This is a genomic window from Pusillimonas sp. NJUB218 (genome assembly GCF_003788685.1).
Lineage (GTDB): Bacteria > Pseudomonadota > Gammaproteobacteria > Burkholderiales > Burkholderiaceae_B > Neopusillimonas.
On record NZ_NQMK01000006.1, the window covers coordinates 1 to 57,671 of the forward strand.

54 protein-coding genes and 1 tRNA gene (1 of these 55 running past the window's edge) are annotated in these 57,671 nt (G+C 56.1%); 14 read left to right on the forward strand and 41 right to left on the reverse strand.

Annotation, left to right across the window (positions count from 1 at the left end):
- The first annotated feature begins 632 nt into the window (after positions 1–632).
- Together CHR62_RS08735 and CHR62_RS08740 are read left to right on the forward strand one after the other, a co-directional pair.
- Positions 633–1,556, forward strand: a complete 924-nt coding sequence (locus CHR62_RS08735; RefSeq protein ID WP_123660677.1) for a putative phage abortive infection protein — start codon at positions 633–635, stop codon at positions 1,554–1,556.
- Between the two features lie 344 nt (positions 1,557–1,900).
- Positions 1,901–2,341, forward strand: coding sequence for a hypothetical protein (locus CHR62_RS08740; protein WP_123660678.1), 441 nt, complete (start codon positions 1,901–1,903; stop codon positions 2,339–2,341).
- Positions 2,342–2,381: 40 nt separating this feature from the next.
- Here CHR62_RS08740 and CHR62_RS15975 read toward each other — a convergent pair whose 3' ends face one another.
- Positions 2,382–2,714 carry a putative metallopeptidase gene (locus CHR62_RS15975; protein ID WP_370318051.1) on the reverse strand — a complete coding sequence of 111 codons (333 nt, stop codon included), beginning with the start codon at positions 2,712–2,714 and terminating at the stop codon, positions 2,382–2,384.
- Between the two features lie 125 nt (positions 2,715–2,839).
- Here CHR62_RS15975 and CHR62_RS08745 point away from each other — a divergent pair, with 125 nt between their 5' ends.
- On the forward strand, positions 2,840–3,556 hold the full coding sequence (locus CHR62_RS08745) for a hypothetical protein (RefSeq protein ID WP_093970374.1): 717 nt from the start codon (positions 2,840–2,842) through the stop codon (positions 3,554–3,556).
- 562 nt (positions 3,557–4,118) lie between these two features.
- Here the strand turns inward: CHR62_RS08745 and CHR62_RS08755 are convergent.
- The 8 genes from CHR62_RS08755 to CHR62_RS08785 all read right to left on the reverse strand — a co-directional run bounded on the left by CHR62_RS08755 (position 4,119) and on the right by CHR62_RS08785 (position 13,544).
- On the reverse strand, positions 4,119–4,388 hold the full coding sequence (locus CHR62_RS08755) for a hypothetical protein (protein WP_233574938.1): 270 nt from the start codon (positions 4,386–4,388) through the stop codon (positions 4,119–4,121).
- Positions 4,389–4,886: 498 nt separating this feature from the next.
- Complete coding sequence (locus CHR62_RS15940; RefSeq protein WP_255416192.1) at positions 4,887–5,012, reverse strand: hypothetical protein; 126 nt, start codon at positions 5,010–5,012, stop codon at positions 4,887–4,889.
- A gap of 360 nt (positions 5,013–5,372) precedes the next feature.
- Positions 5,373–5,449, reverse strand: a tRNA-Met gene (locus tag CHR62_RS08760).
- A gap of 158 nt (positions 5,450–5,607) precedes the next feature.
- Positions 5,608–6,924, reverse strand: a complete 1,317-nt coding sequence (locus tag CHR62_RS08765; protein ID WP_123660679.1) for an extracellular solute-binding protein — start codon at positions 6,922–6,924, stop codon at positions 5,608–5,610.
- A gap of 7 nt (positions 6,925–6,931) precedes the next feature.
- Positions 6,932–8,185, reverse strand: a complete 1,254-nt coding sequence (locus CHR62_RS08770; RefSeq protein WP_093970376.1) for a D-amino acid dehydrogenase — start codon at positions 8,183–8,185, stop codon at positions 6,932–6,934.
- Between the two features lie 66 nt (positions 8,186–8,251).
- Complete coding sequence (locus CHR62_RS08775) at positions 8,252–9,292, reverse strand: CDP-6-deoxy-delta-3,4-glucoseen reductase (protein ID WP_123660680.1); 1,041 nt, start codon at positions 9,290–9,292, stop codon at positions 8,252–8,254.
- A 35-nt stretch (positions 9,293–9,327) separates the two neighbouring features.
- Positions 9,328–11,631: a DNA topoisomerase IV subunit A gene (gene parC, locus CHR62_RS08780; RefSeq protein WP_123660681.1), complete on the reverse strand. Its 2,304-nt coding sequence runs from the start codon at positions 11,629–11,631 to the stop codon at positions 9,328–9,330.
- Between the two features lie 26 nt (positions 11,632–11,657).
- On the reverse strand, positions 11,658–13,544 hold the full coding sequence (locus CHR62_RS08785; protein WP_233574950.1) for a DNA topoisomerase IV subunit B: 1,887 nt from the start codon (positions 13,542–13,544) through the stop codon (positions 11,658–11,660).
- Positions 13,545–13,753: 209 nt separating this feature from the next.
- Here CHR62_RS08785 and trxA point away from each other — a divergent pair, with 209 nt between their 5' ends.
- From trxA to gdhA, 3 genes are all read left to right on the forward strand, one after another.
- Entirely contained in the window at positions 13,754–14,080 is a 327-nt protein-coding gene (gene trxA / locus CHR62_RS08790) for a thioredoxin TrxA (protein WP_093970551.1), read from the forward strand.
- Positions 14,081–14,157: 77 nt separating this feature from the next.
- Positions 14,158–15,414 (forward strand): transcription termination factor Rho, encoded by a 1,257-nt coding sequence (rho, locus tag CHR62_RS08795; RefSeq protein ID WP_093970380.1) that lies wholly within the window; start codon positions 14,158–14,160, stop codon positions 15,412–15,414.
- 193 nt (positions 15,415–15,607) lie between these two features.
- Positions 15,608–16,948 carry an NADP-specific glutamate dehydrogenase gene (gene gdhA / locus CHR62_RS08800; protein ID WP_093970381.1) on the forward strand — a complete coding sequence of 447 codons (1,341 nt, stop codon included), beginning with the start codon at positions 15,608–15,610 and terminating at the stop codon, positions 16,946–16,948.
- Positions 16,949–17,044: 96 nt separating this feature from the next.
- Here the strand turns inward: gdhA and CHR62_RS08805 are convergent, their stop codons facing one another.
- Positions 17,045–20,698: a YhdP family protein gene (locus CHR62_RS08805; RefSeq protein WP_123660683.1), complete on the reverse strand. Its 3,654-nt coding sequence runs from the start codon at positions 20,696–20,698 to the stop codon at positions 17,045–17,047.
- A gap of 101 nt (positions 20,699–20,799) precedes the next feature.
- On the opposite strand from CHR62_RS08805, the gene glnE reads away from it, so the two are divergent.
- Both glnE and CHR62_RS08815 read left to right on the forward strand, forming a co-directional pair.
- On the forward strand, positions 20,800–23,592 hold the full coding sequence (gene glnE, locus CHR62_RS08810) for a bifunctional [glutamate--ammonia ligase]-adenylyl-L-tyrosine phosphorylase/[glutamate--ammonia-ligase] adenylyltransferase (RefSeq protein WP_370318054.1): 2,793 nt from the start codon (positions 20,800–20,802) through the stop codon (positions 23,590–23,592).
- A gap of 76 nt (positions 23,593–23,668) precedes the next feature.
- Entirely contained in the window at positions 23,669–24,328 is a 660-nt protein-coding gene (locus CHR62_RS08815) for an epoxyqueuosine reductase QueH (RefSeq protein ID WP_093970384.1), read from the forward strand.
- A gap of 149 nt (positions 24,329–24,477) precedes the next feature.
- Here CHR62_RS08815 and clpB read toward each other — a convergent pair whose 3' ends face one another.
- Positions 24,478–27,078 (reverse strand): ATP-dependent chaperone ClpB, encoded by a 2,601-nt coding sequence (gene clpB, locus CHR62_RS08820; protein ID WP_123660685.1) that lies wholly within the window; start codon positions 27,076–27,078, stop codon positions 24,478–24,480.
- An 81-nt stretch (positions 27,079–27,159) separates the two neighbouring features.
- Here clpB and CHR62_RS08825 point away from each other — a divergent pair, with 81 nt between their 5' ends.
- Both CHR62_RS08825 and CHR62_RS08830 read left to right on the forward strand, forming a co-directional pair.
- Positions 27,160–28,068, forward strand: coding sequence for a LysR family transcriptional regulator (locus CHR62_RS08825; RefSeq protein WP_093970386.1), 909 nt, complete (start codon positions 27,160–27,162; stop codon positions 28,066–28,068).
- Positions 28,069–28,173: 105 nt separating this feature from the next.
- On the forward strand, positions 28,174–28,902 hold the full coding sequence (locus CHR62_RS08830) for a helix-turn-helix domain-containing protein (RefSeq protein WP_093970552.1): 729 nt from the start codon (positions 28,174–28,176) through the stop codon (positions 28,900–28,902).
- A 13-nt stretch (positions 28,903–28,915) separates the two neighbouring features.
- On the opposite strand, the gene CHR62_RS08835 is transcribed toward CHR62_RS08830, so the two are convergent.
- From CHR62_RS08835 to CHR62_RS08875, 9 genes are read right to left on the reverse strand one after another with little or no spacing between them, the layout of a single operon-like run.
- Positions 28,916–29,164, reverse strand: coding sequence for a hypothetical protein (locus CHR62_RS08835; RefSeq protein ID WP_093970387.1), 249 nt, complete (start codon positions 29,162–29,164; stop codon positions 28,916–28,918).
- Entirely contained in the window at positions 29,161–29,409 is a 249-nt protein-coding gene (locus CHR62_RS08840; RefSeq protein ID WP_093970388.1) for a hypothetical protein, read from the reverse strand. The genes CHR62_RS08835 and CHR62_RS08840 overlap by 4 nt, the downstream gene beginning before the upstream one ends.
- 25 nt (positions 29,410–29,434) lie before the next feature.
- Entirely contained in the window at positions 29,435–30,943 is a 1,509-nt protein-coding gene (gene ccoG, locus CHR62_RS08845; protein ID WP_093970389.1) for a cytochrome c oxidase accessory protein CcoG, read from the reverse strand.
- 11 nt (positions 30,944–30,954) lie between these two features.
- Positions 30,955–31,857 (reverse strand): cytochrome-c oxidase, cbb3-type subunit III, encoded by a 903-nt coding sequence (ccoP, locus tag CHR62_RS08850; RefSeq protein WP_093970390.1) that lies wholly within the window; start codon positions 31,855–31,857, stop codon positions 30,955–30,957.
- A complete protein-coding gene (locus tag CHR62_RS08855; protein ID WP_123660686.1) occupies positions 31,850–32,053 on the reverse strand; it encodes a cbb3-type cytochrome c oxidase subunit 3 in 204 nt (67 codons plus the stop codon). The genes ccoP and CHR62_RS08855 overlap by 8 nt, the downstream gene beginning before the upstream one ends.
- 2 nt (positions 32,054–32,055) lie before the next feature.
- A complete protein-coding gene (gene ccoO, locus CHR62_RS08860; RefSeq protein ID WP_093970392.1) occupies positions 32,056–32,715 on the reverse strand; it encodes a cytochrome-c oxidase, cbb3-type subunit II in 660 nt (219 codons plus the stop codon).
- A gap of 11 nt (positions 32,716–32,726) precedes the next feature.
- A complete protein-coding gene (ccoN, locus tag CHR62_RS08865; protein WP_093970393.1) occupies positions 32,727–34,232 on the reverse strand; it encodes a cytochrome-c oxidase, cbb3-type subunit I in 1,506 nt (501 codons plus the stop codon).
- 44 nt (positions 34,233–34,276) lie between these two features.
- On the reverse strand, positions 34,277–34,462 hold the full coding sequence (gene ccoS, locus CHR62_RS08870) for a cbb3-type cytochrome oxidase assembly protein CcoS (protein ID WP_123660687.1): 186 nt from the start codon (positions 34,460–34,462) through the stop codon (positions 34,277–34,279).
- A 9-nt stretch (positions 34,463–34,471) separates the two neighbouring features.
- Positions 34,472–35,449 carry a hypothetical protein gene (locus tag CHR62_RS08875; RefSeq protein ID WP_123660688.1) on the reverse strand — a complete coding sequence of 326 codons (978 nt, stop codon included), beginning with the start codon at positions 35,447–35,449 and terminating at the stop codon, positions 34,472–34,474.
- Between the two features lie 112 nt (positions 35,450–35,561).
- Between CHR62_RS08875 and queF the strand changes: the two genes are divergently transcribed.
- Entirely contained in the window at positions 35,562–36,386 is an 825-nt protein-coding gene (gene queF, locus CHR62_RS08880; protein WP_123660689.1) for an NADPH-dependent 7-cyano-7-deazaguanine reductase QueF, read from the forward strand.
- A 27-nt stretch (positions 36,387–36,413) separates the two neighbouring features.
- Here queF and CHR62_RS08885 read toward each other — a convergent pair whose 3' ends face one another.
- From CHR62_RS08885 to orn, 7 genes are read right to left on the reverse strand one after another with little or no spacing between them, the layout of a single operon-like run.
- Positions 36,414–37,676 carry an MFS transporter gene (locus CHR62_RS08885; RefSeq protein WP_123660690.1) on the reverse strand — a complete coding sequence of 421 codons (1,263 nt, stop codon included), beginning with the start codon at positions 37,674–37,676 and terminating at the stop codon, positions 36,414–36,416.
- A gap of 42 nt (positions 37,677–37,718) precedes the next feature.
- The gene (gene pgsA, locus CHR62_RS08890; RefSeq protein ID WP_093970398.1) at positions 37,719–38,294 is read right to left on the reverse strand and encodes a CDP-diacylglycerol--glycerol-3-phosphate 3-phosphatidyltransferase; all 576 of its coding nucleotides are present in this window, start codon (positions 38,292–38,294) and stop codon (positions 37,719–37,721) included.
- A 15-nt stretch (positions 38,295–38,309) separates the two neighbouring features.
- Positions 38,310–40,133 (reverse strand): excinuclease ABC subunit UvrC, encoded by a 1,824-nt coding sequence (gene uvrC, locus CHR62_RS08895; protein WP_093970399.1) that lies wholly within the window; start codon positions 40,131–40,133, stop codon positions 38,310–38,312.
- On the reverse strand, positions 40,096–41,139 hold the full coding sequence (gene nagZ / locus CHR62_RS08900; RefSeq protein ID WP_093970400.1) for a beta-N-acetylhexosaminidase: 1,044 nt from the start codon (positions 41,137–41,139) through the stop codon (positions 40,096–40,098). Before nagZ ends, uvrC begins: the two co-directional genes overlap by 38 nt.
- Positions 41,139–41,582, reverse strand: a complete 444-nt coding sequence (gene acpS, locus CHR62_RS08905; RefSeq protein WP_370318052.1) for a holo-ACP synthase — start codon at positions 41,580–41,582, stop codon at positions 41,139–41,141. The genes nagZ and acpS overlap by 1 nt, the downstream gene beginning before the upstream one ends.
- 8 nt (positions 41,583–41,590) lie before the next feature.
- The gene (gene paaG / locus CHR62_RS08910) at positions 41,591–42,379 is read right to left on the reverse strand and encodes a 2-(1,2-epoxy-1,2-dihydrophenyl)acetyl-CoA isomerase PaaG (protein ID WP_123660692.1); all 789 of its coding nucleotides are present in this window, start codon (positions 42,377–42,379) and stop codon (positions 41,591–41,593) included.
- 12 nt (positions 42,380–42,391) lie between these two features.
- Entirely contained in the window at positions 42,392–42,940 is a 549-nt protein-coding gene (gene orn / locus CHR62_RS08915; RefSeq protein ID WP_093970403.1) for an oligoribonuclease, read from the reverse strand.
- A gap of 47 nt (positions 42,941–42,987) precedes the next feature.
- On the opposite strand from orn, the gene CHR62_RS08920 reads away from it, so the two are divergent.
- Both CHR62_RS08920 and rsgA read left to right on the forward strand, forming a co-directional pair.
- Positions 42,988–44,235 (forward strand): M48 family metallopeptidase, encoded by a 1,248-nt coding sequence (locus tag CHR62_RS08920; RefSeq protein WP_123660693.1) that lies wholly within the window; start codon positions 42,988–42,990, stop codon positions 44,233–44,235.
- Positions 44,225–45,127, forward strand: a complete 903-nt coding sequence (rsgA, locus tag CHR62_RS08925; protein WP_123660694.1) for a ribosome small subunit-dependent GTPase A — start codon at positions 44,225–44,227, stop codon at positions 45,125–45,127. Before CHR62_RS08920 ends, rsgA begins: the two co-directional genes overlap by 11 nt.
- A gap of 21 nt (positions 45,128–45,148) precedes the next feature.
- On the opposite strand, the gene CHR62_RS08930 is transcribed toward rsgA, so the two are convergent.
- The 6 genes from CHR62_RS08930 to CHR62_RS08950 all read right to left on the reverse strand — a co-directional run bounded on the left by CHR62_RS08930 (position 45,149) and on the right by CHR62_RS08950 (position 49,712).
- On the reverse strand, positions 45,149–45,895 hold the full coding sequence (locus CHR62_RS08930; protein ID WP_093970553.1) for a CoA pyrophosphatase: 747 nt from the start codon (positions 45,893–45,895) through the stop codon (positions 45,149–45,151).
- 69 nt (positions 45,896–45,964) lie between these two features.
- On the reverse strand, positions 45,965–46,348 hold the full coding sequence (gene rplS / locus CHR62_RS08935; protein WP_093970406.1) for a 50S ribosomal protein L19: 384 nt from the start codon (positions 46,346–46,348) through the stop codon (positions 45,965–45,967).
- 201 nt (positions 46,349–46,549) lie between these two features.
- Entirely contained in the window at positions 46,550–46,723 is a 174-nt protein-coding gene (locus tag CHR62_RS15605; RefSeq protein ID WP_158214023.1) for a hypothetical protein, read from the reverse strand.
- A gap of 280 nt (positions 46,724–47,003) precedes the next feature.
- On the reverse strand, positions 47,004–47,933 hold the full coding sequence (locus CHR62_RS08940; RefSeq protein ID WP_123660695.1) for an electron transfer flavoprotein subunit alpha/FixB family protein: 930 nt from the start codon (positions 47,931–47,933) through the stop codon (positions 47,004–47,006).
- A gap of 2 nt (positions 47,934–47,935) precedes the next feature.
- On the reverse strand, positions 47,936–48,685 hold the full coding sequence (locus CHR62_RS08945; RefSeq protein WP_093970408.1) for an electron transfer flavoprotein subunit beta/FixA family protein: 750 nt from the start codon (positions 48,683–48,685) through the stop codon (positions 47,936–47,938).
- A gap of 103 nt (positions 48,686–48,788) precedes the next feature.
- Positions 48,789–49,712, reverse strand: a complete 924-nt coding sequence (locus tag CHR62_RS08950) for a histone deacetylase family protein (RefSeq protein WP_093970409.1) — start codon at positions 49,710–49,712, stop codon at positions 48,789–48,791.
- A gap of 10 nt (positions 49,713–49,722) precedes the next feature.
- Here CHR62_RS08950 and mltB point away from each other — a divergent pair, with 10 nt between their 5' ends.
- Complete coding sequence (mltB, locus tag CHR62_RS08955; RefSeq protein WP_093970554.1) at positions 49,723–50,925, forward strand: lytic murein transglycosylase B; 1,203 nt, start codon at positions 49,723–49,725, stop codon at positions 50,923–50,925.
- 44 nt (positions 50,926–50,969) lie between these two features.
- On the opposite strand, the gene cysM is transcribed toward mltB, so the two are convergent.
- From cysM to rpsA, 8 genes are all read right to left on the reverse strand, one after another.
- Entirely contained in the window at positions 50,970–51,884 is a 915-nt protein-coding gene (gene cysM, locus CHR62_RS08960) for a cysteine synthase CysM (RefSeq protein WP_093970555.1), read from the reverse strand.
- 43 nt (positions 51,885–51,927) lie between these two features.
- Positions 51,928–52,386: a DUF655 domain-containing protein gene (locus CHR62_RS08965; protein ID WP_123660696.1), complete on the reverse strand. Its 459-nt coding sequence runs from the start codon at positions 52,384–52,386 to the stop codon at positions 51,928–51,930.
- Between the two features lie 175 nt (positions 52,387–52,561).
- Positions 52,562–53,557 carry an ADP-glyceromanno-heptose 6-epimerase gene (rfaD, locus tag CHR62_RS08970; protein ID WP_093970411.1) on the reverse strand — a complete coding sequence of 332 codons (996 nt, stop codon included), beginning with the start codon at positions 53,555–53,557 and terminating at the stop codon, positions 52,562–52,564.
- Positions 53,554–54,483 (reverse strand): D-glycero-beta-D-manno-heptose-7-phosphate kinase, encoded by a 930-nt coding sequence (rfaE1, locus tag CHR62_RS08975; RefSeq protein WP_123660697.1) that lies wholly within the window; start codon positions 54,481–54,483, stop codon positions 53,554–53,556. The genes rfaD and rfaE1 overlap by 4 nt, the downstream gene beginning before the upstream one ends.
- Positions 54,480–55,703 carry a lipopolysaccharide assembly protein LapB gene (lapB, locus tag CHR62_RS08980; protein ID WP_123660698.1) on the reverse strand — a complete coding sequence of 408 codons (1,224 nt, stop codon included), beginning with the start codon at positions 55,701–55,703 and terminating at the stop codon, positions 54,480–54,482. Before lapB ends, rfaE1 begins: the two co-directional genes overlap by 4 nt.
- Positions 55,704–55,741: 38 nt before the next feature.
- The gene (locus CHR62_RS08985; RefSeq protein ID WP_123660699.1) at positions 55,742–56,062 is read right to left on the reverse strand and encodes a lipopolysaccharide assembly LapA domain-containing protein; all 321 of its coding nucleotides are present in this window, start codon (positions 56,060–56,062) and stop codon (positions 55,742–55,744) included.
- Between the two features lie 114 nt (positions 56,063–56,176).
- Positions 56,177–56,536 (reverse strand): integration host factor subunit beta, encoded by a 360-nt coding sequence (locus CHR62_RS08990; RefSeq protein ID WP_093970415.1) that lies wholly within the window; start codon positions 56,534–56,536, stop codon positions 56,177–56,179.
- 5 nt (positions 56,537–56,541) lie between these two features.
- Positions 56,542–57,671: the 3' portion of a 30S ribosomal protein S1 gene (gene rpsA / locus CHR62_RS08995; RefSeq protein WP_093970556.1), read on the reverse strand. 589 nt of this gene lie beyond the right edge of the window; 1,130 of the gene's 1,719 nt are visible here — the last part of the coding sequence; its start codon lies beyond the right edge, outside the window; the stop codon is at positions 56,542–56,544.

Below are 57,671 nucleotides of genomic sequence, written 5' to 3' on the forward strand. Positions count from 1 at the left end.
TGATTGTGCGGTGGCATCATCTTTTTGACGAGTTGAGCCTTAAGCTCGGCACTGTAGGATGGCATTGCAGCACTCCATCCGCCCCTTGAGTTTATAAAAAATGAAATCAAACAACCGGACAACTAGTGTGACAGAGGGGGGCTTTGCGCGACGGGTAGATACGACCACATCCTGCGTTTTGAAAAAAGTGCGACATCTCGAAAAAGCTCAACGGCTGGCATCAATGAGAACGCGGATAAGATAAAAGTTGCCAAGCACGCCTGCCTGTCTCCCCCTGACTTTACGATGTTAGATTTGAAAGATAGGGTTAATGAGTTGGTGCGAATGATCAAGTATGCGAATGAGTAATTTGATCGTCATACGGCTGACGACTCAGTTGAACGATTTTTCCCTTGATCGAGGGCCGCGCTATCGACCGTGCGCACAGTCGCGCTCAATCCGAGCGGTATAGACCCGAAGGCCAAGTCGTCATGCGTATACAGACAACTTCCGATATCAAGTAAAGCCCATACTCTCTGAACTCAGCCGACATGGGCGACTTTCAACTTTAAGACTGACTCGGTGAGACACAACCTAATAGAGAGCCATTGTGCCCAGAAAACTACAGCCCCATAACAATGGATGACTAGACGATGTCAACAGATAAAGACACAAAAGATAACAGTACGGAGAAAATGGGTGGACTAACAGCCGACACGACTACGTATGTCAAATTAGTAATAGGCGCATTTATTTTGGCACTATCTGCTTATGGCATTTGGTTCGGCGTCATGCAAGGATTCTCCCTTTCAAAAGATCCTGCATATTGGGCTCAGTTCGGCGATTACCTTGGTGGGACTATAGGGCCAATCGTAGGACTGGCGACCATCGTCTTACTGGTCATAACACTGAATCTGCAAAGAACCGAACTGCGAGAGCAGCGAGAACACTTAGCGCAATCCGCCAAAGAGCTTGCAGAGCAAAACCAAATTCTAATGAAGCAATCGTTCGAACAATCGTTTTTTACTTGGCTTGGTCACTATCAGAAAACACTCGATCAAATAAGCTTCAGCGGGGGAACGACGATTCATTCACCTGAGCCTACCTTAGTCCCTCATGGAAAAGTTTTGACGTCAACCCACGCGCTCAAACGCATGGCGCAGGTATTAGGCACTCAAGGATGTAACCTATGCATTAACGATGCCCTGCGATCTACGCCTAACCCACATACTGAGCCGCATAGAACCAATCTCAAGAATATTTTCATTTCGTCTTGGCTTGCCATCTACCATTCAGACTTAGGCTCTCTTAGAGTGGGGCTGCGTACGCTATACGGGCTTGTTCGGTGGATTGACCAACATGAGTTACTCAGTGAGAAAGACAAAAAACATTACATAAGCATAATAAAAGCTCGCCTAACAGAGGCCGAAGCTCTGATACTTTATGCAAATGGACTCACCGAGGATGGCGCTAAATTTGGTGAATTGCTATCCAAGTACTCAATGTTGACAGCCCTAGATCCGCAACAATACGAGATATTGAGATATCTGCCCTTAAATGAGCCTCAAGCTTTGTAATAAGGCGAAAAGTACCCCCCACACTTGGCGTCCCACTTTCCATGTTTAGGAACGGCGGGAGCCACACAAGGCAGTCTCAGTAACACGGGCAACGACGTCCTGCTCTTCCAAACGAGTCAATTGTTTGCGAAGGCAATCGCGCTCGGTTGGGGTTCGTTGTGTACCATTACAGACATGTCGCAAGATCTGAATCATCCTGAACTCGTGCCCGGGATGATCTACCCGCACGGTAGGCGCGTTCGATAGCCCCCAGTCAGGTTGCTTCATTTGTCTTTTCCAGTAAAAAGCCGCCCGAAGGACAGGTGTTTGTTAAATTCCGAGGAAGAGTAAATATAGGAGAACACGTGAATACAAGAAATTTTGCCCTAATCGGGCTACTCAGCCTTGGTATTCAGGCCTGCAATGTTGCTCAGGCGCAGTACTCACTCTCTAGGGACGACTTCAAGAATCTACGAGCGACTAATGGCGACTCGTCACACAACGTGACAGCACCAAGTGCTCAGCAATCACCTCAGGAGAAGTCCGCACGAGACTCTGAATTCAGCAAGAAATTCAATAGGGCCCTATCAGACGCCACGCGCAAGGAACAAGAGGCAAAGGCAGATTCGTTACGCACTCAAATGCAAAGTCAGGAAATGCGTAACAGCACTACTCGCTCACAACGTAACAGCAATACCAATACATCGACAGGTCGCACCCAAATTCAGTTTGACGGAAATGGCGCTACCGCATGCCGCAAGATGGAGTCAGGACAAACGCAATGTGCAACTCAAGGCCAGCGGTAAAAGAGGGAGCGTCAAAGAGTCGCCCCGCAAATCCGTATACTCAGTGGGAGGGGAGTAAAGATGATCCTGCAGAACAAGAACAAAGAGCCCGCGAAGCTTGATTAGCTGGCGGGCTTTTTGCCCGCCCCCCGGCGCGAGACAACACCTGTTCGGCCTGGCCAACTACGGTACGGCCTTGCTCGTTGAATGCCCCGAGAGCCCATAGAAAACAAAAATCGGCTTCAATCAGGTGAGCGTGGTCTGGGTTATGCAATGGCCCGTCATCAGCCAAGATCGTGACTTTTACCCAATCAGCAAGATCTGGTGCAGGCGGCAGAGTCGTATAAAGCGATTCAAGCAGATGCTCGGATAAATGCGACCGCCTGGTAGTCATTTCTGCATCGCAAATGAAAAATCGCCCCTTGTGGCGGAGTTACGCGTCAGATAGCCTGTTATTCTTTTCATTACGCTCGAGTCAGAAGCGTTATAACGAGGGATTCTAGGCTCTGGTGATTCCCCATGACCTCGTATGAATGGGCGATAAGTATTGCGCTGTTTCTGCTCGCAATTTCTCTCTTCTGCATTGCGTATGCAATTACCAAAGGTGTTGCGCTCCATCGAAAGAGGTTCTTTCGCGAATCGCGCGATACCTACGACGTACCCGCGCCAGTTCGAGAGCAGGTCGTACACGTATGGATCGCTCTTTTTAACAAAACCATCGACAGGCACGATCAACTCACCAACTATCTGCGCATTACGACCACTGCAGCTATTGGGGCTGGAGTAACCCTACTAGCTCAAGACAGGATCCACCTAGCCAAGCCAAAACTAGATGGGCTATTGACGATGCTCTGGTTCAAGACGGAGTTTTACGAAAATGGACTCTACGCCTTTATAGTTCTTGGCGGCGCTCTTTTCGTATTATTGGGCCCTACAGAGCTTCTTGCGAACCATCCTCGAAATCTTGCCAATAAGATCGCAAAACGCTTCAACGCACGATGCGATGATGTAGACGAGCTCCCATGTTTCACCTTGCCATTTCAATATTTTTTGTGGCAACTCATCGCATTTTTAGCACTAATAGCTGGCAGTGCCATGCTGTTTTCATCTATCAAGCCCAAAGAGCCCCAACCCCAATCAGCCATCCTAGTCCCACAGCATACAAGTACGAACTCATCACCGGATTCGCCAACGCCGCCCCTTTCGCGACGCTCTAATCCCGACCCTCGACCATAGTCAGAGGCTCGCCGTGGGCGCAACAACCAAGAGTAAGGCGCTCCTGGGCGTAGCTGTAAGACAGCATGAAGGTCATCCGCCCCAGCAATCGATGTTTGCGTCTCGGCCCATACTGGACTCAACAAAAGAATGAGCCCCAGCCAGATCAATGAGCCCGGGGGGGGCAAAGGCTGCAGCGCCACACGGAATCTTGTAGCGGTGCCATCCTTAAACCGCTCGAGCACCGTGCAAATGCAAAAACCCCGCCACGTGCGGGGTCGGTTTTCTCAAGGCGCAATAGCCCTGGACGTATTGTCACACTTGGCGTCCCACTTTCCAAGCGCTCCATGTCTCACTTTCCATGTGTAGGCATGATGACAGCCACGAGCGGCCGTCTCAGCGACACGGACAACGACGCCCTGCTCTTCCAATGAGTCAATTACCCTCATAATGCCCTTGCGAAGGCGGTCGCGCTCGGTTGGGGTTCGTGGAGCTCCATTACCGACATGGCACACAATCTGAATCATCCTGAACTCACGCCCGGGATACGCCGCCAGCAGATCAATCACCTCTTTCACGTACTTCAAGCAAACCTCCTTTGAACGCGGTCTTTGAACAGGCCCAAGTACAACTTGCATTCATTATCAGACAAATTCACGCCAGTAATTACGTAGATCCAGCGGCGTGCGGCCAATTGGCGGGCATCTGATGCCAAGCCGCCGAACATGCCTTTCTTCTGAGGAAATTCGGCGCTAATGACCATGCCCTCGTGATGGGGAAGCCGCTTGTGCATGCCCCCTACGATCATCGCATGATCGATCTGGATGGGCCTGTAATCGTCTTCCCATGACACTTACCTGGCCATATTCCCCACGGTCTCGCCTGACCAGCACCAGCGCACCCAATGCCAGAGGATATCGTCGGCAGTCAGTGTTCTACCTGTTGTCTGACTCATCTGGCGACTCCTTAAACAACGCTTTCAACTTGCGCGCAGCCTCAGCTTATCGACCTTCTTTGAATAGATCCACTTGGCGTTGGCGCATTTCCTCGAGGCGCTCGGCAACGGCTGACGGATCTCGCATCATCCATTTTGGCAAGTCCATTACGCACCCCTTCCAAATCCGTGTTTGCGCTCCTGGCCGTTTCCAATGCATTTCATTGTTTTTACCGAAGGCTGTGCCTGGCTAATGTCCTGCCCTAGCGGGTGGGGCTTGGCCTTGAATTCTTTTGGCAGGGCCTTGATTCGGGTATTCATCAACCGATCTCCACAACAACCAAGCCTTAACCTTTGATATCTAGGCAGTCATCCAGCGTCCAAAGTCTGAAAATTTTGTCGTCTACGACCAGCGCTTTAGCGAATGCCGTCGACGTAATGCTTGATGGCGCCAATGTAACCATCGATGTCGCGGTTACGCTGATCCGGGATGGCGAATAACGGCGGCGAAACGCCATTCCTTGAATCGATCGGAGACAGCAACCTGCCTGATGGAATTGTTAGCCGACAGATGCACCGCCTGAAGTAATCCAACTTATCCACACAAACTGTGAATAACCTAATGGATAACCCTATGAAAACCAAAAAAGATGCTAGCGACACGTCGAATTACGTTGGCGTGGTCGATTCGGGCCCATTTGCGCCGGTCAAACGCTACGACCTGGGCACACGCTTTTACAACAGCCTGTCGGTACCGGAGATTATCGAAACACCCGACGCCAAGCACACCACGCACCTAGCACCCTTCGCAAACGCGGTCACGTTTTGGTCACACGGGACACCAGAAAACAAAAACGCCACCGGCGAGGGTGGCGTTAGCGTCTTGATAAACAAGGGAAACTCTGGTGGCGCATCCCTGATTCGAACAGGGGACCTGCGGATTATGATTCCGTCGCTCTAACCGGCTGAGCTAATGCGCCACACTTGAAGACCAAAACTATAGCATAAAAATTTACTGCTAAGCAAGAACCTCAATAAAATTTCACGCAAAAAGATCAAATACAAAAAAACACCCCCCGCTACCAAAACAACGGGGGGTGTCAATACTGGGCCAGCACCCTAAGGTGCCCTGCCCTGATTACTTGCTTTTCATGATTTGAGCCGCTTCGGAAGATGCTGCGGTCAAAGTCGTTACTGCTGGATTATTGCCCTGGAGTGCTTCCTGCAATTTGCGATGGAACATTTCGCGGATTTCGGGGTAATTGTTGATCTTGAATCCACGTGCGGTTTGTGTCGGTGGCTTGGCATAAACCGCAACAAGGCCCTTCCAGTCGCCCAGGTTTTTATAGTAGTCGTCCCCCGTTGCAGCAAATGCTTGCTGGGTTAACGGCAAGAAACCCGTTTTTTGGTACCAGGTTGCTGCGTTATCGGGGCGCGTCAACCACGCCAGAAACTGTGCCGTGGCTTTGTTCTCGGCGTCGGCGTGACCAGACGTTGCCCACAAGCCCGTACCGTCAAGAAATGGATTGCCGGGCTGCTTGGTAACCTGCGGGTAATACGGCAAGCCGACAACGCCAAAGCTCAGGGCGCGCGTGTCGATAAACCGCCCCATATTGCTGGACTCGGACATCAGGATCGAGCACTCGTTGTTGGCAAAGCGGTCAATCGCTTTGGGGTCGGCGCCCGGGTTCACCAGCAACTCGGTACGCACCCAGCTGATCATGAGCGACAAATGTCGCACAAACGTGATGTCGAATGAGAACGAAGGCACGCCTTTTGTGCCGTTGTCACCCGCTGTAAAGAACTGGTTGTTTACAGCCGCCAGGTTCTCAAGGTTGACCGAGACCGACTGGTCGGTGGTTGCCGGGCAATAGCGTGTGGCCTTATTGGCCAGCTCGACCAACTGATCTTGCAGGCCCATCCAGGAACGATCCGGCACTGCGGGCTGCAAGCCGGCCTTTTTAAAGGCTTCGTGGTTGTAATACATGACGGGTACATCGATCATGTATGGGAAAGCCAGCAAGCGGCCTTTAGCGTCGCGCATACTTAGATTTTGCGGCGCGACAAACCAATTGGCGTCTTTAATGGGGTACTTGGCCAACAACGTATGCAACGGCATGATGTAGTTGCGATTGGCCAGCGATTCGGGGTCGCGATTATCGTCGATTTGAACCAGGTGCGGTGTTTTGGCTTTAGCACCCACCTGCTTGAGCAGCTCGGGCTCAATTTCTTTGGGGCTCTTGAAAGACTTCAGGTTGACCTTGACATCGTCTTGGTCGCGATTGAATTTCTTGACCAGGTCTTCGAACACCTCGTGGTTATGTTCATTTAAAGAAAACCACACCTGGATGTCTGTTGCGGCGTGTGCTGAACCCGCCCCCAAAACAGATACTGCAACCGCAACTGCTGTCGCGCGCCACGAAGCAGGCGCGCGAAAAAACCGATGTATCGTCATAACGGAATCAACCTAAAAAGGGAAAATCAGGCTCGGGCTTTTGGCCTGAAATAATATCGGCAAGAACCTTGCCAGACCCGACACCCATCGTCCACCCCAGCGTGCCGTGACCAGTATTCAGGTACAAATTGGATATTTTTGTACGCCCGATAAGTGGCACATTAGACGGGGTAGACGGGCGCAGGCCCGACCAAAACTGAACGTTATCAAAATCGAGTGCGGAAGGGAATAGACCCTTCGCCAGAGACACCATATTCTGACACCGATTTGTGTTTAAAGCACGACTATAGCCGGACAATTCGGCGGTACCTGCCATACGCAAGGTATCGCCCAGACGGCTGAACACGACCTTGTGCTCGCTATCGGTGATGCTGACTTCGGGGGCTGCGTCAGGGTTGATGATTTTAAACGTGGCCGAGTACCCTTTGGCCGGGTACACCAGGCACCGTACGCCCACGGGGTTGACCAGGTGTGGCGTAAATGCCCCCAGCGCCGCCACATAGGCATCGGCCGTCACCTCACGGAAAACACCTTCGGCATCAATCACCTCTACGCCCGTAATGCGCCCGCCTTCGGCGCGCAGGCGGTTAACCTGGGTTGAAAACATGAATTCAACACCGGCATGACGGGCTTTTCGAGCCAAGGCGCTGGCAAACATATGAATGTCGCCGCTTTCATCAGTCGCCGTGTAATCGCCACCCACAATGTCATGAATGGCCGGCTCAAGTGCCGGTTCAAGCGCCAGCACTTCATCCACGCTGACTATTCGACGATCAACGCCAAAGTCGCGCATATAGCTGGCCGCTGTCTGCGAAGACTCGAACTGTTCGGGGTCGCGATAAATATTCAGAATACCGCGCGACAAGTGATGGTAATGGATATCAAGGTCGTCGCGCATCGTGCGCAGGGTTTGTAAGCTGTACTCGGCCAGGCTGACCATTGCCCGGATATTTTGCGGCACGCGTTTGGGCAGACATTCGCGTAAAAATGCCAAGCCCCACGCCCACTGGCGCCAATCGGCTTGCGGGCGAAAGACCATGGGCGCGTTGTCGGACATCAGCCACTTGAGTAACTTTAGAGGAGCCTGCGGATTCGCCCAGGGTTCGGCATACGACACTGAAATTTGCCCGCCATTGGCGCGGCTGGTTTCCTGGGCAGGCCCGGGTTCGCGGTCGATAACCACCACTTCGTGGCCCGCCTGATTCAGCCACCAGGCCGTAGAGATCCCAATAATGCCACTGCCCATTACCACTACTTTCATGACGCTTACCTTTGAATGACAGTCTGTTGGCCTTAAACGACGCGCACCCGCAAGGGCAACAAGCGCTTAGCCTTTGTGCGTATCGGCCTGCGACGTAAAGGCGTCGGCGTAAAACTCGGCCTCGGGCAAACCGTTGTCGCGCACAAAATCGCGACGCGCCGATTCGACCATAACCGGCGCACCGCAGGCGTAAACCTGATAACCCGACAAGTCGGGGATGTCTTGCTGCACGGCCTGATGAACAAAACCAGTACGACCCGCCCATTGGTCTTCGGGCTGGGCTTCGGAAACAACAGGCACATAACGGAAGCCCGGCAACGCCTGTTGAAAGCCGTTAGCCAGTTCGTGCATGTATAAATCGGCCGGACGTCGCCCGCCCCAGTACAACACGGCCGGGCGTGTGTTGCCCGTAGCCATCATGCGCTCGATCATGGCTTTGACTGGCGCAAAACCTGTGCCGCTGGCCAGAAACACAATGGGCTTGTCGGTGTCCTCTCGTAAAAAGAACGAACCCAACGGGCCTTCAATACGCAAAATTTCGCGAATCTTCATGCCTGTATCGCCGACCCCGAACACATGATCAGTAAACACACCGCCCGGCATATGGCGAACATGCAGCTCGACACGATTGTTTTCGGACGGCGGATTGGCCATGGAGTAACTGCGTCGTTGCCCGTCTTTAAGAATGAACTCTATGTACTGACCCGCGTAATAACGGAAAGGTTCCGCCGGCGGCAACTGCAGATCAATGACCATGACGTCGTCGCGAATACGATTCAACCCCATGACGCGCGATGGCATTTTGCGAATTTGGATATCACTGGCCATGCGGATTTCTTGCGCCTCGATGAGCAGGTCGGACGTAGGCTTTGCCTGACAAAACAGGGTATAGCCTTCGGCCAACTCTTCGGGCGACAGCATTTGTGCTGGCGACGACCCGGCCTCGAAGGAGCCCGAAACCACCCGCCCCTTGCATGTAGAACACGCTCCGGTACGGCAGCTATAAGGCAAAATGATATCGGCCGCCAACGCGCCATCGAGCACGGTGCTGCCAGGCTCGACATAGAACTCGTGATTCGACGGCTGTACGGTAACTTTGAAACTCATGACGACACAAAAACAGATTAGGTTAGCCCGCTATTTTAAGCCGGGCGAATAAGCGGCTGCTTGACTTTCGCGTCGAGCATCTTGCCCTTGCGCGCACGCTTGCCCACGTATTCGGCCAAGGCTGGTATGTCGAGCACGATATCGGTTTGCTTGTTACGGTAAACCCCGCTGACGCAAACACCCGCAGGCCCGATGGCCGCCCACTGGCTTAGGGTATCACCCTCGTCAAGCCCCATCAAAATTGTTCCCCGGCCACCACCTGACAAGACCTTGAACTCTTCAAGCCCTACGACCAAGAAACGGCCTTTGCGCGTCAGCATGGCCAAATGACTGCTGCCAGACGCAATAGCAAGTGGCTTGAGCATGACATCTTTGTCTTCAAGCGTGACAAATTGCTTACCTGCACGCTGACGCGTGCTCATGTCTTTTAGCGAGGCGATAAAACCATAACCCGACTGCGTGGCAACAAAATACCGTTGTGCGTCGGGGCCGGCCACCATATGCACCACCCGGCTGCCCTGCTCGATGTCGACCATCGCAGTAATAGGTTGGCCGTCGCCACGCGCCGAAGGCAAAGCGGACACTGGCACTGTATACACACGGCCCGTAGAAGAAAACGCAATCAGGTTCTCGGTACTACGACACTCGATCGCATCGTATAGGGCATCGCCCATTTTGAAGCTGAACTGCGCGGGATCGTGGCCGTGCCCCTGCCTTGCCCGCAACCACCCTTTCTGGGAAATAATCACGGTGACGGGCTCATCGACCACTTTAGTTTCAAGCACGGCCCGCTCGGCGGTTTCAATTAGCGTGCGACGATCATCGCCATACTGTTTGGCATCGGCCTCAATTTCGCGAATAATCAAGCGCTTCAATGATGACGGGTTAGCCAGCAGTTCCTGCAGCTTGGCCTGCTCTTCTTTTTGCTCGGCAAGCTCTTTTTCTATTTTGAAACCTTCCAGCCGCGCCAACTGGCGCAACCGCATTTCAAGAATATCCTCGGCCTGGCGTTCGCTTAGCGAGAACCGGGTCATCAGCGCCTCACGCGGATCATCGGACTCACGAATGGTCTGGATGACCTCGTCGACATTAAGGTAAACCACCATGCGCCCTTCAAGCACATGGATACGGTCAGTGACCTTATCTAAGCGGAACTGGGTACGACGCGTAACGGTTTGCGTGCGGAACCCCAACCATTCGACGAGCACGTCGCGCAATGCGCGCTGGCCTGGACGCCCATCGGTACCAATACACACCAGGTTGACTGAAGCGCTGCCTTCAAGGCTGGTTTGCGCCAATAGGGTGTTGACGAACTCATCGCGATCGATGCGACTGCTTTTGGGCTCGAAAACCAATCGCACGGCAGCCTGCTTTCCCGATTCGTCGCGGACGGCATCCAGCAAGTTCAGCATAAGCGCCTTGGTTTGCTGCTGCTCGGTGGTCAGGCTCTTTTTACCCGCCTTTACTTTCGGGTTGGTGCGGTCTTCGATTTCTTCAAGAATTTTCTGGGCCGATGTTCCCGGCGGCAACTCGGTCACCACCAATTGCCACTGACCACGCGCCATGTCCTCGAATTGCCAGCGCGCGCGGGCCTTCAAAGAGCCCCGGCCACTGCGATAAACCGCAGCGATGTCTTCGGGAGACGAAATAATTTGCGCGCCCCCGGCAAAATCGGGCCCCGGCACCAGTGCCATCAGTTCATCGTCATCGAGCTTGGGGTTACGCAACAAAGCCACGCAAGCCTGGGCGATCTCGCGCAAATTGTGCGACGGGATTTCGGTGGCCATACCTACGGCAATACCCGAAGCCCCGTTAAGCAACATGACGGGCAAGCGCGCTGGTAACAATTGCGGCTCTTTCTGGCTACCATCGTAGTTGGGCGCAAAATCGACCGTACCCTCGTCGAGTTCGTCGAGCAACACCTTTGAAAACGGCGTCAGACGTGCTTCGGTGTATCGCATGGCTGCGGCGTTATCGCCATCGCGAGAACCAAAATTGCCTTGCCCGTCGACAAGCGGGTAGCGCAGGGAAAAGTCTTGCGCCATACGTACCATGGCATCGTAGGCAGCCTGGTCGCCGTGCGGGTGATACTTGCCCAGCACATCGCCAACCACACGCGCCGACTTGACCGGCTTGGCGTTGGGCCCCAGCCCCATGGCGTCCATGGCATACAAAATACGACGTTGTACGGGCTTTTGCCCATCGGCTACTTCGGGCAAAGCGCGCCCACGCACCACCGACACCGCATAATCAAGATAGGCTTGTTCGGCGTAGTGGCCCAGCGTGAGCTGTTCGCCATCGTCGCCGCCGTCAAACAAGCCGGGTTGAGTGTTGTCCATAAAAAGTGTTGTCCTGCTTTATTTAGTTAGACGTCGACATCGGCAAGATTGCCTTTCTCTTCGAGCCAGGCGCGGCGCTGCGCCGATTCGCCCTTACCCATCAGCATGTCGAACATTTCTACGGTGCCTTTCACACCCAGCTCGCCGCACGACACCACCATCAGGCGGCGGGTGTCCGGGTTCATGGTGGTTTCCCAAAGTTGCTCGGCACTCATTTCGCCCAGGCCTTTGAAGCGGCTGATGCTCCAGGACCCCTCGCGCACGCCTTCGGCACGCAACTTGTCTTGTACCGCTTCGAGTTCGCCCTGATCGAGACAATACAGCTTGCGCGCCGGGCGCTTACCCAATGCGGGAACATCGACCCGAAACAGGGGCGGCCGGGCAATATAAACGTGCCCCGATTCGACCAGACGGGGGAAGTGCCGAAAAAACAACGTGAGCAACAACACCTGAATGTGGGAACCGTCGACGTCGGCATCCGACAAAATACAAACACGTCCGTAACGCAATCCGGACAGGTCAACGGTATCGTCCGGACCGTGCGGGTCGACACCGATCGCGACCGAAATATCGTGAATTTCGTTATTGGCAAAAAGCCGGTCACGCTCGACTTCCCACGAATTAAGCACCTTGCCGCGCAGGGGCAAAATAGCCTGAAACTCTTTGTCGCGCCCCATTTTTGCAGAGCCGCCGGCAGAGTCACCTTCGACCAGGAACAGCTCGGTACGCGACGCGTCGGAAGACTCGCAATCGGTCAGTTTGCCAGGCAATACGGCAACGCCCGAGCTTTTACGCTTTTCGACTTTTTGCGCTGAACGGGCCCGCGCCTGAGCCTGACGAATAGCGCTTTCGGCTAGTTTTTTGCCAGCCTCGACGTTGGCGTGCAAGACCAGTTCGAGCGCGTTCTTAACGTAGGCACTGACCAACCGGACCGCATCGCGACTATTTAAGCGCTCTTTGATCTGGCCTTGAAACTGTGGGTCGAGCACTTTGGCCGACAACACAAAACTGGCGCGTGCAAAAACGTCTTCGGGTAACAGGCGCACTCCTTTGGGAATAAGGTTGTGCAGTTCGGCGAAGGATTTGACCGCATTGAACAAACCGTCACGCAGACCCGCCTCGTGAGTCCCGCCCGCCGGGGTGGGGATCAGGTTGACGTAAGACTCACGCACGACATTACCCTCGGATGTCCAGACCACCGCCCAATGCGCGCCCTCGCCTTCCGAAAAACTGTCGTCGTCGGCGCCGGCATACTGGCGCCCTTCGAAGAGCGGCACAATGCGCTCGGCATCGCCCAGGGCTTCGTCAAGGTAACTGCGCAAGCCATCGGCATATTGCCATTGACGGGTTTCACCGGTTTTTTCAACAGTCAACGACACTTTGATGCCGCTGAGCAACACAGCTTTGCTGCGCAACGAATGGACCAGTTCGGCCGCTGGAATGACTGCGGAATCGAAGTACTGCGGATCGGGCCAGACACGAACGCGGGTGCCGGTTCTTTTTTTAGGTACCGACTGCAGCGGTTGCAAGGGTTCGATAACCTCGCCATGCCCGAACACCAGACGATGCGTCAACCCGTCACGCATCACATCAACCTCAAGCCGCGTGGACAACGCATTGGTGACCGACACGCCCACGCCGTGCAAGCCCCCCGAGAAGGCATAGGCCCCCCCGGCCTTCTTGTCGAATTTGCCGCCGGCATGCAGTCGCGTAAACACAATTTCAACCACCGGCACCTGCTCTTCGGGATGCAAGCCCACCGGAATACCACGCCCGTCGTCTTCGACGGAAATGCTGCCGTCGGTATGCAGGGTCACGCTGATTTGCGTGCCAAACCCTGCCAAAGCTTCGTCGGCAGCGTTGTCGATAACCTCTTGCAGAATATGCAGCGGGCTTTCGGTGCGGGTATACATGCCCGGGCGCTGGCGTACCGGCTCCAGTCCTTTCAGAACCCGAATCGATGCTTCGTCGTAGTGTGGTGTCGTAGCCAAGGTTTCCCCAAAAATCTGGTGGACGAAAAAACAGTATTTTGCCTCAGATCCGCTAACCTGGTAGTCAGCAAAACCCGGCAGATGTTATGCTTAGTATAGTTTTTAGTAACTCAAACCTTTATTTCAATACCATGAGCGAACTCATCAAAAACGTTACCGACGCCAGCTTCGAAGCCGACGTTCTTCAAGCCGACGGCCCTGTCCTGGTCGACTACTGGGCTGCATGGTGCGGGCCCTGCAAAATGATCGCCCCGCTGCTAGACGAAGCGGCCAAGACATACCAAGGTCGTGTTACTATTGCCAAGCTAAACGTTGACGAAAACCCCGACACCGCTGCAAAATTTGGTGTACGAGGCATCCCGACGCTCATGCTGTTCAAAGACGGCAAGGCAGCCGCCACTAAAGTAGGCGCGCTCACCAAGTCTCAGCTTGGCGCCTTTCTCGACGACGCCGTCTAACGCCAACTAACCGTTTTTCACTTGCGCGCAGGCCTGTCCAGGCCTGCCACTAGCTCAACTTCCCTTCTTCCCCTCTCATGCATCTCACCGAACTCAAAGCGCTGCACGTTTCGCAGCTGCTCGAAATGGCTGCCAGCCTGGATATCGACAACGCCAGCCGCCTGCGCAAACAAGAAATCATGTTTGCCATCATGAAGCGTCGCGCCAAACAAGGCGAACAGATCTTCGGCGACGGCGTTCTCGAAGTCCTGCCCGACGGTTTCGGCTTTTTGCGTTCCCCCGACACGTCTTATCTGGCCAGCACCGACGACATCTACATTTCGCCGTCCCAGATCCGCCGTTTCAATTTGCATACGGGCGACTCCATCGAAGGCGAAGTGCGCACACCGAAAGACGGCGAACGCTACTTTGCCCTGGTCAAGGTCGACAAGGTCAACGGCATGCAACCCGAGGCCATCAAGCACCGGATCATGTTCGAAAACCTGACCCCGTTGCACCCCAATCAGGTCATGACGCTCGAACGCGACATCAAAAGCGAAGAGAACATCACGGGCCGTATCATGGACATCTTTGCCCCTATCGGCAAAGGCCAGCGCGCCCTCATCGTTGCCAGCCCCAAATCGGGTAAAACGGTCATGATGCAGCACATTGCACATGCCATTACCACCAATTACCCCGAAGCCACGGTCATTGTGCTGCTGGTCGACGAACGCCCTGAAGAAGTCACCGAAATGCAGCGCACCGTGCGCGGCGAGGTCGTGGCGTCGACGTTCGACGAGCCCGCCACCCGTCACGTTCAGGTGGCCGAAATGGTCATCGAAAAAGCCAAGCGTCTGGTCGAACTCAAAAAAGACGTCGTCATTTTGCTCGACTCCATCACCCGCCTGGCGCGCGCCTACAACACGGTGGTGCCCTCGTCGGGCAAAGTGCTTACCGGGGGTGTCGACGCCAATGCACTGCAACGCCCCAAACGCTTCTTCGGTGCGGCACGCAACCTCGAAGAAGGCGGCTCGCTGACCATCATTGGTACCGCCCTGATCGAAACCGGCAGCCGCATGGACGAGGTCATCTACGAAGAGTTCAAAGGAACCGGCAACTCCGAGGTCCACCTCGAGCGTCGTCTGGCTGAAAAACGCGTCTATCCGGCCATAAATCTGAATAAATCCGGCACCCGCCGCGAAGAGCTCCTCATCAAACCCGATCTGCTCCAAAAAGTCTGGGTCCTGCGCAAATTCATCCACGACATGGATGAGGTTGCCGCCATGGAGTTCATCCTCGATAAAATTCGCGCTACTAAAAACAACGCCGAATTCTTCGACATGATGAAGAAATGATTTACCGCCCCTAAGCCTCTCAACCGAGAGGCTTAGTGCATCTTGGCTGTCTTGCGCATCCGGGGTGTATCCACGGGCAGCTTGCCAACAACAATAACAGTCAACAAAAACAAAACGTTTCTTTCTCTCGTTATCAATCACAAAGGCAAACCCTTTGGGTGCGTCTGCGTGAGCAACTTAAGAAAAACAGCCAATGAAACTACCCAGTCTTAACCAGTTCCTGGATCAGGTCCAGGCGCGTGACCCTCACCAGCCTGAGTTTATGCAGGCCGTCAAAGAGGTCATGATTTCGCTTTGGCCTTTCATCGAACAAAACCCCCGCTATGCCGAACAGGGCTTGCTGTCGCGTCTGGTCGAACCCGAACGCGTCATTCAGTTCCGTGTGTCCTGGGTCGACGACAAGGGCCAGGTCCAAACAAACCGCGCCTTCCGCATTCAACACAGCTCAGCTATCGGTCCCTTCAAGGGCGGCATGCGTTTTCACCCCTCGGTGAACCTGTCCATCCTGAAATTCCTGGCATTCGAGCAAACTTTCAAGAACGCACTGACCACGTTGCCCATGGGCGGCGGTAAAGGCGGCTCTGACTTCGACCCCAAAGGCAAGTCCAATGGCGAAGTCATGCGTTTCTGCCAGGCGCTCATGATCGAACTGTATCGCCACCTTGGCCCCGATACCGACGTGCCGGCTGGTGATATTGGTGTTGGCGCTCGCGAAGTCGGCTTCATGGCCGGCATGATGAAAAAACTGTCGAACTCGTCGGCCAGTGTTTTCACAGGCAAAGGTCTGACATTCGGTGGCAGTCTGATTCGCCCCGAAGCCACCGGCTACGGTACGGTTTACTTCGCCGAAGAAATGCTCAAGCATGCGGGCAAATCGCTCGACGGCCTGACTGTTTCGGTGTCCGGCTCGGGCAACGTCGCACAGTACGCCATCGAAAAATGCATGCAAATCGGTGCCAAGGTCATCACTGTCTCCGACTCCGACGGCTGCGTGGTAGACCCGGCAGGTTTCACACCCGAGAAACTCGCGTTGCTCATGGACATCAAGAACAACCGCCGCGAGCGACTGACCACCTACGCCAAAGAACTTGGCCTGACCTACGAACAAGGCAAGCGCCCCTGGCACGTGCCCGTCGACGTTGCTCTGCCCTGCGCAACCCAGAACGAGCTTGAAATCGACGACGCAAAAACGCTCATTAAAAATGGCGTCTTGTGTGTTGCCGAAGGTGCGAACATGCCCTCAACCATCGAAGCGGCAGATGCCTTCATCGAAGCGGGTGTACTGTACGCACCGGGCAAAGCCAGTAACGCCGGTGGTGTCGCGGTATCGGGCCTCGAAATGAGCCAGAACGCCGCCCGTTTGTCGTGGCCCCGTGAAGAGGTCGACCACAAACTGCACGCAATCATGCGCGACATTCACGAAAACTGCGTCCGTTATGGCCAGAATGGCAATGCGGTCAATTACGTCAATGGTGCGAACATCGCTGGCTTCGTCAAAGTCGCCGACGCCATGTTGCAGCAAGGTGTTTATTGATCGGAGTCTGACATCGTGAACCGCAAGATTGGGTTGGCCAACGCATAGCCAAGCGCTGCGAAGGCCAACCCCTTCTTTCATTTACGACTGTGGTTTTTATTCGCCCGCTGCGCTTTTTATATTGCCGTTACCGGCGCTTTGCTTGTCGGTAACTTCTTGCAGCCGGGGTTCGTCCCATTTGCCCGTTACCTGGTAATGCAGGGTCATTGCTCGCGATAACGGCGCCTTTAATAGCCACTGCGTCAAAAACGCGCCTACCCCGACAATGGGGTTGATGGCAATGCCCGCCAATGCGGCGCCACTCATATCCAGGTTGGGCACAACCATAGCCTGCAAGTTCAGGGTTTCGTCGACCAAATTAACATCGCCCCCCAGGCTGATATTACCGACAGGCCCTTCGACGCGATAGTTGTTGGTCGTCATCACGCCACGCTCGATGGCCAGCGTGCCCCCAAAAGAGTCGAATGGAAACCCCTCACGGAACATACCGTTGGGGTTCAGATCGAACGTCAACAGACGTTGGATAGACTGGAATGACAATAACTCCAGAATTCTTGCAGATCTTGAATTAACCGAACTGAACCGCCCTTTGCGCAAGTCGAGCTGCAACTGGCCACTGATGTCAGCGCGACTGAAGCGCCAGGGCATATTGCCCCAGCGAATGTTCCCGCTCATCGACCCATTGCCACCCGAGACCGTATCGGGCATGCCCAGACGCTCAAGCAATCCACCGAGGTCGGCAACTTTAAGCTCCGCATCCAGCGACAAACCACGGTCTGGCCCCGACAATTTCCAAAGCCCCGTTCCTTCGAGCTCGGCTGACTCATTCTTGATACTTAAACGATTCAGCTCCCACTGCTTCGTCTGCGGCGTATTCAGGCCCGAGACCATCAGCTGACCCAACGGTTTGCCATACAAGGTGAAGTTGCGGACCTCCAGCGCAAGCTCCGGGATATCGAAATGCTCCAGGCCGGTTTCATCAGGCGCCTGATCGGCCTTAGATGCCTCACCGTCTTGCCCGGCACGTCCCAGGGCTAGGCGCTCGAATTTGCCGTCTACCGCTTCACGTTGGTCCCCATTGGCCTCTTTCCAGAACAAGGTCCCGGCTGTTTCAGTTGCGCTGACATCAATACGCCACTGCGCCATGGGTTGATACGCGGCGGTTAACGTCGCCTTTTCAAGCTCAAGCCCATACACTTTAAGCTGCCCCGCCTGCACTCGAAGTTGGCGTAACGAAGGCAATAAAGGCAGTTTGCGCGAGCCCGTTGTCTTTACAGACGCGCGCCCCGATAGACTGCGATCGAACTCGTCCACGATATCCATCCAGATATCGGCATCAATTTCGGGATAACGGGCATCTACTGCAAGGCCGCGGGCGGGCAACACCGGTGTCTGCCCAACGCCAATGGCCACCGCATCGAAATAAGCCTGGGCGTCGCGAGCGACACGCCGCAACAGGCGCAAGCGGATGTCGTTGGGCAAACTAACGTCAAGACGCGCCGAACCGCCGTCCAAAGGTACCCATTCGGCACGCAACGTACGCTGCTGCTGCGCATCTTTACCCACCGGTTCTGGGAAATCGGCCGACAACCCCTGCAATGTCGATTGGACGGCCATGGCGTAGCGACGGGTGGGTAAGCGTCGGACGGTGCCGGTGTAATCTATAGCGCCAGACAACCGCTTCATGCCTTCGAGATCTACAAACTCAGCCAGCGCATTGGCTGCAATGCGCCCCTCGAGAGCCAAACCCTTGCGCCCTCCCCCTATGCCGCCTCGCGCCGCCAAGGGCCCACCCAAAAAAGTAGCTTTCAGGTTATCAGTGTCCAGCCCCGTATCCGAGAAGTTCAGATGTCCGCTCACTTGCTGCAATGCGGGGACGTCCGGATCAAGCACGACCTGACCGCCATCAAATAAAATTTGCCCCTGGACCGTGGTGTCGTCGGTATTCAACAAGGGGACGCGCAACTTCAAGGGTACCTGCCACTGCCCGTCGGCCTGGGCCAGATCTAGGGCGTTATCAAGCAAGCCACCAAGCGGAGAGTGATGTGCCAACGCCAAATAAGACGATGCTGGCGCCACCGAAGCCCCCTGCACCGTCAGTACCGCATCGAACTCGATATTTGGAATGCGCGCCTTCACATCTGTTAAAGCAATCGCAACATCTTCGGCAGGGCTGACTTGGGCAGATTCAGCAAACAAACGGAGGTCGACCCGATCGAGCATCACCAAGCCTTTCACGTCCGTCAGTCGAGGCCAACCGGGCCCGTTTGCATCAGCCGGCGCATAATCAATATCGGTATCTTCAAAACGACCGGCAATCTGAAACTTGCCTTGATCGGGCGCTTCGCCGAACGGGAAATAATCGAGCGGGCCGACCAACACGATATCGGCCGATAGCAACTGCCCTGACATCAACCCATAGCCCAACCATTCGCGCGCGTCAGGGTCGACCGATTTTGGCAAATGCGCGCCAATTTGATTCAGACTGGCCCGATTGAACCGCCCTTTAAAATCTGCGACACCCGCCGTACCCGCATCACCCTGCTGCCATTGCCCCTGAAGCACCAGATCCATGGCGTCGCTAACCACATGAGCCTGCCGTATCGGCACCACAAAACGTTGCCCGGCGTCTAACTGAAATGCCCCGTCAAGAGCAAGGCGCTCAAAAGCCAACCCGCTATCGAAGACGTCGGGCATCGAGAGCTGCAACTGTTCGGCCCGAAGCCGCCACTGCACTTCATCGCCTTCCACAGCAGGCGTGGGCCGGCTTTGCTCGACACCCAGCGCTTCAAAAATGGCTTTAATGGCAGACCATGGCCCACCCGCATACACCTGCACATTTCCAGCCTGAATATAGTGGGATTCAAGCTCATCAAGCTGCCATCGGCCTTCGTTAATATGCACATCGGCCGTGATGACGGGCGACTGCCCCGGCTGCACATCAATCCACCATTGGCCCGAAACCTCGCCTTGGGTTAGATGCTGCGGAATATCAATCCAGGGCGCCCACGCCTGTGGCTGCAACTGAGTCATGCGTGTGTGAAGACGCCCGGACCAGGCATCCGGATCGGTGAGTTCAAGGGTTTGATCTTTATACTGAATTTCAGCCGACAAGCTGAGCGCCCCCGCTAGCGCAGCCGGTGCATTAAGCGTCAACGATGCTTGATACCCTTGGCCCGCTTTCATGAACTGCAAGGTCACATCGTCAAGCGTCAAGGGCCGGCCATCGCGCATTTCGTCGCGCCAGCGCAATGTTGCGTGATCAAGGGCAATGTAGCGCTGCGCCAACAACCATTGGGCAAACGGATGCGGCGTGTCAGATGTACTACCGTCATCGGCCTCAAGGGGTTGACCCATAAGCCATATACGGCCATCGGGCCCACGACGGATGTCGAGCGTCAGTCCGGTGGCTTCGAGACCCAGCAGCCTGATCTGCCCGCCCAGCAAACCCAGCCAATGCAATTGCGCGTTAACCTGGGGCAAAGAAAATACCTGCCGCCCCTGGGCGTTGTTCACGGCCAGTTGCTCGACCTGCAGCGATGGATTAAGCCCCGACCACGACGCCGACACCTTGCCTAGCGTGACAGGACTGCCCAAGGCGCCCGACAACTGCTGTTCGATGTAAGGACGCCAGTTGTCGATATTAGGCAGAACCCAGTAACGTACCCCTAGCACCAGGGCGGCCAGCACAAAGTAAAGCACCAGCGCCGTGCGGCCCAGCCAACGGATATAGGGGTAGATCTGACGCACGTGGGAGTATGTTTACCGGAACAGGGGGTTTTGTTGTATCTTTTGGAGTCTTATACCTGAATTATGCCTTAGCGTCTTCAATTACCCCATACCTGGCTGCAATCATGTCCCGTATTTCACTTGCACCGGCATTGCGCTGGTCGGGCGCTTTGCGCCGCAAAACCAGCGCCCACACCGGCTTCGAATCATGGCTTGAACAGGCCAGCGGCCAATCTGTAACCGCATCACTTATCGACAGCTGGTTTACCGAGCTGGCAGGGCACGAACTGACAGCCCCTGCCCCAACGCTCGACGTGCTGCGCAAAGCACTGCGCCAGACACGCGAACGGGTGTTCTATACCCTGCTGGTGCGCGACCTCGCCGGCCTGGCCCCACTCGAAGAGGTAGTCGGCGCCATGAGCCACTTCGCCGACCTGGCCATTGCTCACGCCTACCGGGCTGTGGCGGCAGACCTGGCAGGGGTACATGGTATTCCCCTTGATCCCGCCACAGGCAACCCTCAAGAAATGCTGATCATCGGCATGGGCAAACTAGGTGGACGCGAACTGAATGTCTCGTCAGACATCGACCTCATCATGCTGTACGGCGAAGAAGGCGAAACCGACGGGCGCCGCCGCATCAGTCACCACGAGTTTTACGGGCGCCTCACGCAGCGCATGATGCCGGTTTTGTCAGAACCCGACGCCAATGGGCAAGTTTTCCGCACCGACTTACGCCTGCGCCCCGATGGCGACTCAGGGCCTCTGGCCTGGAGCCTGGACGCCCTTGAAAATTACCTGATTACGCAGGGGCGCGAGTGGGAGCGCTATGCGTGGCTGAAAGGTCGAGTAATTCCTGCCCAGGCATTTGCCGGCAGCAATATGCGCCAGCAAGAGGCCCAGCTCGAGGCCCTTCGCAAACCTTTCGTCTACCGCAAGTACTTCGACTTCGACGCATTGTCATCGCTTCGGGCCCTGCGCGAACGTATTCGCGAAGACTGGAATCGGCGAGCCAGCCAGCGCAACGGCATCGATGCCACACACAATATCAAGCTCGGCGACGGCGGCATTCGCGAAATCGAATTTGTGGTGCAACTGAACCAGCTGATTCGCGGTGGACGTATCCCATCGCTGCAAAAACGGGGGCTGTTAAAAGCACTACAGCAACAAGTCATTACCGGAGTTATCGACGAAACGCTGGCCAAACGGCTTGAGGCGGCTTACGTATTTTTGCGCCGCACCGAGCATTTGTTGCAGTATCGCGAAGACGAACAAACGCATTTACTGCCTCACAACCCGCAGCTTCGCGAAGACTTGGCCACAGCCATAGGAATGACGGCCGGCGAATTTGAAGAAACCCTGGCTGCCCATCGTGCCTTCGTCAATGGTACTTTCCGCAATGCCTTCCGGCTTGCCGGCATGGGGGACGACGGCGAAACTACGGCCAAAACGCCCGAGCCCGAGCCTGGCACCGCTACCGCAGCCGACGATGCCATGGCCCGACATATCGAAACTCATTTCGGCAGCCCGAACGAAACACTGCTTCAGCGTATCGACAGCCTGCGCCAAAGTCACCGGGTGCGCAGCCTGCCCACCACCAGCCGCCGACGTCTCAAGGCCCTGTTGCCAGCCATTATCGAAACAGCGGCCAAGACCGCCAACCCCGAACAAACGGCGCTGCGCCTGCTCGAACTGATCGAACAAATCGTGCAGCGTAGCCCGTACCTGGCGCTGCTGGCCGAATACCCCGAGATTCTGGCCCGCGTCGCCCGGATTGTGGGTGCCAGCCCGTGGGCGGCGCAATACTTGCGTCAGTATCCGCTTCTACTCGACAGCCTGATCGAATGGCACTCCCTCATGGCGCCGCCCGACTTCGTAGAACTCGCGCAGCATATGCGTAGCGAACTCGATGCCTGCATGCTGCCGACCGGGCAGCCCGACGTCGAACAGCAAATGAACCTGATGCGCGACATCCAGCGTCAGGTCAGTTTTCAGTTACTGGCGCAAGACCTGGGCGGCGTACTCAGCGTCGAACAACTGGCCGACCAGCTCTCGGCGCTAGCCGATATGCTGCTGGCGGAAACCATTCAACGCGTCTGGCCGCTGGTTCAACCCAAGGGTCAGACCGTCTCCCCCTTGCCGGCGCCCCGGTTTGCCGTCATTGCCTATGGCCGGCTAGGGGGTAAAGAAATCGGTTACGCGTCTGACCTCGACCTGGTCTTTGTATACGACGACGATCGCGACGATGCTGGTGAAATCTACGCCAAACTGGGCCGCCGCATGGCCTCGTGGCTATCTACTATGACCTCATCGGGCCGTTTGTACGAAATTGACCTGCGCCTGCGCCCCGACGGCGACGCCGGCGTGCTGGCCGTGTCGCTTGATGCCTTTGAACAGTATCAGCTTGAACATGCCTGGCCTTGGGAACATCAGGCTATTACACGCGCCCGTTTTGCCGCCGGAGACCCGACCGTAGGCGCACGATTCGAAGAAATCAGGCAGCGTGTTTTGCTCTTGCCGCGCGACCCCAACAAACTGCGTGACGAGGTCAAGGTAATGCGCGAAAAAATCGCGACCGGCCATCCCAACCCCACCGAGCTGTTCGACCTCAAACACGATCGTGGTGGCATGGTTGATATCGAATTCATTACGCAGTACCTGGTGCTCTCAACATCGACCGCCCACCCCGAGTTGCTCGACAACCTGGGCAATATTGCCCTGTTAGGTCTGGCCGCACGCGCCGGCCTGATACCGCAACAACTGTCAGCCCAAGTTGCCGATGCCTATCGGGTGTTTCGAAAGGCGCAGCACGAAATGCGACTGCAGGGTAACGATATTGCGCGAATTCCTGCTGATCAGTTCCTGCCTGAACGCGAGGCCGTATGCGCGCTCTGGAAGGCGGTCATTGGTGATTGAACCCAAGCCCCAGGGTAAAACACACCCGTCGGCGCTGGCCCTTTTGAATTTCCGGCAGCCCGCTTAAAATAACAGTATGACTGACATTAAACGCCCCATCCTCGATCTGCCCGAATCACGCAAGAAAGTCTTGCTGCATTCTTGTTGCGCCCCCTGCTCCGGCGAAGTCATGGAAGCCATGACAGCGTCAGGGATTGATTACGCCATTTACTTTTACAACCCCAACATCCACCCCGATCGCGAATACGACATTCGCAAAAACGAAAACATCCGTTTTGCACAAGAGCACGGCATAGAATTCATCGATGCCGATTACGACCGCGACAACTGGTTTGAACGCGTCAAAGGCCTGGAAAACGAGCCCGAACGCGGCGAACGCTGTACGCAGTGTTTCGATATGCGCTTCGAGCGCACCGCCCTGTATGCCTACGAAAACGGTTACGACACCATCACCAGCTCGTTGGGCATTTCTCGCTGGAAAGACATGAACCAGATCAACGGGTGCGGCGAACGCGCAGCAGCGCGCTACCCCGGCATGTTGTACTGGACATACAACTGGCGTAAAGGCGGCGGGTCGGCCCGCATGATCGAAATCAGCAAACGCGAAAACTTCTACCAACAAGAATACTGCGGCTGCATCTATTCGCTGCGCGACACTAATCGCCACCGCAGGGCCCAGGGCCGCGATCCCGTGCAAATCGGCGTCAAGTTCTACGGTCGCGAAGAAATCCTCTAGGCCAAATCGCTATCGACCTCAGCCGAGGTCTGTATCGCACTCGAACGCTGCCGGGTCGGGCCGCTCAAACGCCCTCATTCAGCCGGTCATATTTATGCCAAAAACATCGGGCGCCCTGAGGTGCCCGATGTTTTTGGGTAAAGCCGGTGTTACTGCAACGTACGTTCGAACACAAACTTGTCATCCTGCCAATCGACCGGAATCACGTCTTTGGGTCCGAACTTGCCTTCCAGCAACAAACGCGCCACCGGGTTTTCAATGTGCTGCTGAATCGCCCGTTTCAACGGCCGGGCACCAAACACGGGATCAAAGCCTGTTCGAGCCAACTGCGCCAACGCCACATCCGACACCTCCAGACGCATCTCTTGCTGAGCTAAACGCTGCTGCAAGCGCTGAATCTGGATCTTGGCAATAGACTCGATGTGTTTGGCATCCAGACCATGGAACACCACAACTTCATCGATACGATTCAGAAACTCGGGACGGAATGACGTTTTGAGCTCCTCCCAGACGACCTCTTTAATGACCTCATAAGGCTGCCCGGCCATACTCTGGATATGTTGCGATCCTAAGTTCGACGTCATCACGACAACCGTATTACGGAAATCGACAGTACGCCCCTGACCATCGGTAAGACGACCGTCATCGAGCACCTGCAACAACACGTTAAAGACATCCGGGTGGGCCTTTTCTACCTCATCCAGCAATATCACACTGTAGGGTTTGCGACGCACCGCTTCCGTCAGATAGCCTCCCTCTTCGTAACCGACATAGCCCGGAGGCGCACCGATAAGGCGAGCCACCGAATGCTTCTCCATGAACTCGCTCATGTCGATACGAATCAGATGCTCTTCAGAGTCGAACAAAAAGTCGGCCAATGCTTTGGTGAGCTCGGTTTTACCCACCCCCGTCGGCCCCAGAAACAGGAACGAACCGTAAGGACGCGACGGATCGGACAAACCCGCACGCGAACGGCGAATAGCGTCGGCCACCAGACTGACTGCTTCGTCTTGCCCAACCACACGGCGGTGCAGATGGTCTTCCATACCCAGCAACTTGGCGCGCTCGCCCTGCATCATTTTAGACACGGGTATGCCGGTGGCGCGTGCCACCACTTCAGCGATTTCTTCGGCGCCCACCTGGGTGCGCAGTAAGCGTGGCTTGTCTGTTTCGGCGGTCTTATCGCCGTCGCCGCTAGCCTCGGCCGCCTTCAGCCGTGCTTCCAGCTCGGGCAATTTGCCGTACTGCAGCTCGGCCAGCTTGTCGAACTGACCCTTGCGTTGCAACTCGGCCATCTCGGCGCGCGTACGCTCGATTTCCTCTTTCACCGACTGTGATCCCTGAACGGCCGCCTTTTCGGCCTTCCAGATTTCTTCGTAATCGTTGTACTCGCGTTGCAGCTTTTCAAGCTCGTCTTCAATCGCTTTCAGGCGGCGCAACGAACCCTCGTCGGTCTCTTTCTTGACAGCCTCACGCTCGATTTTGAGCTGAATAATGCGACGATCCAGCTTGTCCATGACCTCTGGCTTGGAGTCGATCTCCATACGGATGCGCGCCGCCGCCTCGTCGATCAGGTCGATGGCCTTGTCCGGCAGGAAACGGTCGGTAATGTACCGGTGGGAAAGTTCGGCCGCCGCCACAATAGCCGGGTCGGTAATGGCAACACCGTGGTGCAGCTCGTAGCGCTCTTGCAAACCGCGCAAAATGGCAATGGTCGACTCGACGTCGGGCTCGTTAACCAACACCTTCTGGAATCGACGCTCCAGCGCGGCATCTTTTTCAATGTATTTGCGATATTCGTCGAGGGTGGTCGCCCCAATACAGTGCAACTCGCCGCGCGACAAGGCCGGCTTGAGCATATTGCCCGCATCCATGGCACCCTCGGCCTTGCCGGCACCCACCATGGTGTGGATCTCGTCGATAAAGACAATAATGCCGCCTTGGTCTTGCGATAGCTCTTTGAGCACTGCTTTCAGACGCTCTTCGAACTCACCCCGGTACTTGGCGCCGGCCAGCAAGGCCGCCAAATCAAGAGAAAGCACCCGCTTACCCTTCAGGGTTTCGGGCACTTCATTGTTAATAATGCGCTGGGCCAGGCCTTCGACAATCGCCGTTTTACCCACGCCAGGTTCACCGATCAGGACCGGATTGTTTTTGGTGCGACGCTGCAGAATCTGGATGGCACGGCGGATTTCGTCGTCGCGGCCAATCACCGGGTCGAGCTTGCCTTCGCGCGCGCGTTCCGTCAGGTCGGTCGTGTATTTTTTCAGGGCTTCGCGATTAGACTCGCCTTCAGCGTCGGATACCGTTGCGCCACCCCTTACGGCCTCAACTGCGGCCTCGAGCGGCTTGCGTTGAAGGCCAGCCTCGCGCAGCAAACGCCCAGCTTCACCTTTGTCATCGACCAGCGCCAATAAAAAGAGCTCGCTGGCAATATAAGTGTCGCCGCGATTAGACGCCTCTTTGTCGGTACGCGCCAAAGCGGCCTGAAGTTCGCGGCCAACCTGCACATTGCCGCCGGCCCCTTTGACCTGAGGCAGTGCCTTTATGGCCGTATTCAGGCTAGAAGTCAGGCGACTGGTGGCCACACCGGCTCGCGCCAGCAAACTGCCAGTGCCGCTATCGGTATCGGCCAGCAAAGCCGCAAGCACATGCACCGGCTCGATATACTGGTTGTCATTTTGCACAGCCAAGCTTTGCGCGTCGGCAATCGCTTGCTGAAATTTCGTGGTCAATTTGTCGAATCGCATAATCGTCTTTCACTGTAGGGTAAGAGCATCTGCTCGAATGATGATTAAATAAGGCCTGCCAAAGAAATTTCAAGATGTGAAATGGATAAGTTCAAACAACTGGAAAGTTTTGTCGCGGTAGCTGCGCTGGGTAGCCTGTCGGCGGCGGCCCGAGCCCAGGACATCGCCCCCACCATGATGAGCCGACGTCTGGACGCCCTGGAAGCCCGTTTGGGGGTCAAGCTTTTTGTACGATCGACACGCCGCCTGTCGTTGACCTCTGAAGGTGCGCTTTTTCTGGAAGAAGCCCAGCGCATTTTGCGCGACCTGGCCGAAGCCGAAGCCCAAGTGGCCCAAGGCGGGACGCGCCCCAGCGGCCCGCTGCGAATCAGCGCCCCGGCAGGGTTTGGACGGCGCCACATCGCCCCCCTGCTGCCCGACTTTCTGCAACGCTACCCTGACATCAGCATTACGCTTGACCTGAGCGACCGACTGGTCGACCTGATCGACGAACGCTATGACTGCGCCATTCGTATTGGCGACCTGGACAATTCGCAATATGTGGGCATACGGTTGGCCGACAACCGCAGGGTGATCGTCGCCTCGCCCGACTACCTTAACCGTTTCGGCCGTCCCAACACGCCCGACGATCTGGTCAACCACAATTGCCTGTCGTTCGGCACCCAGGGCAACCAATCGCGCGGGTGGCTGCTGAAACAAGAAGGCCACGTCAAAGCATACCGGGTCAAGGGCACCATGAGCAGCAGCGATGGCTCGGTACTGCACGCATGGGCGCTGGCCGGATGCGGCCTGGCATGGCGATCGTTGTGGGAAGTACGCCAGGACATCGATGAAGGCCGCCTGGTCACCGTGCTTGACGAATTCGCCGCTCCGCCCAACGGTATCTTTGCTCTTATGCCCGAACGCCGACATATCCCCCCCCGATTGCAGGTTTTTACCGACATGCTTAAAGTCACGTATGCGCAAACCAGCTACTGGGATTCACACTAAGCATTAATTTTTAAAGCATGTACAATGATCAGACAATCTGCCCATTAGCTTATGCCATAGAGCTATGTGCATATGCCAGCCGCGCATAATCAGTCTGTTTCCTGTATGCAGAAAAAAATCCCGCTGACATCCGATTCCCATCGCTGTTCGACCTGCATGCTTAATAGCCTGTGCCTTCCGGTGGGGATGTCAACTGTCGATATTGCTCGTTTCGAAGAAGTCGTCCAAGAGCGCATACGTATCCCAAAAGGCGACACCCTGTTTGCAACAGGCGATCCAGCCCATGCCATTTACGGCATTCGGTTGGGCTCGATGAAAACCCAACTCGAAGACGCAACCGGCCATATCCAGGTCACCGGCTTTCTGTTGCCTGGCGAAATCGTCGGGCTCGACGGCTTCCTGGAAGGCAAGCAGCTTTCGCACGCCATTGCTCTTGAAGACACCGAAGTCTGTGTTGCCCGGGTCAATGAAATTGACCGCGTTATTGCACATGTGCCGGCGTTACAGCACCAGTTGCGCAGGCTGACCAGCCAAGAAATCAAAAGGTCGCAGCAATTAGTCATGGCGTTGGGCGTGCTGCGCTCCGAACAGCGCCTGGCCGCGTTTTTGGTCAATATGTCGCAACGGCTTTCCATTTTGGGGTATTCGTCAACCGAATTCATTTTGCGCATGAGCCGCGAAGAAATCGGCAGTTACCTGGGCCTGACTTTGGAAACCGTCAGCCGGCTGTTTTCGCGGTTTGCCAAAGAAAACCTCATTCGTATTCATCAGCGCGAAGTCCAGTTGCTCGACTTGCCAGCCCTGCGTGAACTTGCCGGCAGCGACTGCGGCTAAGCGAAGGCAGGCTTCACAAACCATCGTCTTTTAGTTTGGCCGGCCCCTCGGGGGGTGCCATGTACAGCGTCAGCGCACTCGACAACGCCGTGACCACCCAAAAAATAAAAAAGCCTGCGGCATAAACAACCTCGCGGCTGAAATGCATTGAACCGAACACGGCGATGTCTAAAGGGTCGATCAGCGCAAATACTGCGGCACTGCCCGCCCCGGCCAGCAAAAAAGACGGCCATAAAATCCACATTAAAGAATAGCGGTTCATGGCTTGCCCCTTACGTCGTTTTGCGTGGCTGCCGGCGGTGTCTGCAAGGTGCGGTCTGGGCCTACCCGCTTGACGACCAAACCCTGCCGAACGCCCCCATCGGTAATAGCTTCGCCGCTAAAGTGTTTGACCGCCAGCGCAATAGTGATGGCACACCCCACCAACGCCAAAAACGGCCCGGCCATAATGATCCAGGGCCAGGGTTCTTTCCACCAGGGGTTTGTTGTCTTGTTTTGCTCAGTCATGGCTCCACCTGATTATTGTTCGGGTTTACTGAGGTACGTAAAAGCTGGTTTTTTCAGCAACGTTGCGCGGCGCAATTTCCGGGTTTAGGTCGGAAACGATAATTGAAATATCGTGCATGCCCGGCTGTACCTGACCGGCCGGCGCGCGCACGATAACCGGCACCAGTCGGTTGGCCGACCCCTCGACGTAAAAATAAGAGCGTTGTGCGTTTTCGGCCAGCGCAATCGATAACCCTGGCAGGCCATCGGCCCGCAACTGCAAGGTCAGCGGCGCCTCGCTGGTATTCATGATCTGCAAACGGTAAACGTTTTCTATCAGTCCGCCAGCCACTTCTCGGCCCAGCGCCCCACGGTCACGGATGACATCAACCTTAAGCGTCTCGCGAACCACCAGCGCATACAAGAAGCCCGCCATAATGACAACCAGTAAGCCGATGTAGAACAGCACGCGCGGGCGAAACACGCGCTTGCGCGCTTCGGCTTGAGTCAAGCGTTCGGTGATTGCCGAGCCCGATGTATAACGTATCAGACCCTGCGGGTATTCCATTTTGTCCATCACCTGATCACAGGCATCGACACAAGCCCCGCAGCCTATGCACATATACTGCAGGCCGTCGCGAATATCGATGCCCGTGGGGCAAACCTGCACACACAGACTACAGTCGACGCAGTCGCCCATCCCGGCCTCTTTATGATCGATACGCCGCGAGCGCCCGCCGCGCGGCTCGCCTCGGACGTGGTCGTATGTGACCACAAAGGTATCGTCGTCGACCATAACGCTTTGAAACCGCGCATAAGGGCACATGTACTTGCACACGGCTTCGCGCATAAAGCCGGCATTACCCCACGTGGCAAAAGCGTAAAACACCATCCAGAACCACTGCCAGGGCCCTAGCGACAGCGCCAAAAGGCCTGCGCCCAGCTCGCGGATAGGCGCAAAATAGCCAATAAACGTAAAACCTGTCCAGAAGGCAATAAGTACCCAGACCAGATGCTTGGCCGCTTTCAGCCTGAGTTTTCGCAGTGTCCAGGGTTGCTCATCGAGGCGGATGCGCGCCAGGCGATCGCCCTCGATTTTGCGTTCGACCCACATGAAAATTTCGGTGTAGACGGTTTGAGGGCAGGCATACCCACAAAACAACCGACCTGCGATGGCGGTAAACAAAAATAGCGACAACGCCGACAAGACCAGTAAAACGGCCAAATAAACGACGTCTTGCGGCCACAACACCATGCCAAAAATGTAAAACTTCCGCGCCCCCAGATCGAACAATACTGCCTGACGCCCACCCCACTCCAGCCAGGGCAGCCCGTAGAAAATGATCTGGGTAAAAAACACCATGATGATGCGCCAGCGGGCAAAAATACCGCTGACCGAACGCGGGTAAATTTTGCGGCGCACATCGGCCAGCGCTTGCTCGACCTGGGGCGACGCCCCTTTGGACACCGTCGCCTCGACCCTGGGCGGCTGCCATGCCGGGATCGGCTGATCCCCGGTCAGGGGTTCAGTTGAGACGACGGGTTTCTTGTCCATGATGCTTCCGGTTAGTTATTAGACAAACCCCAGACATATGCTGTCAGCATACGGATCTGCTCTGGCGTCAGGATGCCCTCTTGTGCAGGCATCTGGTTGTTCCGACCGTTCATGATGGTTTGGACGATAGTTGCCGCCGAACTGCCGTATAGCCAAACGTCGTCGGTAAGGTTGGGCGCCCCCAGGGCCTGGTTGCCCTTGCCGTCAACCCCATGACATGCAGCACAGAACGTTTCGAAGCCACGCTTGCCGGGGACCACCATCAGCGGATCGCTGGCCAGCCCCGACAACGACCTGACATATTGTGCGATAGCTGCGGCCTCGTCGGGCTTAACCTGGGCCGCCATGGGCGGCATGATGCCGTGACGGCCTTTGGTAATGGACTGCATGATTTGCTCGGGAGAGCCGCCGTACAGCCAATCGTTATCGGTCAGGTTGGGAAAGCTGGGCGCCCCCTTGGCGTCAGAGCCGTGGCACTGGGCACAGGCATTCAAGAACAGACGCTGACCGATCTCGCGGGCCTGCTGCTCTTTGGCGATCTCGGGAATCGACATGGCTTCGTAACGCTGATACACGGGCCGGATTTTTTCGGCCAGCTCGGCTTGCGCCTGTTTCACGGACTCGGCGGATGAGTAATTAAGTATCCCCGGGAACGTGCCCAAGCCGGGGTACAAAACCAGATAGCCCAGGCTGAACACACAAAGCAAGACATAAAACACCGTCCACCAGCGCGGAACGGGGTTGTTAAGTTCGGTTAGATTGCCATCCCAGACGTGGCCGGTATCGTCTACCTGCTTGACGTCTTTGCCAAGCCACCGACGTTGCGTAAACAAGAGCCAGACGCAAAAGGCGATACCCAGCAAGGTAACGCTGGTAATGAAATACCCCCAGAAACCACTGAAAAAGTCACTCATGAGAATCCCCTTTTGACTGACGGCCCAACGGTTGCGTGCTGCCGTTGTCTTCGGTGGCAGCCTCATCGGGCAGCGCAAATGGCAGCATGGCCGCTTCTTCGTTGGCTTTGGCGCGACGCTTGGAAAACGCCCAGAACACAATGCCTATAAAGGTCACCAGTGCAATTAAAGTAACAATGCCGTTAAGAACGCCCATGATCAGCGACTCCCTTCTGCCACGGCCTTGGCGGCAGCTTCGCGACCGGCAACGCCCAAACTCTGTAAATAAGCCACCATGGCATCTTCTTCGGTCTTACCTTTAAGTTGCGCCGGTGCCGCTTCGATTTGCTCATCGGTATAAGGCACGCCAAGCACACGCAGGGCGCGCATACGTGCCTGCACATCGACGCCTTCCACCTTGTTCTGGGCCAACCACGGGTACGCCGGCATGTTCGACTCTTTGACCAGATCTCGGGGGTTACGCAAGTGCACACGGTGCCATTCGTCGGAATAACGACCGCCTACACGCGCCAGATCGGGTCCCGTGCGTTTGGAACCCCACAAGAAGGGATGGTCGTACACGAACTCGCCCGCCAAAGAGTAAGGGCCGTAACGCTGAACTTCGGATTGCAGCATACGGATTTGCTGCGAGTGGCAACCGACGCAACCCTCACGAATGTAGAGGTCGCGCCCCACCAGTTGCAGGGCTTCGTAGGGCTTGACACCCTCGGTAGGCTGCGTAGTGGAATGCTGGAAGAACAACGGAACGATCTGAACCAGACCGGCAATACTCACCACCAGAATACTTGCGATGATCATCCAGCCAATATTGGTTTCGAGGGTGTCGTGACTGAAAAATTTCTTTTTCTCGTTGGCCATGTTGTTTCTCCTTATGCCGATGCAGCGCCAGTCACGGCTTTGTCTGAAGCGGGCCCAACCAGCGCAGGATCAGTGCTGTCTGGGTTGTACAGATAAACCCGAGGATTTGGCCTGGGCTGGCCCACTACCGTTTTGAACGTGTTCCAGGCCATCAACAACATGCCCGACAAGAACATGATCCCACCCAGCAAGCGGATGAAATACAAGGGATAGGTTGCCTTGACCGACTCGACGAAGCTGTAGGTCAGCGTGCCGTCATCGCCGGTGGCGCGCCACATCAGGCCCTGCATGACACCCGCAACCCACATCGATGCGATATACAGCACAACACCAATGGTGGCGAGCCAGAAGTGCAGCTCGACCTGCTTCATGCTGGCCATTGCGGTGCGACCATACAAACGAGGGATAAGGTAATAAAGCGACCCGAAAATCGTCATGGATACCCAGCCCAGCGCACCCGAGTGCACGTGGCCGACTGTCCAGTCGGTGTAGTGCGACAGGGCGTTAACCGTGCGGATCGACATCATCGAACCTTCGAAGGTGGACATCCCGTAGAACGAGAGCCCCACCACCAAAAACTTGAGGATCGGGTCAGTGCGCAACTTGTACCAGGCGCCAGACAAAGTCATGATCCCGTTGATCATGCCGCCCCACGAGGGCGCCAGCAAAATCAAGGAAAACACCATACCCAAGGCTTGGGTCCAGTCGGGCAGCGAGGTGTAATGCAGATGGTGAGGCCCGGCCCACATATAGGTAAATGCCAGTGCCCAGAAGTGCACAATCGACAGACGATACGAGTAAATGGGGCGTTCGGCTTGCTTGGGCACGAAGTAATACATCATGCCCAAAAAGCTGGTGGTCAGGAAAAAGCCCACCGCATTATGACCGTACCACCACTGCACCATGGCATCTTGCACGCCCGCATAGGCCGAATACGATTTCCACATCGAAACCGGGATTTCGATGTTATTGAAAATGTGCAAAATGGCGATGGTCAGAATGTACGAACCAAAGAACCAGTTGGCCACGTAAATATGGCGCACACGGCGTTTGACAATCGTGCCAAAGAACACCACCGCGTAAGCCACCCAGACCAGGGTGATGAGGATGTCGATGGGCCATTCGTATTCGGCGTATTCTTTAGTGCTGGTGAAGCCCATGGGCAAGGTTAAAAAGCCCGCCAGCAAACAGGCCTGCCAGCCCCAAAATGTAAACGCCGCCAGCTTGTCGGAAAACAGCCTGACCTGACAAGTACGCTGCACCACGTAATAAGACGTAGCGAACAAGGCCGTACCGCCAAACGCAAAAATGACGGTGTTGGTGTGCACCGGCCGCAAACGGCCATAGCTAAGCCATGGTGTATTGAAATTGAGTTCCGGCCAGAAGAGCTGCGCCGCAATCAATACACCCACCGCCATGCCAATAACCCCCCAAAATATGGTCATGATGGTGAACTGCCGCACCACACCATAATTGAAGGTCTCGGCCTGTTTCCCCAGCGTGCCGGAAGTGCCCATGAGAATCCCCTAGTTGCGAAAAGTAAAACGAATATTGTTGTTAATTAAGTTTTGTCGTCCGGCTGGCCGGCTTCGTCAGGCGACGCAGTCGTATCATCATCTTCGAGAATTGACCGCGCAGCCTCGTCGGCATCGTCGAACTGGCCTGAAAAAATAGCCCACCAAAATGCAATACCAATGACAACTACCAAAACCAGCGAAATGGGCAATAACAAATACAACGCCCCCATGGTATGGCCTTAACCCTGAACTGCAGCTGACAACGGCAATACCGGCGGCACCGACATTCGTCGGTAAAGACGCCAGGCATTGGCGGCAACAGCAAGCGATGACACCAGCATGGTGATGGCGGCCAGCCAGGGCTGGACATAGCCCATGGCAGCCAACGGCGTCAACAACAGGTGCCAGGCCATAGACCCGTAAAGACTTTGATTGGCGGTGCGACGGGCGGCCTCTACCAGAGCGCTGAGTTCGGCCGGGGTCAGGTCAGCGCGTTCGAGGGCGACGGCATGGGCGGCCGATACGGCCGTGGGTACCGACATGGCCAAAGCACACGGGCAACTGATGACCAGTAAAGCCACTGTGACAGCCACCGCGTGTTCGGGGGCATAAGAAATCCAGATAGCGCCCACAACAAAAGCCAGACCCAGTTGCGCAATGGTGAACCACAATGCAACGCGATCGGCCCCCACCGACATCAGTGCGCGGGCCGATTCGATGCGCTGATGAGCAGGCGCTGTTTGCCTGCCCGCCGGGCCAGCCGTCTGACGAGCGCAGAATTCGAGGTAGCGGGCCGTTAACAAAAAGGCCACAAACATGGTGACCGATTCGAAGTAGACCTCGCCTCGGTTGACCCAGGTTGCGTAAGCGCTGGGAATGAACGCAGCCAGAATCCCCAAAGCGACAGGGACATCCATGCTGACCGACGCCTGGCGCAACCGCGAGAAAGCCCCCCGCCAAACAGGCCAGGCACAGTACAAGACGACAGGAACCGTCAGAACCAGGCTAAGCCAATTAAGCAGCACAATGGCCTCATCGAGGAACGACAAGTCTTCGGGTGACATGGGCCGATGACGCACATAGCCCGGGAAGGCGAACATCATGACTTGCATCATGCCCAGCCAGGCCAGGCCCAGACGCGCAAGCATATGACGCCGGTCGTTGCGATCGGCATCGGACAAGTTTTTAGGCGGTGCAAATAACGTCCAGGCTGACATGTTTAAAACTGTACATGAAAGATAGGTTTAGACGCTTGATCAAAATCAAGACCCGCTACAATGCGAACACTTCGGCCTATAAGGGCCTGATCACTGTTTTTATATTGTCACCATGAGCCATTCCGACCTTGTTAACGCGCCGCTGGGCCATGACGTTGTCTACCCTACAACTTACGATGCCTCTTTGTTGTTCCCGATTGCGCGGGCCAACAACCGCGAAAGCCTGGGTAATCTACCCGCCTGGCATGGCGCAGATATCTGGACGGCCTACGAATTGTCGTGGCTAAACGCAAAAGGCAAGCCCGTTGTGGCCATGGGACGCTTTACCCTACCCCACAGCACGCCGTTTCTTATCGAGTCAAAATCTTTCAAGCTCTACCTGAACTCGTTCAACGAAACCCGCTTTGAAAGTATTGATGACGTCAAGAAGCTGATGCAAAAAGATCTGGATGCGGCCAGCGGCGGCGAAGTACAGATCGAGATAGCGCCTTTACAAGCCGGGCTCGAGGTTTCTTGCCGCGCCATGGCGGGCGACAACATCGACGATATTGATGTAGACATTACCCGCTACCAGCCCGCCCCAGACTTGCTGCAGTGCAACCCAGAGCAAATCGTAACTGAAACACTGACTTCCGACCTGCTGAAGTCAAACTGCCCTGTAACCGGCCAACCCGACTGGGGTAGCGTGCAAATAGAATATACGGGGCCCCAACTAGACCGCGCCGCCCTACTGAAATATATCGTATCGCTGCGTCAGCACAACGAATTTCATGAGCACTGTGTCGAGAAAATGTACTGCGACCTTTGGCACCTGTGCAAACCCAGTGCATTACAGGTTTATGCACGCTACACCCGCCGGGGCGGGCTAGACATCAACCCCTGGCGCAGCAGCCACCCAACGGCACAGGTATCGGTGCAGCGCACACCGCGCCAATAACTCCCGCTTTATTTTTAGCGCCGACGTTTAGCCGCTACGTGCTGCGGTCGAGCGGCCAATAACAAGGGCTGCTGCGGCCGCAATGACAAATGCCGCTGCACCGCCTATCCAGGGGCCTTTGACAAACCCCAGGTCGAGCATAATACCGAACGCAAGCGGCGCCAGCGATGCGCCGACATCCATGCCCGAGTAGACCAGGCCATAAACGGTGCCGGTGGCCCCTTTGGGCGTAATTTTTCGAATGAGCATATCGCGCGAAGGCGTGGACACACCGGCGCAAAACCCACCTATCGCCACAACCACCATGGCCATCCAGGGGGTGACAAGGCCCGAGGCCAACACCACGAGCAATACACCAGCTAGCACCAGTGACCCGGCAATAGTAAGTTCGGTACGCGGATTGGCACTGACCAAGAAGCCACCCGCGATCATGCCCAAGGCCGAGGCCAGCATATAGGCAGACAGCGCCGTACCGGCCAGAACGGCATCAATATCGTAGACATCGCCCAGCATGGGGATGCTGTAATTCTGAACCGCAGACAAAGACACGGACGTGAGCGCAAAAAAGAAAAACGCACCCCACAACGCCGACTGCCGGGCCAACGTTGCCAAAGTTTGACCTACCGACTTGGACGCCAGCGACCCCTCTTTGTGCGCCTGACCGACCACGGTCTGTTCAACATTTTTACCAGCCAGCAATTCGCGGCCACGCCAAACAAACACCAAAACAATCGCTACCAGCACGCCGGCACCAATGGCCGCGACACGCCAGTTGGCCAGATAAATAAGCGCCGACATGAAGAGTGGCGTGAGTGCCCAGCCCAGGTTGCCCGTAAAGCCGTGGGTACTGAACGCATGACCCAATCGGCGCGCGCTGACCCGATGGTTCAGGATAGAGTAATCAACGGGATGAAACACTGAGTTGCCAAACCCGCCGATGAGCGCCGCCAGCACCAACATGGCGTAACCATTAGCCAGCCCGATAAGCACGCCAGCCACCACAAAACTGGCCAGCCCGAAACGCAGCACGGGCGTAGGGCCGATGCGGTCGACAATAAACCCGGACGACGCCTGCCCGATGCCCGACGCCACAAAGAAAATCGCCACCAGCAGGCCCAGTTGGCTGTAACTGAACCCGAACTCAGTATTCAGTGCAATGAATAATGTGGGAAAAACAAGCTGGAAAAAGTGCGAGCAAGAATGCGCCGCACCGATAAGCGTGATGATTTTCCAGTCGCGACGCTGAATTTGGGGCGAGTCAGCGAAATGCTCGACGGTTGTTGTGGTCATGACGTTAGCAGAAACGAATAAAAACGATTGGGTTCGATCGGGTCATGCACCCGACTTGGCGCGAATTTGCGGCCAGGCACGGCGCAAGTAATAAAACATTGACCATACCGTAAGAATGGCGGCCACAATAATCAGCACCTGGCCCGCCCAATGTAGTGGCAAGCCATACAAGGGTTGCCAGAATAGTAGACACGGTATGGCGACCATTTGCGCTGCGGTTTTGAATTTACCCAACCAGTGCACGGCGACACTACCGCTCGCGCCGATTTTGGCCATCCATTCGCGCAGGGCCGAAATCGTGATTTCGCGGCCAATGATGATCAGCGCAATAAACACGTCGACTCGCTGCAGGTCGAGCAAGACCAACAACGCCGCAGATACCATGAGCTTGTCGGCGACCGGATCGAGAAAGGCGCCGAATGACGACGTTTGATTCCAGCGGCGCGCCAGCCAGCCATCGAACCAGTCGGTCAGGGCTGCGACAATGAACACGACCGCCGCAGCGGTATCGCGCATGGGTACCGACAGCCAGCTTTCGGGCACATAGTAAAACGCAACGAACAGCGGGATCATGACGATCCGCAGCCACGTCAGCATCATTGGGAAATTGGTCGGCATAGGCTCAATACTAACTTATCGCAGGGCGAAATAAATGCGTTCGGCTAACTCGTCGGAAATCCCGTCGACTGACCGCAGGTCATCGATACTGGCGGCGGCAACGCCCGAAAAACCACCAAAACGGGCCAGAAGCTTTTGTCTGCGCTTGGCCCCGACCCCTTCGATCTGTTCCAGACGCGAAACATTACGTGCTTTGGCACGCTGCGCACGCATACCCGTAATAGCAAAACGGTGCGCTTCATCGCGAATTTGCGCAACCAGCATCAATGCGGCAGATTCTACCCCTAAAGCCACGGGTGGGCGGCCGTCGACAAAAACCAGTGTTTCCAGGCCCACCTTGCGCCCCTCGCCTTTGGCCACACCGACCAACACCTGAGTATCAAGCCCCAACTCGGCAAATACCTGCCGGGCGACCTCGACTTGCCCCTTGCCACCATCGATTAATACCACACTGGGCATCTCGGCTTGCCCGTCAGCCACACGGGTAAAACGCCGCGTCAGCACCTGGCGCATGGCGGCATAATCGTCGCCCGGCGTAATGCCGGCAATGTTGTAGCGCCGATACAGTGATGGCTGCATTTCGTGATGACGAAACACCACGCAAGACGCTTGTGTCGCCTCGCCTGCCGTATGACTGATATCAAAGCACTCGATATGCAAGGCGTCCAGTGCTGTTTCGTCCGTGTCCAGGCCTAACGCCTCGGCGAGCGCCAGGGTGCGTGCCGCCCGTGCGCCGGATTCGGTCAGCATACGGGCCAGCGCCATTTCGGCATTTTTAGTGGCTTGCTCCAACCACGATTTGCGCACGCCTTGCGGCCGGGTCAATACCTTTGCTTTCGTTCCGGTTTGCGCTTGCAGCAAAGGCATAAGATCGGGGTCTGACAACGCATGAGAACAAACAATAACGGCAGGCATGGGGCGATCGAGATAATGCTGAGCCATAAACGCCGACAGGACTTCGCCGGGCGCATCGCCGTCGGTATGCGTAGGGAAAAAAGCCTTGTCTCCCAAGTGGCGACCACCACGCACCATCGCCAGATTGACACACACACGCCCCCCGGCCGCGACTACTGCGATCACATCAACGTCGTCAGTGCCAATCTCTTCCATGGTTTGCTGCTGCAGCACCCTGGCCAACGCGCCCATCTGGTCGCGTAATACGGCCGCTTCTTCAAACGCCAATTGCTCGGACGCCGACAGCATGCGGCGCTCGATGTCGGCCATGACCTCGGAAGCCTTGCCGTCAAGGAAACGCACGGCGCGCTCGACATCGGCCTGATAGGCGTCAATGCTGATGGCACCGACACAGGGCGCGGAACACCGACCAATCTGATTGAGCAGACACGGGCGCGACCGATGGGCATAAACACCGTCTTCGCACGTACGCAAGCGAAACACCTTTTGCAGGATCTGAATGGTTTCGCGTACGGCCCAGCTGTTTGGGTAGGGCCCGAAATACCGCCCTTTTCCGGCCGTGCTGCCCCGGTAATAGGCAATACGCGGCGCCTCATGGCCGCTGACATGCAGGTACGGATACGACTTGTCGTCGCGGAACAAGATGTTATAGCGAGGGTGCAGCCGCTTAATGAGGTTGTTTTCAAGCAGCAGCGCTTCGGCCTCGGTGCGCGTCACCGTGACTTCGATCCGGCTGACCCGCGCCACCATATGGGCAATGCGCGGGCTGGCCAGATTTTTCTGGAAATACGACGACACCCGCTTTTTGAGGTCGCGCGCCTTACCTACGTACAACACCTCGTCGTTTTCGTCGATGTGACGATAAACGCCAGGCAAGTTGGGCAGGTCAGCCAGAAATGATTTCAGATTGAAGGTCTCGGGCATACTGATAACGGGCCTGACTTTGCAACGTAGCCCAATCGGGCGACACAACACGGGGCATCAGCGCGCGAATGCGTGCAATGGATGATTCTGACGACGTATGCTCAAGCCGCCCCAACAGCTCGTCGGCCAGGTCTGGGCGATTACACACCAGCACCATATCGCAGCCCGCCGTCAGTGCGGCATTTGCCCGCGCCAGAATATCGCCAGCGACGGTAGCCCCTTCCATTGTCAGATCATCAGAAAACACCACACCGTTATAGTTCAGATGCTCGCGCAAAATGGTGTTGATCCAGAACGACGAAAAACCTGCGGGGTTCGGGTCAACTTGCGAATAAATGACATGTGCCGGCATGACAGAAGGCAGCACCATATCGCCCAGCCAGCCATACGGAGCGGCGTCTTCACGCATGATGTCTTCCAAGGGCCGGTCGTCGACGGGAATTTCGTGGTGCGAATCGGCTTGCACGTAACCATGACCCGGGAAGTGCTTGCCGCAAGCGGCCATACCCGACAGCATCAAGCCCTGAATAAGCGCGCGCGCCAGCATAGCCACAATTTGCGGTTCGCGATGAAACGCGCGGTCGCCAATAACCTGGCTGCCGCCATAGTCGAGGTCGAGCACCGGTGTGAAGCTCAGGTCAACACCACAGGCGCGTAACTCGGCGCCCAGCACATAGCCTGTTTCGGTAGCCAAACGCATGGCGGCCAACGAGTCGTCCATCCAGATTTCGCCCAGGCGACGCATGGACGGCAACGGCGTAAACCCGTCGGACTTGAAACGCTGTACACGCCCGCCTTCGTGATCGACAGTAATGAGCAACGGTTCGTTGCGTGCGGCATGAATGGCCTGACATAACGCCGTCAATTGCTCGCGACTTTCGAAGTTGCGCGAAAACAAAATAACCCCGCCCACCAGCGGATGCTGCAAACGCTCAAGTTCGTGGGCTGTCAGGGCACACCCCTGAACATCGACCATCACTGGGCCGGGAGGCAAAATCACTGCCATTATGAAGACTCCTGCTGCCTGGGGGCAGATTGTGTTTCGACCACCACAAACGCAGTGACCATATCTTTTTCATCGCTGACCGACACATGGGCCGCGCCAAAGCGCGCCGCATACCACGATGCCAAAGGCTCGTTCAGCCAGACCTGAGGCTTACCGCCCGGCGCGTTAATGACCTCCATCTGTCGCCAGCTCATGGGGCTGTGCATGCCCAGCCCGATCGCCTTTGAGAAAGCCTCTTTGGCTGCAAAACGCGTTGCCAGGTAACGAATGCCACGCTGCGGATCGCGAGATTTTCTTCGCTCAAACACCGGCAATTCGTGCTCACCCAAAATACGCCGGGCAAAGCGCTCGCCGTGGCGGTTATACGCCGCGGCGATGCGATCGACCCGAGCAATGTCGGTGCCAATGCCGGCAAGGGCTGTCGGCGTGCCGGTTCCGGCCACGTTCAAACCTATTGCCCCTTGAATACCGGGGTGCGTTTGGCCATAAACGCCGCTACGCCCTCGGCGTAATCATCGGTATAACCCAGCTCACGCATCAGGTCGCGCTCTAGGTCAAGCTGCTGATCGAGCGTGTTGTTAAGGCTTTGGTTAATGGCCTGCTTGGCAGATGCCAGACCTTTGGTGGGCGCCGCAGCAAAATGAACCGCCAGGGCATCAAGACGCGCGTCGAAATCTTCGTCGGCCACGCACTCCCAGATGAGCCCCCACTGCTCGGCCTTGCGGGCGGTGATTTTATCGCCCAGCAACGCCATACCCATGGCGCGCGCACGCCCCACCAGACGCGGCAAAATGTAGGTGCCGCCCGTGTCGGGCAGCAGCCCCAAGCGGCAGAACGGTTCGATGAAACTGGCCGACTCGCGGGCAATGACAATATCGCCGGCCAATGCCAGATTGGCACCCGCGCCAGCAGCCACCCCGTTGACGCCCACAATCACCGGCATCGGTAAAGCCCGCAGGCGCCTGACCAACGGCGCATAATTCTTTTCAATGCTTTCACCCAGATCGACCCTGGCCTGACCCGGCGTTGCCACACGCGCTGATAGGTCTTGCCCGGCGCAAAAACCGCGGCCGGCACCCGTAAGCACCAAGACCCGGGCGCCCTGAGTTTCAACCACAGTCAGCGCCTGACGCAAGGCCTCATGCATCTCGGCCGTAAAGCTGTTGAGCTTATCGGGGCGGTTTAACGTGATGCGGGCTATGCCGTCTTGCAACGTAAAGAGAATGCTGGAATCACTCATAAACGATATCCGTCAGATCTTGATAAAGTGTTCGCGGTAGTGTTTAAGCTCTTCGATAGACTCGTAGATATCGGCCAACGCCTCGTGGCGGCTTTTCTTGACAAAGCTTTTATACACTTCGGGCTTCCAGCGCTGCGCCAGCTCTTTCAGAGTCGAAACGTCGAGGTTCCGGTAATGGAAAAACGCCTCGAGACGCGGCATATACTTGACCAGAAAACGGCGGTCCTGGCCCACCGTGTTGCCGCACAAGGGCGACTTGCCCGGGCTGACATGCTTGGCCAAAAACGCCAGAAGCTCGGTTTCGGCCTCTTCTTCGTTAATCGTCGACGCCTTCACCTTGTCGGTAAGGCCGCTTTTGCCGTGGGTCGCCGTATTCCATTTGTCCATGGCATCAAGAATCTCGGTGCTCTGGTGTATAACCATGACCGGGCCCTCGGCCACCAGAGTCAAGTCGGCTTCGGTCACCACCACTGCCGCTTCAATAATGCGTTCTTTCTCAGGGTCGAGACCTGTCATTTCCAGGTCGAGCCATACCAATCGCTGATCTTTATTAACCGCCATATAATCAATCCTTAAAACGCTGATTTTCGCATACCTGCGCGGAGCCTATGTTTACACTGCTGTTTCTGGTCTTTCTGTTTGCCGACATCACCCTGCGGCTGTGGTTGGGCATACGCCAAATCCGGCATGTCGCGCGTCATCGCGGCGAAGTGCCCCCCGAATTCTCCGACCGCATCAGTTTGCGCAGCCACCAACGTGCAGCCGACTACACCCACGGCAAAGTTCAAATCAGCCTGGTCGAAACCATTACCGAGGCCGCCGTACTTATTGGCCTGACGCTGTTAGGCGGGCTGCAGTTCATCGACCTCAAGCTCGGGCAACTGATCGACCACGAAATGTGGCGTCAGCTGGCGCTTATCGGCAGCATCTTACTTGTTATGGGCATCGTCGGCCTGCCCTTCACATTGTGGCGCAAGTTCGGCCTGGAAGCCCGTTTTGGCTTCAACCGCATGTCGTTCGGGCTATTTGTCAGCGACACTCTAAAAGGCTTGTTGGTGGCCGCTGTCTTGGGGCTGCCGCTGGCAGCCGGTGTGTTGTGGCTTATGGGTAATACCGGCGCCTACTGGCACTGGTGGGCCTGGGGTGCCTGGGTAGTATTCAATGTCCTGGTGATCTGGCTATTTCCCACCGTTATTGCGCCACTGTTCAACAAATTCACGCCGCTCAATGACCCCGATCTGTCGCAGCGTATTCATGCGCTGGCGCAGCGCTGCGGCTTTGCCATCAGCGGTCTGTTCGTCATGGACGGCTCAAAGCGATCTGCACACGGCAACGCTTACTTCACTGGTTTCGGCCGGTCACGGCGCATTGTGTTCTTCGATACCCTGCTGTCAAAACTTACCGGTGACGAGGTCGAAGCCGTGCTGGCACACGAACTGGGTCATTTCAAGTACCGGCATATTGCAAAGCGCCTGTTTGTCAGTTTTTTCCTGGCTCTGGTGTTTTTTCAAGTACTGGGCTGGTTGTCGCAACAAGTCTGGTTCTATACCGATCTGGGCGTTATCCCTCAGCTGGGTCGCCCCAACGATGCGCTGGCACTGATTCTGTTCTTCCTGGTCATGCCAGTCTTCACCTTCTGGATCACCCCACTGGTCAGCCTGATGTCGCGTCGAGACGAGTTTCAGGCCGACCAATTCGCCGCGCAGCAATCTTCAGCGCAGGCCCTTATTTCGGCCTTGGTCAAGCTTTACGACGACAACGCCGCTACGCTTACACCCGACCCGGTCCACTCCGCGTTCTACGACAGTCACCCACCCGCCGCCCTGCGTATCAAAAAGCTAAAGCATGCCCACTGAACCCATTGTCCAGGGGCGCGTCGTCGCCGTACATGGCCGCCACTTCGGCGTCGAACTGCCCGACGGCCAGGTCCACAAATGTTTCCCCCGCGGGAAAAAGGCCGATGCCGCCGTGGGCGACTATGTACTCGTGCGCTTTCAGGGTAACGAAGAAGGTGTGATCGAAAAGCGGCTGGATCGCAAGAATTTGCTGTATCGGTCCGACGAAATGCGCACCAAGCAATTCGCCGCCAATGTCGACTTGCTATTGCTGGTCGTCGCCACAACACCGGCCTTTTCCGATGACTTGATCGGGCGAGCCTTGGTAGCGGCGCGGGCAGCCGATATTGACACAGTCATCGTTCTGAACAAGGCCGACTTAACCGAAAGCCTGGCCGAGGCGCGTGCGCGCCTGGCACCGTTTCGCGATGCAGGTGTCCCCATCATCGAGCTCAGCGCCCTTGACGCTGAACAGACCAAAACAAAATTGCTAGACCATATTGGCGGCAAAACCGCGCTGTTGCTGGGGCAAAGCGGCATGGGTAAATCTACCCTGCTCAATGCCCTGGTACCCCATGCGGCGGCCCACACGCAAGCACACTCGGTAGCGCTTGACGCTGGTAAGCACACTACTACGGCCACCCGGCTTTACCATCTACCGCAAGGCGGCGACCTGATCGACTCGCCCGGCTTTCAGAATTTTGGTTTGTTTCATCTTGACCCCACGGCCATCGAAGGCGGGTTTGCCGAATTTGAGCCTTTTCTGGGGGACTGTCGTTTTTATAACTGCACGCATCGCCACGAGCCGGGTTGCGCTATTTTGGCGGCTAAAGCCGCCGGCAACATCAAACCCGAACGCCATGCGCTTTACGAACGCATTTTGGCCGAAAACGAGGCACAGCAACGGTATTAGCCTACTGGCTGCGCCAGACGCCTAACGACCCGCAAGCAGTTTATGCGCCGCAGCCAAATGATGGTACAGGTTACGCACCAATGCGGCGGTTGCGCCCCAAATAAAATATTGCCCCCAGGGCATTGAATAATATAAACGCTGGCCACCACCGGGCAATTCGGCCCGATGCAGGCGATGATTGGCTGGGTCCATCAGAAAGGCCAATGGCACTTCGAAGACTTCAGCCACTTCGGTGGCGTCAGGTTTGAATACAAAGCCCGGTTGCACCAAACCAATGACCGGCTCCATCGAAAACCCAGTCGCCGTCAAAAAACACGGGTGCGTGCCTATGGTTTGAACAAAATGCGGTTCGACGCCGATTTCTTCATGGGTCTCGCGCAGGGCAGCCGCCAGCGCATTGGCATCGGTAGTTTCGATACGCCCGCCTGGAAAACTGATTTGCCCTGCGTGATCGTACAAATGAGCTGCCCGACGTGTAAATATTACATTCAGGCTGCCGTCTCTTTCTACCAGTGGCATCAGCACCGCCGCTTGCACCACCTGGCTAAGCACATCGGCATCGATACGAAAAGCATCGGAAAACACCGGCTCGACTTCCCACGGAACGGACTGTGAAAAAGCAGCCTTGATGAAATCGGGATGGAGTGCCTGCTCGGGTAAGGAACCGAGCGCCGAAAGCGGGGGCAACACCGGCTGGATTTGAGGATCAAACCCCGGCGTAATGATTTTGCGCTTGCGCGCCGGCAATGGCGGAGGATTTTCTGACATGACAAAAAACAAAGGCACCGCTCGGGTGCCTTTGCTTGACTGGCTTTACGCCAAAACTGACTTGCCTGCTTAAGAAGCAGCTTTGTCGGCTTTGCGAACCAGCTTTTCTTTGATGCGAGCAGACTTACCCGAACGGCTACGCAGATAGTACAGTTTAGCACGACGGACATCGCCACGACGCTTGACTTCGATAGAAGCGATTTGAGGCGAATACAGCTGGAACGTACGCTCGACGGCTTCGCCGGACGAGATTTTACGTACGATGAAAGAAGAGTTAAGGCCACGGTTACGACGGGCGATAACAACGCCTTCGTAAGCCTGTACGCGCTTGCGGTTACCTTCGACAACGTTAACGTTGACGACAACGGTATCGCCAGGGGCAAATACGGGTTTGGCTTCGCCGTTTGTCAGGCGGGCGATTTCTTCTTGTTCAATTTGTTGGATGAGATCCACGGTAGGCTCCGATAAACATCATGAAAGGCGCATTGTTGTTTGGTACGGGAAAAAGACCAGCCTTAACCTGTAAAACAGGGGCTGCCGGCCAACTTACCCAAGGTGCTGCTAACGCCGCCAGAGGATGCAAGTTGCAAAGTCCACGATTATATAGCCTTAGGTGAAAATTTGCAAAATAAACAGCAGCTTGCAAAGCCACACCTAGAAGCCGCCGGCCGCGCCCAACCACATTAAACCCGGAATTGTTGCGCCCCAAAGAGCCACCAGAAAAATGTCGGCCAATATGGCCCCACGGCTAAGCCCGGCACCGCGTTTAAACCGCGCCGTACTACCCTGACTAAACCGAGACACGGACGTTTTTGATACGTTGTTCATGCTGACCCCCTGATATGGACACATGATGCAAAGCCTATTTGCATGCACCGAATACTGTTTTTTTGTACAGCTAAATTTACTGTACAAAAAAACAGCTTAGTGCGCAAGCAGTTTTACAACCCTGTGCCGTAACGGGTGGCTGAACATTGGGGGATACCCACAAGCCTCTGTCGCATTTACACCAAACACGCAAGAAAAAACCCCGCCGGGCATACGTGCCAGACGGGGCTCAAGGCTTGGCAGCCGCAGGACAAGCCTGCCTGCTGCCGGGCAAAACAATTTACAGCGCGTTGGCTAGTTCGGGGACCGCCTGGAACAGGTCAGCCACCAGGCCGTAATCGGCCACACCGAAAATCGGTGCTTCGGCATCTTTGTTGATAGCCACGATGACCTTGGAGTCTTTCATGCCGGCCAGATGCTGGATAGCCCCGGAAATACCGACGGCCACATACAACTGAGGCGCGACGATTTTACCGGTTTGACCCACCTGCCAGTCGTTAGGCGCATAGCCTGCGTCGACCGCAGCGCGGGATGCACCCAATGCGGCACCCAGTTTGTCGGCTAAGGGTTCGAGAATCTTGAAGTTCTCGGCGCTGCCCATACCACGACCACCTGACACCACAGCGGCTGCACCGGCCAGCTCAGGACGATCGCTCTTGGCCAGTTCGCGACCTACAAACGACGACAGCCCGGAATCGGCTACAGCAGCAGCCGATTCGACGGCAGCCTGACCACCTTCGGCAGCCACAGGATCGAAAGCCGTCGTGCGCACCGTGATGACTTTGACGGCATCTTGCGACTGCACTGTAGCGATGGCGTTGCCGGCGTAGATTGGGCGCGTGAAGGTGTCGGCAGATTCGACAGAGATGATGTCGGAGATTTGTGCGACATCGAGTTTGGCCGCAACGCGAGGCGCAACGTTTTTACCATTGGCCGTTGCGGGGAACAAGATGTGCGAGTAGGACGAAGCCAATGCCAGCACTTGTGCGGCCACGTTCTCGGCAAGCGCCTCGGATAACGAGGCGCCGTCGGCGGCAATGACCTTGCTTACGCCAGCCGCTTTGGCAGCCTGCTCGGCAACGGCCTGAACGCCCGCGCCAGCAACCAGCACATGGACGTCACCGCCGATTTTCTGGGCCGCAGCAATCACGTTAAGCGTTGCGCCCTTGAGTTGGGCATTATCGTGTTCAGCAATAACAAGTACAGACATGATCAAACCACCTTCGCTTCATTCTTGAGTTTATCGACCAACGCAGCCACATCAGCCACCATCACACCAGCGGAACGCACGGGCGGTTCGGTGACTTTCAGTGTCTTCAGACGCGGCGCAACGTCGACACCCAGTTCTTCGGGCGTGACGGTGTCCAGCGGCTTTTTCTTAGCCTTCATGATGTTGGGGAGTGTTACATAGCGTGGCTCGTTCAGACGCAGATCGGTCGTCACGATGGCTGGCAGTTTCAGCTCGATGGTTTCGAGACCGCCGTCGATTTCGCGCGTTACCTTGACTTTGTCGCCTGCGATCTCAACCTTGCTGGCAAACGTGGCCTGAGGCCAGTCGAGCAGCGCGGCCAGCATTTGACCGGTTTGGTTGGCGTCGTCGTCGATAGCCTGTTTACCCAAAATCACCAGTTGCGGCTGCTCTTTATCGACCAAGGCCTTGAGCAGTTTTGCCACAGCCAGTGGCTGCAGTTCGGCGTCGGTTTGCACCAACACGGAACGGTCAGCGCCAATCGCCATTGCGGTACGCAAGGTTTCTTGTGCCTGCTGAACGCCGCAAGAAACGGCCACAACTTCTGTCGCTGCACCGCTTTCTTTAAGCCGTGTGGCCTCTTCGACGGCGATTTCGTCGAAAGGGTTCATCGACATCTTGACGTTGGCAATATCAACGCCGGTTTGATCAGACTTGACGCGTACTTTGACGTTGTAATCAACCACACGCTTGACAGGTACTAACACCTTCATCGAGCTTCCTCCGGGGAATTGAACATAGACCGCCCTGTTGCTATGCGCTATTTGGCACAGTGACACCGCAGCACTACTAAAAAATAATAAAAACCGAACTATTCTACAACTTTGCCAAAACCTTCAAGTGGGCGACTACACTTCGGCCCAAAGCCGACAGACTGTAGCCCCCCTCTAGGAAGCTGACAATACGGCCCTGCGCGGAATGCTCAGCAACCGACACAATTTGCTGGGTGATCCAAGCATAGTCTGCTTCGACCAGCCCCAACTGAGCCAACTCATCTTCTCGGTGGGCATCGAAACCCGCCGAAATAAATACAAACTGCGGCTCGAATGCGAACAAATCAGCCATCCAGCGATCTTCGATCAGTTTCCTGACCTGCTCGCCAGACGCATAAGCCTCGACCGGTATATTTAACATATTTTTGGGCTGATTTTGAGTGTGTACGTTAGGAAAAATTGATTCCTGGAAAAAACCACACATCAAAACCCGATCGTCACCAGCGAACATTTCTGCGGTTCCGTTGCCATGATGCACATCGAAATCGATAATTGCAATACGTTCAAAATCATATTTTTCGAGCGCATACGCTGCAGCTACCGCAATATTATTGACAAAACAAAACCCCATCGCCAGGCCTGGGCGCGCATGATGCCCCGGCGGACGGACGGCACAAAACGCGTTCTGAGCATGACCCGCCATGATGCTGTCGACGGCTAGAATGCCCGCCCCTGCAGCCTTGCGCGCCGCATCAAGCGTATGCGGATTCAGGAGTGTATCCGGGTCAATCTCGAAATACCCGGTATCGGGTACGCTTCGCTTTAAAAACGACCAGTAATCAGTGGCGTGCACACGCAAAATGTCGGCATCGGTGGCATCGATAGCATGTTCGTGCAAAAGCAGACCATCTATACCGCTGGACAGCAACTGATCGTTGATAGCGTCCAGACGTTGCGGACACTCTGGATGCCAGTCTCCCATTTCGTGCAGGTGGCAAGCAGGATGAGTAATATATAGGGTCTGCATAAGGATGATTATGTTCAAAGCCGCAAGACTTTTGCAAGCCGCCCCCATTTTCGCATTTTTTACCGGCTGCGCTTCTGTACCCCCCGCTATCAATACCGCCCAGGCCGACGCAACCACATCACGTCAGGAAACCTTAGCCACCGCGCCGTACGCTGTACAACTTAGGGCGTCACTGGCGCCATCCATTAAAGCCGGTCAGTCGGTGCCTGGTTCGGGCCCCTTCATCACGCCCGAAGGCCAGTTGCAGCCGGATATTCAAGCGTATGCGCGCGAAGTCGCTGCCACGCGGAACGTCCCCCAAGAACACGTCGAGAAACTATTGCTTCTGGCGCGCGTCGACCCGCAGGTTGTGCGCCTCATGACACCTTCGGGCAAACGCATCAAGCGCAGTTGGGTAACGTACAGGCAACGCTATGTCGAACCCGTCCGCATCAAACAAGGCGTAACGTTCTGGCAAAGTCACAAAGCAGAAGTCGACCGAGCTGCAGCGCAGTACGGCGTACCGCCATCGATCCTCGTTTCAATTATTGGTGTCGAAACCCTATACGGGCGCTATACCGGAAATTTTTCGGTGCTCGACGCGCTGGCAACACTGGGGTTTCGCCACCCCGACGTCAATCGTCCCGAGCGCAGCCAACTGTTTCGCGACCAACTGGCTGATCTGATCGAGCTCGATTACCGTGGTGAATTGAATGCCACCACAGCAACAGGCTCTTTTGCCGGCGCCATTGGGTTGCCGCAGTTTATGCCAGGCAGTTTGCGCCGGTTTGCCGCCGACGGCGACAACGATCGACGCATCGACCTGCACGACAGCATTCCCGACGCGTTGGCATCAGTAGGAAAATTTTTGCGTCTGCATGGCTGGGAGCCCGGTTTACCCGTGTTTGCGCCCGTGCAACTACCGCAAAACGCGGCTCAGTGGGTTGACGGCGGGCTTAAACCCACGTTGCGCTGGCAGCAACTTGAACAAGCTGGCGCCTACGTTGCCCGAAGCCCTCGCACAACCATGGCCTGGACCCAATACCCGGTAGGCGTGATCGACCTGCTCGACGAACCTCGCGGCATGGCAGAATACCGCGTAGCCACGCCCAACTTTTTCGCACTGACCGAATACAACCGCAGTTATTTTTACGCCACCTCGGTGGCCGAGCTTGCGCAAGAGCTGGCCGACAGAATGGGCTATGGCGCCCCCGACGGCACACCCGCGCAGTAAACAAAAACAAGCGCGGGTGCTAACGCAAAGACATGGGGCTAACGCTAAGGCGCTGGGTTGAATACGCCCGTTGATAAATAGCGGTCGCCCCGGTCGCACACAATGAACACAATGGTGGCGTTTTCGACACGGGCGGCCACCCGCAAAGCGGCCACCAGCGCACCCGCTGAAGAAATACCACCAAAAATCCCCTCTTCGGCGGCCATGCGCCTTGCCATGGCTTCAGCTTCGGCTTGTTCGATCAGCTCGAAGGCATCGACCTTAGCAGGGTCGTATATTTTGGGTTGATACGCTTCGGGCCATTTGCGAATACCCGGAATTTGCGACCCAGGCGCAGGCTGTGCACCCACCACCTGGATGGCTGGGTTCTGGCTACGCAAATAAGTTCCCACCCCCATAATGGTGCCCGTCGTCCCCATTGCGCTGACAAAATGCGTGATTTCGCCGCCTGTTTGCTCCCAGAGCTCGGGGCCTGTGGATTCGATGTGCGCACGGAAGTTGTCGGGGTTGGCAAATTGATCGAGCACTTTGCCCTTGCCTTCTGCCTGCATCTGCATGGCAAGGTCGCGGGCATATTCCATACCACCTTCGCTGGCCTTGGTCAGAATAAGCTGCGCCCCATATGCCGTCATAGAGGCACGGCGTTCGAGCGAAAGGTTGTCGGGCATGATGAGAATCATCTTGTACCCGCGAATAGCGGCCGTCATGGCCAGCGCAATGCCGGTGTTGCCACTGGTCGCTTCAATCAGCGTGTCGCCCGGCTGAATTTCACCGCGCTCTTCGGCACGACGGATCATTGAACTGGCGGCACGGTCTTTGACCGAGCCCGCCGGGTTATTACCCTCGAGTTTTGCCAGAATGACATTACCGCGGCTGTCGCCCAATGCACCCGGAATACGCTGCAGACGAACCAGGGGGGTGCGACCGATGGTGTCTTCGATGGTCATGTATGTTTTCATAGCCGAAATCATACACCGGCGCCCGAACCCCGCCAAAAGGCTATTAACGGATTTTATGTCCCGGTTTCGGGGCCACGGTGTTCACCGTGCTTTTCTCGCGGTCTGCAACTTCAGAGGCATTCAGGCCGCCCTGCACCGTCAGGCCGGCCGACCTTAGCGACGCCACTTTGGCTGGACCGATGCCTTTCACACGATCTGACAGATCCTCGAACGATTCATAACGACCACCACGGGTTCGCTCTTCAATGATCGTACGCGCTGTTTTAGGGCCTATCCCCTTGATGCCTTCGAGCTGTGCAACATCGGCCGCGTTCACATCGACGGCATAAACCGTATTGGCAAAGGCCGAGCCCAGCAACACCAGGCACACCCCAGCCTGCATGACAGCCTTTCTTAGCGTCGTACCAGACAGCATCGGCGACCCGGCCTCTGGTTCAGACCAGGTCCCGCACTGATCGGCTGCAACCGGCACCGCAACGGTAGATTCTATAAACGGATTCATGACACCCCCAATAAAAAATAGACACTGAAGCGAAACTTCAGTGTCTATCGTGGGGCCTATGCGAAAAAACGGGCAGACGTACTGAACGAAAATATCAGTGCGTAAAACTACGCCATTGCCTTTTACTCAGGTGTCTTGAACGCACGGCAACCCGCCTGCCGACTAGCGGCTTTTACTACAGGCGGCCATTCTTGAGCATCGAACGAACATAAGCCGACACACCAGTTTGTACATCGGTGAACGGCTTGTCGTAACCCGCCGCACGCAATTGCGATAAATCGGCCTGGGTGTGGCTTTGATATCGCCCTTTAAGGTCTTCGGGGAAAGGGATGTAATGGATGTATTGCTGGTCAACCAGGTCGCGCAACGAAAGCTCGGCCTCCCCTCTTTCGGTACGCATGGTATTGACCACCGCTGCAGCAACATCGTTGAACGGCTGCGCCCGCCCGGTACCACAATTGAAAATGCCAGACACTTCGGGATGATCGAGAAAGTGCAAATTGACAGAAACGACATCGTCAATAAAGATAAAGTCGCGCTGTTGACCGCCATCAGGATAGCCATCCCAGCCGCCGAACAGCCTTACATGGCCCTCGGTACGGAACTGGTTCATATTGTGAAAGGCCACCGACGCCATGCGCCCTTTGTGCTGCTCTTGCGGGCCATACACGTTAAAGTAGCGCAACCCAACCACAGGCGCCTTAAGGCGCTCGAGGTGGCGCCGCAATACTTGATCGAACAAGAACTTTGAATAACCGTAAACGTTAAGCGGCGACTCGTACAACGGGTTCTCGGTGTACACCGGCCCGGCACCGTACACTGCCGCCGACGACGCATAGATAAAAGGCACCTTGTGCTGCTGGCACCAGCCAAAAAGCTCAAGCGTGACCTTATAGTTGTTGTCCATCATGTAGTGGCCGTTGCGCTCGGTGGTATCTGAACACGCGCCCTGATGGAAAACGGCCTCGACGCCGGCAAGACGCCCGGCCTGCAACTGCTGCCGGAAATCGTCTTTGTGCAAATAGTCGGCAATATCAAGGTCGACCAAATTACGGAATTTATCGCCTTCGGTCAGGTCATCGACCACCAAAATATTGGTAATGCCGCGCGCGTTAAGGCCTTTGACAATATTGCTGCCGATAAAGCCGGCGCCGCCTGTGACAATAATCATTCGAGTTCTCCTGCGGTAACTACCGATGTCCCTAGTTTGCCGACGGCCACGCCGCCAGCCCGATTTGCCCAGCGCACGGCGTCGTCCCATGCCAACCCGGCCGCCCGCATCACCGCCAGCGTCGCCAGTACAGTATCGCCGGCCCCGGAAACATCAAACACCTCGTGCGCCATGGCCTCAACGTGAAAGCGATGACCATCCTGAAACAAGGTCATCCCTTGTTCGGAGCGCGTGACCAGCAACGCCTCTAGGGCGAGATCCTGGCGCAACTTCTGTGCCCGAGTCTCAAGTTCGTGCTCCGACGACCAGCGCCCGACGGCATCTTGCATTTCGGCACGGTTAGGCGTGATGATGGTCGCCCCTTGATAGCGCTGGTAAGCATGCCCTTTGGGGTCGACGAATACAGGTATGCCTTTTGCACGGGCCGCCTGAATCAACAACTCGACTTGCGCTAGCACCCCTTTGGCATAATCTGACAACACGACAACATCGTGATGCGCCAGTTGTGCCGCAAACAGGGCATGGATTTGGGTCAGACTGTTGGCCGAAGGCTGCTCTTCGAAGTCGATACGCAATAATTGCTGCTGACGGCCTAGCACACGCATTTTAAGCGTGGTGTGCAGCAAAGGGTCGACCACTAACCGGGCCGCAATCCGGTCTTCAGCCGAAAGTGCTTCGACCTTTAGCCCGGCCTCGTCGTCGCCCACCACGCCCAGCAACGTCGCCTGGGCACCGAGCGCAGCAATATTCCGGGCGACGTTTGCCGCACCACCCAACCGGTCTTCACGGCGGGCGACGCGCACCACGGGCACCGGGGCTTCGGGCGAAATGCGCTCGACTTCGCCAAACCAATAGCGATCGAGCATGATGTCGCCAACAACCAGCACCCGTGCGCGCTGAACATCGGCCATGGGAAATGTAGTCATCGAATTTCTTCCAGACGTCGGGGCGGGTAGGTCTCCCAAGCATTACACCCCGGACATTGCCAATAATAATGACGCGCCTCGAACCCGCAATGGCTGCAGGCATAACGATCGAGACGTTGGGTATGTTTGTGAATCAAGCTGCGCAACAGGCTCAGGTCGGCATCGGGCGCAATGGCGGTACCCGTTTTGGGGGTATCGTCGCTAGCGAGTTCGGCCTCGAGTAGCCGGTCTAGCCCCAACAACGAAGGGTGTGCGCGAAGCGCTTCGCGGGCAAACGCCCAAGCAGGCACGTACCCTTCTTGAACGCGCAACTCGCGAAACACCACATTAAACATGTCGAGCGTAGGGTGGCGCATGTAATGTGCCTTGAGCAATGCCAACGCCTGACCAGCCTGATTCGTCACCCGACACACGTTGAGCAAATCGTTCGCCACCAGACCGGCGTATTCAGGCGCCTGTGCCAAAACGGATTCGAGCCAGGCACGCTCTTGCGCGGGCTGCCCCGATGCACGCGCTACGGCGGCGCGCAACATGGCAATACGTGCCTGCGACGCTTGGCTGACATGCTTTGCCGCCAAGGCGTTCGCCGCGTTGTCGGCGGCATCGAGCGCTGCGATGGCAACGTCGATTGCCGGTGGCTTGGACGACAACGCCGTTTGGGCCTGTTCGCACTGATAATGCACCAACTGAGGTACAGGCTCGTCGACCAGCGCCCTGAGTTTTTTAACAGCCTCGATGGCTTTGGGCCAGTCGTGCTCCGATTCGTAGATACGGATAAGTGCACGGACCGCCGCCACCGAATAGCGCGCCGTATTATGCACTTGCAAAAACGCCTGCTCGGCGCGATCGAGCATACCGGCCTTCAAGAAGTCTTGTGCCAGCTCGTGCTGGGCATGTTCGCGCTCGGCCTGCGGCAGGTCGGCCCGCGCAAGCAGGCTTTGATGCACGCGAATAGCGCGTTCCATTTCGCCTCGCCGTCGAAACAGGCTACCCAAGGCAAAGTGCAGCTCGGTCGTTTCGGGGTCGAGCTTGGCGACTTCGACGAAGGCATCAATAGCCCGATCGGGCTCTTCATTGAGAATGAAGTTCAGACCCTTGAAATAAGAGTCAGGCAAGCTTCGGGTTTCGGACAACATCTGGCGGATGTCGACGCGCGCGGCGACCCACCCCAAACCAAAAAGTACCGGCAGCGAAATCAGCCACCACGGTTCAAAGTCCATGAATCAGGCCTCGGGAACAACAGGCTTTGGGCCCGGATTTAAAGGGGAGACAACGGCGCAACAGCGTCGGGAGAGATAGGCGCATGCGCCACTTCTGGAGTAGCAGAGGCCTGAAGACGAGACACCTCGCGTTCGAGACGCTTGATTTCGCGACGACGACGCAACATGGCCGGCACAATGGCCAACAGCGCAAAAAGCACGCCCACCACAAATGCAACCAACATGACCACAATAAGCGGCACGCCGGCCACGACATGATCGGCATAAAAATTAACATCGACCGGACCTGTGTTTTTAAGTGCAAACAACAGTACGACAATAAACACAACCAAGCGTAACGCCCACACGAGGTATCGCATGACTGACCTCCAAAAATCAGGAATGCCCAATTGTAATGGGAATAATGACCCCGAAAAAACAAAACCCCCGGCTTTTTGGCCAGGGGTTTTGTTTGATGCGAAACAAGCGCGGCGTTAGCCGTGCATGATGCGATCGAATTGATGGTCTAAAGTGAACTCGGCAGATTCGTCATTTTTACGGCCTTCTTGCTCGAATGCCGCGTCGACACGCTCGCGCAATTCTTTGCCGGCTTTGAAGTGAGGGACCTGTTTTCCAGGCACCATCACTTTCTCGCCAGACTTGGGGTTACGCCCCACGCGCGGTGAACGGGTCGATAACGAAAAACTGCCAAAGCCACGGATTTCGATGCGCTGGCCATTGGACAAAGCCTGGGCCATGGCATCGAGCACCGTTTTGACGGCGAGATCGGTGTCCCGCAGCGCGAGCTGCGGGTACCGACTCGCCAGAATGGCGATCAGCTCTGACTTAGTCACACCAATTAACCGTCGTCGCGTGCTTGGTCGAGCTTGGCCTTGAGCAGAGCGCCCAGGTTGGTTGTACCCGACGAAGCGCTGGCTTCAGACATGCGCTGGAGCGTGTCGGCAGTTTCAGCGTTGTCACGGGCCTTGATCGACAACTGGATCGAGCGCGCTTTGCGATCGATGTTGATGATCATGGCTTCGACGTTGTCACCAGCATTCAAAGCTGTAGTAGCGTCTTCGACACGGCCTGCCGAGATTTCGGAAGCACGCAGGTAACCTTCGACGTCGAGCGACAGCGTAACGACGGCACCCTTGGCTTCAACCGACTTAACGGTACCAGGAACAACCGCACCTTTGTCGTAGGTAGCAACGAAGTTGTTGAAGGGGTCGCCTTCAAGTTGCTTGATGCCCAACGAGATGCGCTCTTTGTCGGTATCGATGCCCAGAACAACAGCTTCGATTTCGTCGCCCTTTTTGAAGTTGCGTACGGCTTCTTCGCCAGTTTCGGACCAAGACAGATCGGACAAGTGCACCAGACCGTCGATACCGCCAGGCAAACCAACAAACACGCCAAAGTCGGTGATGGACTTGATCGCACCGCTGACCTTGTCACCACGCTTGAAGTTCATGGAGAACTCTTCCCATGGGTTGGCGCGGCACTGCTTCATGCCCAGCGAAATACGGCGACGGTCTTCGTCGATTTCCAGAACCATGACTTCGACCTCATCGCCCAGCGTAACCACTTTGCGAGGATCGACGTTTTTGTTGGTCCAGTCCATTTCGGAGACGTGCACCAGACCTTCGATACCGGCTTCGACTTCAACGAATGCGCCGTAGTCGGTCAGGTTAGTGACTTTGCCGAACAAGCGGGTGTTTTGCGGGTAGCGACGTGCCAGACCGATCCAAGGATCTTCGCCCAGTTGTTTGACGCCCAGCGAAACACGGCTCTTTTCTTGATCGAACTTGAGCACTTTGGCTTCGACTTCCTGACCAACGGTCAGAACTTCGGAGGGGTGACGGACACGGCGCCATGCCATGTCGGTGATGTGCAACAAACCATCGATGCCGCCCAGGTCGACGAATGCGCCGTAGTCGGTGATGTTCTTGACAACACCCTTGACAATTGCACCTTCGCTGAGTGTTTCGA

Coding starts and splice junctions, on each gene's coding strand:
- CHR62_RS08735 (WP_123660677.1), top strand. CDS start 633: ATGTCAACAGATAAAGACACAAAAGATAACAGTACGGAGAAAATGGGT.
- CHR62_RS15975 (WP_370318051.1), bottom strand. CDS start 2,714: ATGACTACCAGGCGGTCGCATTTATCCGAGCATCTGCTTGAATCGCTT.
- CHR62_RS08745 (WP_093970374.1), top strand. CDS start 2,840: ATGACCTCGTATGAATGGGCGATAAGTATTGCGCTGTTTCTGCTCGCA.
- CHR62_RS08765 (WP_123660679.1), bottom strand. CDS start 6,924: ATGACGATACATCGGTTTTTTCGCGCGCCTGCTTCGTGGCGCGCGACA.
- CHR62_RS08770 (WP_093970376.1), bottom strand. CDS start 8,185: ATGAAAGTAGTGGTAATGGGCAGTGGCATTATTGGGATCTCTACGGCC.
- CHR62_RS08775 (WP_123660680.1), bottom strand. CDS start 9,292: ATGAGTTTCAAAGTTACCGTACAGCCGTCGAATCACGAGTTCTATGTC.
- parC (WP_123660681.1), bottom strand. CDS start 11,631: ATGGACAACACTCAACCCGGCTTGTTTGACGGCGGCGACGATGGCGAA.
- CHR62_RS08785 (WP_233574950.1), bottom strand. CDS start 13,544: ATGTATACCCGCACCGAAAGCCCGCTGCATATTCTGCAAGAGGTTATC.
- trxA (WP_093970551.1), top strand. CDS start 13,754: ATGAGCGAACTCATCAAAAACGTTACCGACGCCAGCTTCGAAGCCGAC.
- rho (WP_093970380.1), top strand. CDS start 14,158: ATGCATCTCACCGAACTCAAAGCGCTGCACGTTTCGCAGCTGCTCGAA.
- gdhA (WP_093970381.1), top strand. CDS start 15,608: ATGAAACTACCCAGTCTTAACCAGTTCCTGGATCAGGTCCAGGCGCGT.
- CHR62_RS08815 (WP_093970384.1), top strand. CDS start 23,669: ATGACTGACATTAAACGCCCCATCCTCGATCTGCCCGAATCACGCAAG.
- clpB (WP_123660685.1), bottom strand. CDS start 27,078: ATGCGATTCGACAAATTGACCACGAAATTTCAGCAAGCGATTGCCGAC.
- CHR62_RS08825 (WP_093970386.1), top strand. CDS start 27,160: ATGGATAAGTTCAAACAACTGGAAAGTTTTGTCGCGGTAGCTGCGCTG.
- CHR62_RS08830 (WP_093970552.1), top strand. CDS start 28,174: ATGCAGAAAAAAATCCCGCTGACATCCGATTCCCATCGCTGTTCGACC.
- CHR62_RS08835 (WP_093970387.1), bottom strand. CDS start 29,164: ATGAACCGCTATTCTTTAATGTGGATTTTATGGCCGTCTTTTTTGCTG.
- CHR62_RS08840 (WP_093970388.1), bottom strand. CDS start 29,409: ATGACTGAGCAAAACAAGACAACAAACCCCTGGTGGAAAGAACCCTGG.
- ccoG (WP_093970389.1), bottom strand. CDS start 30,943: ATGGACAAGAAACCCGTCGTCTCAACTGAACCCCTGACCGGGGATCAG.
- ccoP (WP_093970390.1), bottom strand. CDS start 31,857: ATGAGTGACTTTTTCAGTGGTTTCTGGGGGTATTTCATTACCAGCGTT.
- CHR62_RS08855 (WP_123660686.1), bottom strand. CDS start 32,053: ATGGGCGTTCTTAACGGCATTGTTACTTTAATTGCACTGGTGACCTTT.
- ccoO (WP_093970392.1), bottom strand. CDS start 32,715: ATGGCCAACGAGAAAAAGAAATTTTTCAGTCACGACACCCTCGAAACC.
- ccoN (WP_093970393.1), bottom strand. CDS start 34,232: ATGGGCACTTCCGGCACGCTGGGGAAACAGGCCGAGACCTTCAATTAT.
- ccoS (WP_123660687.1), bottom strand. CDS start 34,462: ATGGGGGCGTTGTATTTGTTATTGCCCATTTCGCTGGTTTTGGTAGTT.
- CHR62_RS08875 (WP_123660688.1), bottom strand. CDS start 35,449: ATGTCAGCCTGGACGTTATTTGCACCGCCTAAAAACTTGTCCGATGCC.
- queF (WP_123660689.1), top strand. CDS start 35,562: ATGAGCCATTCCGACCTTGTTAACGCGCCGCTGGGCCATGACGTTGTC.
- CHR62_RS08885 (WP_123660690.1), bottom strand. CDS start 37,676: ATGACCACAACAACCGTCGAGCATTTCGCTGACTCGCCCCAAATTCAG.
- pgsA (WP_093970398.1), bottom strand. CDS start 38,294: ATGCCGACCAATTTCCCAATGATGCTGACGTGGCTGCGGATCGTCATG.
- uvrC (WP_093970399.1), bottom strand. CDS start 40,133: ATGCCCGAGACCTTCAATCTGAAATCATTTCTGGCTGACCTGCCCAAC.
- nagZ (WP_093970400.1), bottom strand. CDS start 41,139: ATGGCAGTGATTTTGCCTCCCGGCCCAGTGATGGTCGATGTTCAGGGG.
- paaG (WP_123660692.1), bottom strand. CDS start 42,379: ATGAGTGATTCCAGCATTCTCTTTACGTTGCAAGACGGCATAGCCCGC.
- orn (WP_093970403.1), bottom strand. CDS start 42,940: ATGGCGGTTAATAAAGATCAGCGATTGGTATGGCTCGACCTGGAAATG.
- CHR62_RS08920 (WP_123660693.1), top strand. CDS start 42,988: ATGTTTACACTGCTGTTTCTGGTCTTTCTGTTTGCCGACATCACCCTG.
- rsgA (WP_123660694.1), top strand. CDS start 44,225: ATGCCCACTGAACCCATTGTCCAGGGGCGCGTCGTCGCCGTACATGGC.
- CHR62_RS08930 (WP_093970553.1), bottom strand. CDS start 45,895: ATGTCAGAAAATCCTCCGCCATTGCCGGCGCGCAAGCGCAAAATCATT.
- CHR62_RS15605 (WP_158214023.1), bottom strand. CDS start 46,723: ATGAACAACGTATCAAAAACGTCCGTGTCTCGGTTTAGTCAGGGTAGT.
- CHR62_RS08940 (WP_123660695.1), bottom strand. CDS start 47,933: ATGTCTGTACTTGTTATTGCTGAACACGATAATGCCCAACTCAAGGGC.
- CHR62_RS08945 (WP_093970408.1), bottom strand. CDS start 48,685: ATGAAGGTGTTAGTACCTGTCAAGCGTGTGGTTGATTACAACGTCAAA.
- CHR62_RS08950 (WP_093970409.1), bottom strand. CDS start 49,712: ATGCAGACCCTATATATTACTCATCCTGCTTGCCACCTGCACGAAATG.
- mltB (WP_093970554.1), top strand. CDS start 49,723: ATGTTCAAAGCCGCAAGACTTTTGCAAGCCGCCCCCATTTTCGCATTT.
- cysM (WP_093970555.1), bottom strand. CDS start 51,884: ATGAAAACATACATGACCATCGAAGACACCATCGGTCGCACCCCCCTG.
- CHR62_RS08965 (WP_123660696.1), bottom strand. CDS start 52,386: ATGAATCCGTTTATAGAATCTACCGTTGCGGTGCCGGTTGCAGCCGAT.
- rfaD (WP_093970411.1), bottom strand. CDS start 53,557: ATGATTATTGTCACAGGCGGCGCCGGCTTTATCGGCAGCAATATTGTC.
- rfaE1 (WP_123660697.1), bottom strand. CDS start 54,483: ATGACTACATTTCCCATGGCCGATGTTCAGCGCGCACGGGTGCTGGTT.
- lapB (WP_123660698.1), bottom strand. CDS start 55,703: ATGGACTTTGAACCGTGGTGGCTGATTTCGCTGCCGGTACTTTTTGGT.
- CHR62_RS08985 (WP_123660699.1), bottom strand. CDS start 56,062: ATGCGATACCTCGTGTGGGCGTTACGCTTGGTTGTGTTTATTGTCGTA.